The sequence below is a fragment of the Rahnella sp. PD4 genome (genome assembly GCF_049199325.1).
GTDB lineage: Bacteria > Pseudomonadota > Gammaproteobacteria > Enterobacterales > Enterobacteriaceae > Rahnella > Rahnella perminowiae.
The window spans coordinates 113,785-171,455 of record NZ_JBLZQF010000006.1; the positions used below are offsets into that span (position 1 = coordinate 113,785).

General features: G+C 52.5%; 42 protein-coding genes and 1 tRNA gene (2 of these 43 only partly in view). 24 read left to right on the plus strand and 19 right to left on the minus strand.

What is annotated here, in order from left to right:
* On the plus strand, positions 1–528 hold the 3' portion of the coding sequence (locus tag ACOZIO_RS16235) for a multifunctional CCA addition/repair protein (protein ID WP_217138244.1). The gene continues 708 nt to the left of window position 1, outside the view; the window shows 528 of its 1,236 coding nt (coding positions 709–1,236); the start codon falls outside the window, past its left edge; it ends in the stop codon at positions 526–528.
* Positions 529–607: 79 nt separating this feature from the next.
* On the opposite strand, the gene bacA is transcribed toward ACOZIO_RS16235, so the two are convergent.
* Together bacA and folB are read right to left on the minus strand one after the other, a co-directional pair.
* The gene (gene bacA, locus ACOZIO_RS16240) at positions 608–1,432 is read right to left on the minus strand and encodes an undecaprenyl-diphosphate phosphatase (RefSeq protein ID WP_129954630.1); all 825 of its coding nucleotides are present in this window, start codon (positions 1,430–1,432) and stop codon (positions 608–610) included.
* Positions 1,433–1,617: 185 nt separating this feature from the next.
* Positions 1,618–1,974 (minus strand): bifunctional dihydroneopterin aldolase/7,8-dihydroneopterin epimerase, encoded by a 357-nt coding sequence (gene folB, locus ACOZIO_RS16245; RefSeq protein ID WP_129954485.1) that lies wholly within the window; start codon positions 1,972–1,974, stop codon positions 1,618–1,620.
* A 107-nt stretch (positions 1,975–2,081) separates the two neighbouring features.
* Between folB and plsY the strand changes: the two genes are divergently transcribed.
* Positions 2,082–2,711 (plus strand): glycerol-3-phosphate 1-O-acyltransferase PlsY, encoded by a 630-nt coding sequence (gene plsY / locus ACOZIO_RS16250; RefSeq protein WP_129991612.1) that lies wholly within the window; start codon positions 2,082–2,084, stop codon positions 2,709–2,711.
* A gap of 202 nt (positions 2,712–2,913) precedes the next feature.
* Here plsY and tsaD read toward each other — a convergent pair whose 3' ends face one another.
* Positions 2,914–3,927, minus strand: a complete 1,014-nt coding sequence (gene tsaD / locus ACOZIO_RS16255) for a tRNA (adenosine(37)-N6)-threonylcarbamoyltransferase complex transferase subunit TsaD (protein WP_129954481.1) — start codon at positions 3,925–3,927, stop codon at positions 2,914–2,916.
* A gap of 316 nt (positions 3,928–4,243) precedes the next feature.
* Between tsaD and rpsU the strand changes: the two genes are divergently transcribed.
* The 3 genes from rpsU to rpoD all read left to right on the plus strand — a co-directional run bounded on the left by rpsU (position 4,244) and on the right by rpoD (position 8,476).
* On the plus strand, positions 4,244–4,459 hold the full coding sequence (rpsU, locus tag ACOZIO_RS16260; protein ID WP_001144069.1) for a 30S ribosomal protein S21: 216 nt from the start codon (positions 4,244–4,246) through the stop codon (positions 4,457–4,459).
* Between the two features lie 135 nt (positions 4,460–4,594).
* Positions 4,595–6,343, plus strand: coding sequence for a DNA primase (gene dnaG / locus ACOZIO_RS16265; RefSeq protein WP_129954479.1), 1,749 nt, complete (start codon positions 4,595–4,597; stop codon positions 6,341–6,343).
* A 294-nt stretch (positions 6,344–6,637) separates the two neighbouring features.
* Positions 6,638–8,476: an RNA polymerase sigma factor RpoD gene (rpoD, locus tag ACOZIO_RS16270; RefSeq protein WP_129954477.1), complete on the plus strand. Its 1,839-nt coding sequence runs from the start codon at positions 6,638–6,640 to the stop codon at positions 8,474–8,476.
* 103 nt (positions 8,477–8,579) lie between these two features.
* Here the strand turns inward: rpoD and ACOZIO_RS16275 are convergent, their stop codons facing one another.
* Both ACOZIO_RS16275 and mug read right to left on the minus strand, forming a co-directional pair.
* Positions 8,580–9,215, minus strand: a complete 636-nt coding sequence (locus tag ACOZIO_RS16275; protein ID WP_421595499.1) for a hypothetical protein — start codon at positions 9,213–9,215, stop codon at positions 8,580–8,582.
* 276 nt (positions 9,216–9,491) lie between these two features.
* The gene (mug, locus tag ACOZIO_RS16280; protein WP_129954475.1) at positions 9,492–9,995 is read right to left on the minus strand and encodes a G/U mismatch-specific DNA glycosylase; all 504 of its coding nucleotides are present in this window, start codon (positions 9,993–9,995) and stop codon (positions 9,492–9,494) included.
* A gap of 141 nt (positions 9,996–10,136) precedes the next feature.
* On the opposite strand from mug, the gene ACOZIO_RS16285 reads away from it, so the two are divergent.
* Positions 10,137–10,213, plus strand: a tRNA-Ile gene (locus ACOZIO_RS16285).
* Between the two features lie 92 nt (positions 10,214–10,305).
* Here the strand turns inward: ACOZIO_RS16285 and gdhA are convergent.
* The 8 genes from gdhA to malK form a co-directional block, all read right to left on the minus strand.
* Positions 10,306–11,649, minus strand: coding sequence for an NADP-specific glutamate dehydrogenase (gene gdhA / locus ACOZIO_RS16290; RefSeq protein ID WP_129954456.1), 1,344 nt, complete (start codon positions 11,647–11,649; stop codon positions 10,306–10,308).
* Between the two features lie 112 nt (positions 11,650–11,761).
* Positions 11,762–12,247 carry a methylated-DNA--[protein]-cysteine S-methyltransferase gene (locus ACOZIO_RS16295; RefSeq protein WP_129954454.1) on the minus strand — a complete coding sequence of 162 codons (486 nt, stop codon included), beginning with the start codon at positions 12,245–12,247 and terminating at the stop codon, positions 11,762–11,764.
* A 63-nt stretch (positions 12,248–12,310) separates the two neighbouring features.
* Positions 12,311–13,009: an acid phosphatase gene (locus ACOZIO_RS16300; RefSeq protein ID WP_129954452.1), complete on the minus strand. Its 699-nt coding sequence runs from the start codon at positions 13,007–13,009 to the stop codon at positions 12,311–12,313.
* 70 nt (positions 13,010–13,079) lie between these two features.
* The gene (locus ACOZIO_RS16305; RefSeq protein ID WP_421595500.1) at positions 13,080–13,517 is read right to left on the minus strand and encodes a DUF2000 domain-containing protein; all 438 of its coding nucleotides are present in this window, start codon (positions 13,515–13,517) and stop codon (positions 13,080–13,082) included.
* A gap of 51 nt (positions 13,518–13,568) precedes the next feature.
* Positions 13,569–14,408: an AraC family ligand binding domain-containing protein gene (locus tag ACOZIO_RS16310; protein ID WP_421595501.1), complete on the minus strand. Its 840-nt coding sequence runs from the start codon at positions 14,406–14,408 to the stop codon at positions 13,569–13,571.
* A 168-nt stretch (positions 14,409–14,576) separates the two neighbouring features.
* Positions 14,577–15,473: a maltose operon protein MalM gene (malM, locus tag ACOZIO_RS16315; protein ID WP_217138247.1), complete on the minus strand. Its 897-nt coding sequence runs from the start codon at positions 15,471–15,473 to the stop codon at positions 14,577–14,579.
* Between the two features lie 229 nt (positions 15,474–15,702).
* Positions 15,703–17,001: a maltoporin gene (locus tag ACOZIO_RS16320; protein WP_165383756.1), complete on the minus strand. Its 1,299-nt coding sequence runs from the start codon at positions 16,999–17,001 to the stop codon at positions 15,703–15,705.
* A 26-nt stretch (positions 17,002–17,027) separates the two neighbouring features.
* Complete coding sequence (malK, locus tag ACOZIO_RS16325; RefSeq protein WP_129954443.1) at positions 17,028–18,137, minus strand: maltose/maltodextrin ABC transporter ATP-binding protein MalK; 1,110 nt, start codon at positions 18,135–18,137, stop codon at positions 17,028–17,030.
* Between the two features lie 366 nt (positions 18,138–18,503).
* Between malK and malE the strand changes: the two genes are divergently transcribed.
* From malE to malG, 3 genes are all read left to right on the plus strand, one after another.
* Entirely contained in the window at positions 18,504–19,703 is a 1,200-nt protein-coding gene (gene malE / locus ACOZIO_RS16330) for a maltose/maltodextrin ABC transporter substrate-binding protein MalE (RefSeq protein ID WP_129954441.1), read from the plus strand.
* 71 nt (positions 19,704–19,774) lie between these two features.
* Complete coding sequence (gene malF / locus ACOZIO_RS16335) at positions 19,775–21,319, plus strand: maltose ABC transporter permease MalF (RefSeq protein ID WP_129954439.1); 1,545 nt, start codon at positions 19,775–19,777, stop codon at positions 21,317–21,319.
* A gap of 13 nt (positions 21,320–21,332) precedes the next feature.
* Entirely contained in the window at positions 21,333–22,223 is an 891-nt protein-coding gene (gene malG, locus ACOZIO_RS16340; RefSeq protein WP_129991619.1) for a maltose ABC transporter permease MalG, read from the plus strand.
* Between the two features lie 92 nt (positions 22,224–22,315).
* On the opposite strand, the gene ACOZIO_RS16345 is transcribed toward malG, so the two are convergent.
* The 3 genes from ACOZIO_RS16345 to malP form a co-directional block, all read right to left on the minus strand.
* Positions 22,316–24,496, minus strand: coding sequence for a glycosyl hydrolase family 18 protein (locus tag ACOZIO_RS16345; RefSeq protein WP_129954437.1), 2,181 nt, complete (start codon positions 24,494–24,496; stop codon positions 22,316–22,318).
* A 298-nt stretch (positions 24,497–24,794) separates the two neighbouring features.
* On the minus strand, positions 24,795–26,885 hold the full coding sequence (gene malQ, locus ACOZIO_RS16350; protein WP_129954435.1) for a 4-alpha-glucanotransferase: 2,091 nt from the start codon (positions 26,883–26,885) through the stop codon (positions 24,795–24,797).
* A 9-nt stretch (positions 26,886–26,894) separates the two neighbouring features.
* A complete protein-coding gene (malP, locus tag ACOZIO_RS16355; protein ID WP_129954433.1) occupies positions 26,895–29,297 on the minus strand; it encodes a maltodextrin phosphorylase in 2,403 nt (800 codons plus the stop codon).
* 323 nt (positions 29,298–29,620) lie between these two features.
* On the opposite strand from malP, the gene malT reads away from it, so the two are divergent.
* From malT to pdeR, 4 genes are all read left to right on the plus strand, one after another.
* A complete protein-coding gene (malT, locus tag ACOZIO_RS16360; protein WP_377424670.1) occupies positions 29,621–32,347 on the plus strand; it encodes an HTH-type transcriptional regulator MalT in 2,727 nt (908 codons plus the stop codon).
* A gap of 252 nt (positions 32,348–32,599) precedes the next feature.
* Positions 32,600–32,884 carry a YjcB family protein gene (locus tag ACOZIO_RS16365; RefSeq protein WP_129954429.1) on the plus strand — a complete coding sequence of 95 codons (285 nt, stop codon included), beginning with the start codon at positions 32,600–32,602 and terminating at the stop codon, positions 32,882–32,884.
* Between the two features lie 380 nt (positions 32,885–33,264).
* Positions 33,265–35,562 (plus strand): beta-glucosidase BglX, encoded by a 2,298-nt coding sequence (gene bglX, locus ACOZIO_RS16370; RefSeq protein WP_421595502.1) that lies wholly within the window; start codon positions 33,265–33,267, stop codon positions 35,560–35,562.
* A gap of 282 nt (positions 35,563–35,844) precedes the next feature.
* Entirely contained in the window at positions 35,845–37,863 is a 2,019-nt protein-coding gene (gene pdeR / locus ACOZIO_RS16375; protein WP_129991620.1) for a cyclic di-GMP phosphodiesterase, read from the plus strand.
* A gap of 25 nt (positions 37,864–37,888) precedes the next feature.
* Here the strand turns inward: pdeR and ACOZIO_RS16380 are convergent, their stop codons facing one another.
* Positions 37,889–38,755 carry a crotonase/enoyl-CoA hydratase family protein gene (locus ACOZIO_RS16380; RefSeq protein ID WP_129954423.1) on the minus strand — a complete coding sequence of 289 codons (867 nt, stop codon included), beginning with the start codon at positions 38,753–38,755 and terminating at the stop codon, positions 37,889–37,891.
* Between the two features lie 396 nt (positions 38,756–39,151).
* On the opposite strand from ACOZIO_RS16380, the gene ACOZIO_RS16385 reads away from it, so the two are divergent.
* Positions 39,152–41,188, plus strand: coding sequence for an FAD-dependent oxidoreductase (locus ACOZIO_RS16385; protein ID WP_421595503.1), 2,037 nt, complete (start codon positions 39,152–39,154; stop codon positions 41,186–41,188).
* A 268-nt stretch (positions 41,189–41,456) separates the two neighbouring features.
* Positions 41,457–42,380, plus strand: coding sequence for a heparin lyase I family protein (locus tag ACOZIO_RS16390; protein WP_235173691.1), 924 nt, complete (start codon positions 41,457–41,459; stop codon positions 42,378–42,380).
* A 65-nt stretch (positions 42,381–42,445) separates the two neighbouring features.
* Here the strand turns inward: ACOZIO_RS16390 and rlmG are convergent, their stop codons facing one another.
* On the minus strand, positions 42,446–43,597 hold the full coding sequence (gene rlmG / locus ACOZIO_RS16395) for a 23S rRNA (guanine(1835)-N(2))-methyltransferase RlmG (protein ID WP_129954415.1): 1,152 nt from the start codon (positions 43,595–43,597) through the stop codon (positions 42,446–42,448).
* Positions 43,598–43,768: 171 nt separating this feature from the next.
* Here rlmG and ACOZIO_RS16400 point away from each other — a divergent pair, with 171 nt between their 5' ends.
* From ACOZIO_RS16400 to ACOZIO_RS16415, 4 genes are all read left to right on the plus strand, one after another.
* On the plus strand, positions 43,769–44,275 hold the full coding sequence (locus tag ACOZIO_RS16400; RefSeq protein WP_129954413.1) for a M48 family metallopeptidase: 507 nt from the start codon (positions 43,769–43,771) through the stop codon (positions 44,273–44,275).
* 32 nt (positions 44,276–44,307) lie between these two features.
* Positions 44,308–45,294 carry a Gfo/Idh/MocA family protein gene (locus ACOZIO_RS16405; protein WP_129991623.1) on the plus strand — a complete coding sequence of 329 codons (987 nt, stop codon included), beginning with the start codon at positions 44,308–44,310 and terminating at the stop codon, positions 45,292–45,294.
* 26 nt (positions 45,295–45,320) lie between these two features.
* A complete protein-coding gene (locus tag ACOZIO_RS16410; protein ID WP_421595504.1) occupies positions 45,321–46,067 on the plus strand; it encodes a glutamine amidotransferase in 747 nt (248 codons plus the stop codon).
* Positions 46,068–46,474: 407 nt separating this feature from the next.
* A complete protein-coding gene (locus ACOZIO_RS16415; RefSeq protein WP_276320340.1) occupies positions 46,475–47,449 on the plus strand; it encodes a TerC family protein in 975 nt (324 codons plus the stop codon).
* Between the two features lie 77 nt (positions 47,450–47,526).
* On the opposite strand, the gene mgtA is transcribed toward ACOZIO_RS16415, so the two are convergent.
* Positions 47,527–50,229 carry a magnesium-translocating P-type ATPase gene (gene mgtA, locus ACOZIO_RS16420; RefSeq protein WP_129954407.1) on the minus strand — a complete coding sequence of 901 codons (2,703 nt, stop codon included), beginning with the start codon at positions 50,227–50,229 and terminating at the stop codon, positions 47,527–47,529.
* A gap of 344 nt (positions 50,230–50,573) precedes the next feature.
* Here mgtA and treR point away from each other — a divergent pair, with 344 nt between their 5' ends.
* The 5 genes from treR to nrdG form a co-directional block, all read left to right on the plus strand.
* A complete protein-coding gene (gene treR, locus ACOZIO_RS16425; protein WP_217233386.1) occupies positions 50,574–51,530 on the plus strand; it encodes a trehalose operon repressor TreR in 957 nt (318 codons plus the stop codon).
* Between the two features lie 127 nt (positions 51,531–51,657).
* Positions 51,658–53,076, plus strand: a complete 1,419-nt coding sequence (treB, locus tag ACOZIO_RS16430) for a PTS trehalose transporter subunit IIBC (protein ID WP_129954403.1) — start codon at positions 51,658–51,660, stop codon at positions 53,074–53,076.
* A 22-nt stretch (positions 53,077–53,098) separates the two neighbouring features.
* Positions 53,099–54,742: an alpha,alpha-phosphotrehalase gene (gene treC, locus ACOZIO_RS16435; RefSeq protein WP_129991626.1), complete on the plus strand. Its 1,644-nt coding sequence runs from the start codon at positions 53,099–53,101 to the stop codon at positions 54,740–54,742.
* Positions 54,743–55,085: 343 nt separating this feature from the next.
* Positions 55,086–57,224: an anaerobic ribonucleoside-triphosphate reductase gene (gene nrdD / locus ACOZIO_RS16440; RefSeq protein ID WP_129991657.1), complete on the plus strand. Its 2,139-nt coding sequence runs from the start codon at positions 55,086–55,088 to the stop codon at positions 57,222–57,224.
* Positions 57,225–57,228: 4 nt separating this feature from the next.
* Positions 57,229–57,671, plus strand: the 5' portion of a protein-coding gene (gene nrdG, locus ACOZIO_RS16445; RefSeq protein ID WP_129954627.1) for an anaerobic ribonucleoside-triphosphate reductase-activating protein. 22 nt of this gene lie beyond the right edge of the window; the window shows 443 of its 465 coding nt (coding positions 1–443); it begins with the start codon at positions 57,229–57,231; the stop codon falls past the right edge of the window.

The following is a 57,671-nucleotide window of genomic DNA, read 5'->3' on the forward strand; positions in this document are numbered from 1 at the left end:
AAAATCGCCAGTACCCTGACACCTGACGTTGATGTGCGTTTTTCAGCACTTTGCCATGATTTGGGTAAGGCCCTGACGCCGCCGCAATTCTGGCCTGCTCATCACGGACATGGCCCGGCAGGCGTAAAACTGGTGGAAAAACTCTGCCAGCGGCTGAAAGTGCCGACACACATTCGTGATTTAGCGAAACTGGTCGCGGAGTTTCATGATTTGATTCATACCGTGAATAAACTGCGTCCGGAAACCCTGTTAAAACTGTTCGATACCATTGATGTCTGGCGCAAACCTCAGCGGCTTGAACAGATGATTATGACCAGTGAAGCCGACGCACGCGGACGGACGACCTTTGAAAATAATCCGTATCCGCAAGGCGATTACCTGCGAGAAGCCTTTAACGTTGCCCGCAGCGTGACAAATAAAGATGTGCTGGATGCCGGTTTCCAGGGTATGGCTATCCGCGATGAACTGAAGAAACGCCGTACTCAGGCGCTGGCCGACTGGAAACAAACCCAGGATGCGGCGAGCTAAACGCTGACTTTTTTCATAAGAAAAGCCCCGCCGGTTATTCACCGTGCGGGGCTTTTTATGGCCTCAGGGCAAGCAAAAATCAGGCAATGAACACAAAATACACGGCAATTGCCACGAAGAAACGGTAAATCGCAAACGGGATAAACGAAATACGTTTAATCACCGCCAGGAAGGTTTTAATCGCGATCAGCGCAACAATGAATGCAGAGACAAACCCTGTGACAAACATCGGTAAATCTGACATGTTCAGGAAGCTGTAGCTCTTGTACAAATCCAGAGCCGTCGCCCCCATCATCATCGGCACCGCCAGCAGGAAAGAGAACTCAGACGCCGCAAAACGGCTAATTCCCATTAACATCCCGCCACTGATGGTCGCCCCTGAACGGGAGAACCCCGGCCAGAGCGCCAGACACTGGAAAACACCGATCATAAATGCCTGGACGTAGGTGATGTCATCCACGCCCTCGGCACGCGGTTTTTTGGGTTTCAGCAATTCAGCAGCAATCAGCAAGATACCGCCGACAACCAGCGAGTACATGACATATTTTGGCTCAAACAACGTTTTGATTTGAGAGTGCAAAAGCAGCCCCACAACCGTTGCCGGAACCATTCCCAATATAATATGTAATAAATTCAAACGGCGAAAACCGGTGCCTTCGTGAACAGGCGGTTTACCGAAATGCAAACCTAACATGCTGAACAAACGACGCCAGAACATCACAACCACAGCCAAAATGGAACCTAACTGAATAACGACTTCAAATGATTTTGAGGTATCCCCGGTAAAGCCAAGAAGATTCCCGACAATAATCAAATGACCGGTAGAAGAGACAGGCAAAAACTCCGTGAGCCCTTCAACCACCCCCAAAATAGCCGCAACAAGCAAAGAATGACTTTCGACGATCATTATCGCACCCTACCCTTTAAAAGATCCGCTATGGGAAATATGCTTACAAAACAGACAATAAAAAAGCGGCATCATGCTGAGCCGCTTCATTAAAGAAACCCCGGCAACCCGGACTTTCCTTTTAACGCTTCTTTATGACATTAAATAGACAAGCGTTTTTTAAATTTTATCCATGACAGGATTTAAAAACGCTTTCCGCGCTCAATAATCACACCGACATTGGCCGCCTGAGCAACGGCACCCGGCTTGCTGAGCTTAATCCGAACCCACGGGGAATGAAACCGGCTCAGCAGCAATGTCGCAACTTCTTCCGCTACGCGCTCAACCAGCGCGAAATTTTGTGAAGAAACATGCTCGATCACTGCGTCACTGACATCAGCATAGCTTAAACAATCATTCACATCGTCACTGGCGGCGGACTTTTGGTTATCCCAGGCCATTTCGATATCGAAGACCAGTTTCTGTTTAATGGTCTGTTCCCATTCGTAAGCGCCAATAGTAGTGATTACATTTAGTTGCTCAATAAATACGATATCCATCACGCGATTCTCTGTTTTTGGCCCAGCCGGATACCACTTCCAGCAGAAAATGCGTATTATCCATGGATGTTGCGATTAAAACGACCCTTATTAGACGGAACGGCTTTATGAGTGCTACCGCGCTTGGAATGATTATTTTCGCCTACCTTTGCGGCTCGATTTCCAGTGCGATTCTGGTCTGCCGGGTAGCCCGCTTACCTGATCCGCGTACGGCGGGCTCAGGCAATCCTGGCGCCACCAACGTTTTACGCCTTGGCGGCCGTCTGGCTGCAGCGGCTGTTCTGATTTTCGATGTCCTCAAAGGCATGCTGCCGGTCTGGCTGGCATATCGCCTGAACATTCCGCCGATGTATCTTGGCCTGACGGCGATTGCGGCGTGTCTCGGCCACATCTACCCGGTATTCTTCCGTTTTAAAGGCGGCAAGGGTGTTGCCACAGCGTTCGGCGCCATTGCCCCGATCGGCTGGGACTTAACCGGCCTGATGACCGGTACATGGCTGCTGACCGTGCTGCTGAGCGGTTATTCCTCACTGGGCGCCATTGTCAGCGCACTGATAGCCCCCTTTTACGTCTGGTGGTTCAAACCCGAGTTTACCTTTCCGGTTGCGATGCTTTCATGTCTGATCCTGTTGCGTCATCACGACAATATCCAGCGTCTGTGGCGGGGCCAGGAAGGAAAAATCTGGGATAAGCTGAAGAAGAAACGTAAAGCCACAAAAGAAGATAAAGCCGGATAGCGGATAACGTCAGACTTCAGACATAAAAAAACGACCTCAGTAGGTCGTTTTTTATTGGTTTTTTCAGCGCAGCAAGCCTGACTGAGCGGGAGCGAGACAAGGCGCCAGGAGAGCTGAAAGCGCAGCATACTTGAGTATGTGAGCATTTCGGGTCGGCGCAGCAACGCAGTCGCAGCCCCGCTCAGACTGGCGAAGGCCTGACTCAGACTGGCGGAAGCTCAGCGAGAGGCCAGCGCGGGCGAACGGTCACACCGAGATCGGGCGTTGCACCGCTTTTCAACCGCACCATACCCGCATACGCGATCATCGCACCGTTATCAGTACAGAACTCAGGACGTGCATAAAACACCTGGCCGCCACGCTTCGCCATTACGTCAGCCAGTTTGGTGCGTAATGTGCGGTTCGCGCTGACACCACCGGCCATCACCAGCTGTTTAAAACCCGTCTGGTCGAGTGCGCGTTTACATTTAATCGCCAGCGTATCGACCACCGCATCTTCAAAAGCGCGGGCGATATCGGCATGCGTCTGAGGGTCACTGTCATTGCCACGAATGGTATTCGCTGCGAAAGTTTTGAGGCCGGAGAAACTGAAATCCAGCCCCGGCCGGTCTGTCATCGGGCGCGGGAAGGTAAAACGTCCTGCAACACCCTGAGAAGCCATTTTCGACAGCAACGGGCCACCCGGGTAATCAAGGCCGAGTAATTTAGCCGTTTTATCAAAGGCTTCACCGGCAGCATCATCAATGGATTCGCCGAGCAAGGTATATTCGCCGATCCCGGTAACGCTGATTAACTGCGTATGGCCACCGGAAACCAGCAACGCCACAAACGGGAAATCCGGCGGATTATCTTCCAGCATCGGTGCCAGAAGATGGCCTTCCATGTGATGCACCGGCACCGCAGGTACATCCCAGGCAAAGGCCAGGGAACGCCCGATGGTGGCCCCGACTAGCAACGCCCCGACCAGGCCAGGGCCGGCGGTGTAAGCCACCCCGTCGATATCCTGAGCGGTCAGCCCGGCTTCTTTCAGCGCGGCCTGAATCAAGGGTACTGTTTTACGTACATGGTCACGCGATGCCAGTTCAGGCACCACGCCGCCGTAATCTGCATGCAGTTTTACCTGACTATACAGTTGGTTGGCTAACAAACCGGCTTCGCTGTCATAAACTGCAATTCCGGTTTCATCGCAGGACGTTTCAATACCCAGTACTCGCATCACTCTTTCCATCATGTTTTCGCGCTAACTCGCGGCGCGCAGTTTAGCACACAAGCTTCTGCCGGTGCTGCACCGGAGTGGGAATTCCTCGCTTCACAGGCCAATTAATGTCGAGCAATTTCGACTGATTGGTATATAATCGCCGCCCGACGCAAAAGCGAGCGCACAATGTTGCAGAAGGGTTGCAGAAAGCGCCTGTTTCAATTTGCCGTTATGCTTTACAAGACGACGCGAATTGGAGTAAAATTCCGCACCATTTTGAAATGTGCTGGTACAACATCAGCAAACAAACCGATTTTATCGAGGTGAGAGGCACATGCCTGTAATTAAAGTACGTGAAAACGAGCCGTTCGACGTAGCTCTGCGTCGCTTCAAGCGTTCCTGCGAAAAAGCAGGTGTTCTGGCAGAAGTTCGTCGTCGTGAGTTCTATGAAAAACCGACTACCGAACGTAAACGCGCTAAAGCATCTGCAGTAAAACGCCACGCCAAGAAACTGGCTCGCGAAAACGCACGCCGCACTCGTCTGTATTAATCTTCGGGGGCAACCCCAAATCGCGTGATTTGCAATATTAAGAACGCGCAGACTGCGTAGTAGCATACGAAGGCCGTGCTTTCCGAAAGGAATGCGCGGCTTGTTCTCGTTTATAGGCTAGTGAGTAAGGGGCTTATGGCTGGGAGAATTCCGCGCGTATTTATCAATGACTTGCTGGCTCGCATCGATATCGTCGATCTGATCGACGCCCGGGTAAAGCTCAAGAAACAAGGTAAAAACTATCACGCGTGCTGCCCTTTCCACCATGAGAAAACACCCTCATTTACCGTAAATGGCGATAAGCAGTTTTATCACTGTTTCGGCTGTGGTGCCCACGGCAACGCCGTCGATTTCCTGATGAACTATGACAGGCTTGAGTTTGTCGAAAGCATTGAGGAACTTGCGACAATGCAGGGTTTGGAAGTGCCGTACGAAGCAGGCACCGGTCCGAGCCAGATGGAGCGTCATCAGCGTCAAAGCCTCTACCAGTTGATGGCACCGCTTAGCGAGTTCTATCAGCAGTCACTTAAACAGCCTGCAGGAGCTCCCGCACGGGAATACCTGGCCCGGCGCGGTTTAAGTGAAGACGTCATCAGCCATTTCGCCATTGGTTTCGCCCCACCGGGTTGGGACAACGCATTAAAGCGTTTCGGTAAAAATGCCGATGATAAAGCGTCTCTGATTGATGCCGGTATGTTGGTCACTAATGACAATGGCCGCAGTTATGATCGTTTCCGCGAACGGGTGATGTTCCCTATCCGCGATAAACGTGGCCGCGTGATTGCCTTTGGTGGCAGGGTTCTCGGTGACGGTACGCCGAAATATCTGAACTCACCGGAAACCGAAATTTTCCATAAAGGCCGTCAGTTGTATGGCCTGTATGAAGCGCAGTTAAAGCATCCTACGCCGCCGCGTTTACTGGTGGTTGAAGGGTATATGGATGTCGTCGCGCTGGCGCAGTTCGGCATTGATTACGCCGTTGCCTCATTGGGCACATCCACAACCGCTGATCATATTCAGCTGATGTTCCGCAGCACAGATAATGTGGTTTGCTGTTACGACGGTGACCGCGCGGGACGTGAAGCCGCATGGCGCGCTCTGGAAACGGCATTACCGTATCTCAATGATGGTCGCCAGCTGCGTTTTATGTTTTTACCCGACGGCGAAGATCCGGACACGCTGGTGCGTAAAGAAGGTAAAGAAGCGTTCGAACAACGAATGGAACAGGCCATGCCGCTTTCCACTTTCCTGTTTGATTCGCTGTTGCCGCAGGTAGATTTGAGCAGCCCTGACGGGCGCACCAAATTGAGCATGCTGGCATTGCCGCTGATACGCCAGGTTCCCGGTGAAACGTTACGGATGTATTTGCGCCAACAGTTAGGGAATAAGCTCGGTATTTTGGATGACAGCCAGCTGGAAAAGCTGATGCCTAAACAGGCAGAAAGTAGCAATGTCTATCAGGCGCCCCAGCTAAAACGCACAACCATGCGTATACTTATAGGGTTACTGGTACAAAATCCACAACTGGCTACACTTATACCCTCACTGCAAGGTTTGGAGCAAGCGAAGCAACCAGGACTGGATCTGTTCAGTGAGTTAGTGACCACTTGCTTAGCCCAACCGGGGCTGACAACCGGCCAGTTACTGGAACTTTATCGCGACAATAAGTTCTACCAACAGCTTGAAACTCTGGCGACATGGAACCACATGATCGTAGAGGACATGGTCGAAGAGGAATTTCGTGCCACGCTAGCCAGCCTGTATGACTCGATTTTGGAGCAGCGGCTTGAAACATTGATTGCAAAAGCCAGGACGCACGGCCTGAGTCCCGAGGAACGGACCGAAGTCAGTTCCCTGAATCAGGTATTAGCGAGAAAAAGTTAAGCTTTTATAACAAAAACATATAATTACCCCAAGTAATTCGCGTTACTGAAAGGCAGCAAACGAAGAGTCCCGATGAGTTTATACCGCGGGCGATAAGAGCAGCCAACGCATCTGCAACGCGAAGTACGACGGGTAAAACCGAAAAAACGGCTTAAGTGCCGATAAAAAGCGGGGCACGGCCCTGCGCAGAGCCGCCCTGGTGGGCCGCGGCACAATAAACGCCCCTAACGTTATTGTTGGCGATGTTATCCGACCGACACCAACCCAAATACTCTGAAGTGTGGATACCGTCTTATGGAGCAAAACCCGCAGTCACAGCTTAAGCTACTTGTCACCCGTGGTAAGGAGCAAGGCTATCTGACCTATGCTGAGGTCAATGACCATCTGCCGGAAGATATCGTCGATTCCGACCAGATCGAAGACATCATCCAGATGATTAACGACATGGGCATCCAGGTACTTGAAGAAGCACCGGACGCCGATGATTTAATGCTGGCCGAAAACCGTCCTGATACCGACGAAGACGCTGCAGAAGCGGCGGCGCAGGTACTTTCCAGCGTTGAATCAGAAATTGGCCGTACCACCGACCCTGTGCGTATGTACATGCGCGAAATGGGTACCGTTGAATTGCTGACCCGTGAAGGCGAAATCGACATCGCCAAACGTATCGAAGACGGTATCAATCAGGTTCAGTGCTCCGTTGCCGAATATCCTGAAGCTATCACTTATTTGTTAGAGCAATATGACCGTGTGGAAGCAGGCGAAGTTCGTCTGTCTGATCTGATTACCGGTTTTGTTGACCCGAACGCTGAAGAAGAAATCGCGCCAACGGCAACTCATGTGGGTTCTGAACTGACCACTGAAGAGCAGGATGACGACGACGAAGACGAAGATGAAGACGACGACGCTGAAGACGACAACAGCATCGATCCGGAACTGGCTCGCCAGAAGTTCACCGAACTGCGTGAACAGCATGAAGCAACGCGTCTGGTCATCAAGAAAAACGGCCGTAGCCACAAGAGCGCAGCAGAAGAAATCCTGAAGCTGTCCGATGTGTTCAAACAGTTCCGTTTAGTGCCAAAACAGTTCGACTTCCTGGTCAACAGCATGCGTTCCATGATGGATCGCGTCCGCATGCAGGAACGTCTGATCATGAAAGTGTGCGTTGAGCAGTGCAAAATGCCGAAGAAAAACTTCGTCAATTTGTTCGCCGGTAACGAAACCAGTGATACCTGGTTTGATGCAGCTCTGGCAATGGGTAAACCCTGGTCTGAAAAGCTGAAAGAAGTCACCGAAGACGTGCAGCGCGGTCTGATGAAACTGCGTCAGATCGAAGAAGAGACTGGCCTGACTATCGAACAGGTTAAAGATATCAACCGTCGCATGTCGATCGGCGAAGCGAAAGCCCGTCGCGCGAAAAAAGAGATGGTTGAAGCAAACTTACGTCTGGTTATTTCTATCGCGAAGAAATACACCAACCGTGGTCTGCAATTCCTTGACCTGATCCAGGAAGGTAACATCGGCCTGATGAAAGCCGTTGATAAGTTTGAATATCGCCGTGGTTATAAGTTCTCAACTTATGCGACCTGGTGGATCCGTCAGGCTATCACCCGCTCCATCGCCGACCAGGCGCGTACCATCCGTATCCCGGTACATATGATTGAGACCATCAACAAGCTCAACCGTATTTCCCGTCAGATGCTGCAAGAGATGGGCCGTGAACCAACGCCGGAAGAGCTGGCTGAACGTATGCTGATGCCGGAAGATAAGATCCGCAAAGTGCTGAAAATTGCGAAAGAGCCAATCTCCATGGAAACGCCAATCGGCGACGATGAAGATTCGCATCTGGGCGATTTCATCGAGGATACTACCCTCGAGCTGCCACTGGATTCTGCAACGTCTGAAAGCCTGCGTTCTGCAACACATGACGTTCTGGCTGGCCTGACCGCACGTGAAGCGAAAGTTCTGCGTATGCGTTTCGGTATCGATATGAACACTGACCACACGCTGGAAGAAGTGGGCAAACAGTTCGACGTTACCCGTGAACGTATCCGTCAGATCGAAGCGAAAGCGTTGCGTAAACTGCGCCACCCAAGCCGCTCCGAAGTGCTGCGCAGCTTCCTGGACGATTAATCGTTCTCAGGCTGTCAGCCAATAAAAAGCCCCGCCTTTCCCTGGAAACGGCGGGGCTTTTTCATTTGCATCTTACTGAAGTCATCATTACTTCCATTTTCTGCTAACTGAGTTCCGGATCCACTTCAATCCATTTTGAGTCGTCAGGTAAGGGAATCATCCCCTGACTCACACCGGTAATACCCAATACTTTTGATGTCTGATGATCTGCATGAAAATCCAGATAAAACGTTTCGGCGAAGCTAAGCAGATCCTCCGTATTATCTGCAGATTCGCAGGCATCAATATAGACATTCCCTTTATAAGTTTGTGTGAGTAGTTTTGCCGGAATATCTTCTTTCATCGCCACCTGCATTGCTGCCCGGCGAATAGCGATAAACACACCCCAGTTGGATGGCGTATCCAGATATCCAGAAGAATGAATTTTTTTATAAATTCTGTTATATTTATTTTGCGGAATATTAATCCCGTAGATCTGATGAAACTTCTCTGCCTCTTTGGGCATATATATTTTTCTCCCTCCGTGGAGATGAATAAAATGAAATAATCCGGAAAATCCCCCGTGTTCAGCAAACTCCGACGCTATCCAGGGCATCACCGACATAATGCTGACACGGTTCTTTTCACAAAAGTTGATTAGTCTTGCTTCTCTTTCCGAATGCCGGAGCGGTAGTCCTGAAAATAATTCGAACCATTCCTCCAGATTCTCCTGTCTTTCTTCTGTTTCAACATTAGCCATATCTCCTGCTCCTGAAGAATCACATTGCCCGACTGCTTTGCTGCTCACCCCGAATGAGGCGATGGAATAAGTTTTAGTTCAGTTGAGCGTATTCACACGGGGGAAGCATTCCTCTTACATTAAATATCCAAATGTATTCATGAGGAGCCGGGAGAGAATAAAGCTGCTTTAACAGTGAAATGGTTCGTAAAAACAGCCAAAAACAAGATTATTTTTAAAAAATACCGACATATTGATATTTTATATCAGAATGGATAAGAGGGAGAGGCCATAGCGTTATGCTGTGGTTTGTATTGATAAGAATAATTCACGGTATGCCGATACCAGCTCATCCAGCGTCGCCCGGTTCAGGCCGCTTGGGTTAGGCAACACCCAGACTTCTGTGTCACCGATTTTCAGCGTCTGACGCCCCCAGTTAACTTTGCTGATACCAAATGCTTTGCTGAATGCCTGTTTACCTAAAACAGCCAGCGCACGCGGCTGATAGTGCTCAATTTTCGCCGTCAGCGCTGCGCCCCCTTCCCGCAATTCATCGCGAACCAACTCCGTTGCTTCAACGGTCGGACGTTCCACCAGCATCGTGATCCCGCACCTGGTATCCAGCAAATGCTGTTCTTCTTCAGGCTTCAGTAAACGCCTGGTAAAACCAGCCTGATAGATAACTTTCCAGAAACGGTTATTGGAATTAGCGAAATGGAAACCATGATGAGCAGTGGACAGGCCGGGATTGATGCCGCAAAACACAACAGAAAGATCCGTGGCAATAATATCTGTAATCATTATTATCCCTTAAGATGTATTTACCTGAGTTATAGGTAAAAAAGCTGTGAACACAACAGACTAAAACTGTGCACAAAACGCGCATACAGACCGAACACATATAGACCTGTAAGCAGAGTTTACCGTATAATCCTGCACCTCGGCCCTTTAGCTCAGTTGGTTAGAGCACGCGACTCATAATCGCTTGGTCGCTGGTTCAAGTCCAGCAAGGGCCACCAAATTTTAGCTTTGCAATCAAATGACTAAGCCGACTTTTTCAAGTCGGCTTTTTTATTGGCTAAATTCATTGTCCTTCAGGTGACACTCTGGCTTACAGCACGCCCTGCGCCAGCATGGCATCTGCCACTTTGACGAAGCCCGCAATATTCGCCCCGCGCACATACTGCGTCTGCTGGCTTTCGCCGCCGTACTCGACGCACGACTGGTGAATATCCAGCATGATGTGGCGCAAACGCGCATCGACTTCATCGGCTTTCCAGCTTAGACGCGCGGCGTTCTGCGCCATCTCCAGTCCCGAGGTCGCTACGCCACCCGCATTCGCCGCTTTACCCGGCGCGAACAGCACACCGGCATCGGTGAACAGATCAGTCGCTTCAATTGTCGTCGGCATATTCGCACCTTCGGCCACCGCTTTCACGCCGTTGGCGATCAACACACGCGCCGCTGATGCATCCAGCTCATTTTGCGTGGCGCAAGGCAATGCGATATCCACCGGCACATTCCACGGTTGCTGGCCTTCGAGATACGTCAGCCCGAGTTTCTGTGCATAATCTGCCACGCGACCGTCGCGGCTGGCTTTGATTTCCGTCAGCAGTGCCAGTTTTTCCGGGGTGAACCCGGCTTCGTCAACCACGGTGCCGTTGGAATCAGATGCGGTGATCACGCGTGCGCCCAGTGACATGGCTTTTTCAATGGCATATTGCGCGACGTTGCCGGAACCGGACACCGCCACGCGCATGCCTTCGAAATCCAGGCCATGACGTCTGAGCATCGATTCGGTGAAGTAGATCAGCCCGTAACCGGTCGCTTCCGGGCGGATCAGACTGCCACCGAACGACAAGCCTTTGCCGGTGAAAACACTGGCGGTATTGTTGGAGAGCTTTTTCATCATCCCCGCCATATATCCGACTTCACGCCCGCCGACGCCGATATCGCCCGCAGGCACGTCCGTATCCGGCCCCAGATGACGGTAAAGTTCCAGCATCAGTGCCTGACAAAAACGCATGATCTCGCCTTCACTTTTGCCTTTCGGATTGAAATCGCTGCCGCCCTTGCCACCGCCCATCGGTAACGTGGTCAGCGCATTTTTGAAGGTTTGCTCGAAGCCGAGGAATTTGAGAATCGATAAATTGACCGACGGGTGGAAACGCATCCCGCCCTTATAGGGGCCGATGGCTGAACTGAACTGCACACGCCAGCCACGGTTGACCTGCACCTGGTTTTTGTCATCCACCCACGCGATGCGAAACTGAATGACACGTTCCGGCTCAACCAGACGTTCCAGCAATGCAGAACGGCGGTATTGTGGATTTTGTTCGAGGAAAGGCCATAGCGTGGTCATGACTTCACGTACGGCCTGAGAGAATTCGACCTGATGCGGGTCGCGTTGCTGGACTGAGGATAAAAACTGTCCGAGGGATTGAATCTGATCCATTGATTTAAAACTCCGTCTGTAGGTGATGTTGTCTTTTTTATTTACTGCTTATTTTTTGACTATGCATCGACTAACAAGCGGACATCAAGCAATTTATTCCCCAATAAAAACCTTACGATTTACGGCCTTCCAGCTTCAGTAACAACAACTTGTTCTCCAGTCCGCCGGCAAAGCCGGTTAATTTGCCGGAAGAACCGATTACCCGGTGACAGGGCGCCACGATAGAAATCGGATTACGACCATTGGCAGCACCCACGGCGCGAACCGCTTTCGGGCGACCGATGCGTCGGGCGATTTCGCCGTAGCTGCGCGTCTCACCAAAAGGAATTTCCAGCAACGCCGCCCAGACTTCTTTCTGAAATTCGGTGCCGGTAAAATCCAGATCCAGCTCAAAACGTGTACGTTCACCCGCAAAGTACTCGTTCAGCTGTTGTTCGGTTTTCAGCAAAATCGGAAACGCCGGGTCTTCCAGCATCGTGCCCAAAGGCACGCGTCCGTCGATTTCACATTCCCACAAAATGGCGGTCAGCTTGTCGCCTTTCGCCGCCAGTGTGAGTAACCCGACCGGTGATGCCATCCGCTTGAATCTGTATTCCATCAGTCCCTTCCTTTGCAAGTTTTACGCCCCATACTTTACCGGAAAGGCAGGAACTGACGAAAATTATTTCAGACCAAGCTGTGCACGAACTTCCGCTTTCGCCGCGTCGAATTCGGTTTTGAAATCCGGTTGCTCTTCCATTTTCTGGGCAATCAGCGCAGCACCGGTGCGGCTCATCACGGTATCAGAACGGTAATGGAAACCAGCCACCAGACGGTTTTCGGCATAACCGGCTGCACGGGTAAACAGCGCATTACGTTTTTCCGGCACCATTTCACCGAGCACGGTCGCCATCAGGTAACCGATAGTCGAATGACCGGAAGGCCATGAGCCGGATTTGGATTTTTTCAGCAGCGGATGGATCTGTTCATCCAGCATGTAAGGACGCGGGCGGTTAAAGGCTTTCTTGGCGTGATCGTCCACCACATCTTCGGTCGCAACAATACGATCAAACAGTGCTGCGGTTTTAGGCAGTTTTGCGGCATCAAAGTCCGGCCCCATCACATCGGCAAAACGCCAGACGTTTTCCTCAGCATCGGCAATCGCCGCTTTTTCCTGCTCCGGTGTACGGGTGGCCTGAATTTCCAGCAATTCTTTCAGTTCCGCTTTGGTCTGTGCCGAATCATCCGCCGGTGGCGCAGGCAGATATTTGGTCAGATCCAGTTCCTGACTGGTGATAAAGGGTTTGGCTTCGTCAGCGGCCTGGACGGCAAACGTGGAACCGAGGGTGAAAAGCAGCAGAGCAACGAGGGTCTTGCGCACGGGAAAACTCCTGATATTAGTTTGAATATCAGGAGAGTAGAGAACAAGTGTGACACTTAAATGACAGGCGTCAGCCGAGCAAAGCGAGTTTGCCGGTCAGCTTACGCACCACTTTCTTTTTGCCCGCCAGCGCGATACCCAGCAGTTGCAGATTGTCCGTCGGTACAACAGACACAGCTTCGCGAAAGGCAGCATAATCAGTGGTCTGCTGTCCCCCGACCGGGAAAATAATACCATCCATTTCGTCGTCATTAAGCAGATTCTGATGGAGTTGCGTGAGCTGTTCGCTGTCGGCAACCAGCACGCTGATACCAATCGGGATCAGCCCCGGATGCTCGCGGTTATCGGCATCAACCAGTGGTGCGCCTACCAGCGACGGATGGCGTTGTCCGAGCGTCAGGGCCAGTACGGCGGCGGCATTGGCGGCGTGTCCGGCGGCAAGTTGCTGATTGATCACAATCACACAGCGTTCCGGGGACGGGGGCAGAATTGTTGCAGACGTATTCATGATGACAGGCTCCGGTTCAGTTGAGTGCCGAGCTTAGCCTGTCGCTTTTTCTCAATCTGGAAGATTTGTGCATAAACGCCGGTAATGCGCAGGCGTTAGCTGATATGCACGGCGGAACCAGCGCCCGAGATGGCTCTGATCGGCAAAGCCTAAATCCGCCGCCACCGCTGCCGGTGTGTGTCCCCGCGCCAGACCTTCGCGGGCACGGGTCAGTTTCAGCTGAATAAGGTAGGCATGCGGCGGTAGTCCAAATTCAGCTTTAAACGCACGGCTGACTACAAAACGGCTTTCGCCGGTCGCTGCCGCCAGTTGCTCAAGACCGATATCTTCGTGCAGATGGGCATGCAGATATTCCCGTGCCTGATGCGCCACCCGTGACCACGGTGCAACGCCTTGTGAGCGCGGCGGCTGCCAGGTGAGATGACCGCCCAGCGCACTGAGCAGCGCGTCGAGCGCGGTCTGACGCACGATGCGCAGGTCTTTACCATGCAGCGCCTGAAATGCCTGCGACGTCGCCAGTGCCAGTTGCGGATCCTGCGCTAAGGTATTTTCGAAACCCGGATCACCGGCCGAAGAAAGGGAATCACGCCGTGCCGCCAGTTCACGGCTCAGCCATTGCGGCTCGAGATACAACATGTGATAGGTGAAACCGCCGGGCTGCACGGCATCGCCGTCATGAATTTCGCCTGGTTCGAGCATAAACACTTTACCCGGCAGGCTCTGATGCTTCTGGCGGCGGCAGCTGAACTGCTGCAAACCGTACTGGGTGACACCGACCAGATAACTGTCATGCCAGTGAGGATCGTAAGCATGGCCTTCGAAATGGGCGTGGATCGTCTCGATCCCGCTGTCTTTATCTTTCGATAAATCGACCCAGTTTGCAGACGCCATAAATCCCCCGCTGAATGAATTAACAACAGGGTAACAAATAGAAGGGAGAAAAAGAAATGAAGGCAAACGGGTATCGGGATGACCGGGCTTGGGCGGCTTTCTCCCCCTTCGCAGGGGGAGGCGCTAACAAAAACTGCCAGCTTCTTCTCGGGGGATGCGCTGAAAAGCTTAGTGCTTCACGCTTTCAATAAAGGTTTTACGGGCGGTTTTGGAACCCAGACGTTCAGCTTCGTCCAGCAGTTTCAGGGCTTTATCAACGTCCCCTGCTTTCACTGCTTTCTTAATCGCGTCGTTAAAGTAAGTTTCGGAATCACTGAGCATTGGCTCAGACGGTTTTGCCGGGGCTGCCGCAGGTGCCGGAGCCTGTGTGCTGCCGACGACGACCGGTGCTGCCGCTGCAGGTGCGGATGACGGGAAGATCTGGCCGATCATCACGTTGCCGGTTTTTTGCTCAGCGGTCACTTTCAGGCTCAGCGTGCCGGTTGGCGTGTGACGGGCAATCGGATCCGGGATATCCGGCACCGCATTACCTACCCCTGCCGCAAAGGCTTTCGCCGGGTTGACCATCTGCGTAGTGTCTGCCAGATCCTGACGGGTGGTGTACACCAGCAAATAAATTTGTTTCTGACCCAGCGCCGGCGTCAGTTTCAGTGTGCCTTCCAGACGGTCACTCGACACAATCCCCGGTTTCTGATACGGGAAATAGCTGGAAGGATAAAATGCCGCCGGACGCATCTGCTCATCCAGCACCAGAACATTCGGCGCATACACGGTTTTACCGGTCGCGATACTGGTCAGTGTGATTTCAAGCGAGCCACGGTCAGCAGGTAATGCGAAAGCCCCGACGGCACCCTGAATTTCACCCTGATTAATTTCAGCGCTGGACGTGCCCAGCGTGACATCCTGCGTCACTGGCGGAACCAGCGGCGTCCATGAAAGGTTGCGTAAGGTCTGGCTGGAAATAGCCGGTGCCGTATTCGCATCATTTTGCGCAGCATTCACTCCCGCAGGGACAGCAGCCAACAGGCTCAGCGACAGACACAGTGACAGCAGATTCTTTTTCATTATTGGTTCCTTTGAAATCACCATGAAGGCTGGCGGTCATCAGCGACAATCCGCCAGCCAGCACATCTTCTTTACTGCGATTTTTAAAGCTTACATTGCCATTTTTCCAAACTCTTTCGGGTTGCCGGAAGGCGGCAAGCGTCCAAGTCCCTGGGAGCGTAGACAACTACGTGACCGGGGCGAGGACGCGCAGCCAACGCATCGGCAGCGCGAAGGAGGAAGGAAAAATTTACCACCAGATTTCCATTTGGGCGCCGAACGTTACTTCATCGTCATTACCACGGCTGAAGGTACGGGTGCTGGTATCATTCATCGCTAAGCCATTGTTTGTGCCGGTATCGGTGTCGTAACCCCATTTTTCATCCCAGTTCGCATAAGTGGCAAACACGCGGATGGCCGGACGTGACCAGATGCTGTCGCCAGCCTGCCATTGTTGCGCCAGGGTGACTTTGTACTGACCATTTTTGTCGCCGGTACGCTGAGATTTCACGTTGTCGTAACCCACTTCCAGCAAGGTACTCATGATCGGGGTCCATTTGTACATCGGACGGACACCGACGGTATACCAGGTGGTGCCGTTGTTGTTATCACGATCAACGTCCTGATACATTGCCACGTACATCAGGCTCCAGGTGTCGTTGAAGTCGATAGCACCGTGATCGAGAACGCGCACCATGCTGCCGTTGTTATTGATGGCTGCGCCATTAGAGTGGCCGTTTGCCGTGCCCTGACCCGGATCGGTCATGGAGTCAGAAGCATATTGCAGAACGAATTTATTGTAGCCGTTGTAAATGCTTTGCGTATGTTCCGCAGTGACCAGGAAACCGTCTTTGGTGGCATCATCCGCCAGTGAATAACCGTCACGCGCATTGGCACGACCATAATCCACCCCTAACTCCAGTACGCCGCCCGGGTTAGTTTGCAGACCCGCCAGACGCACGTCGAACACGTCGTTGGAGGTTGGCACTTCGTTACGCTGGTCGGCAATATAACCGTATGAACCGCCGCTTTCGGTATTACGGGTTGCAGCCAGAGACAATTTACCGAAGCCCAGATCGATATCTTCCAGACCCGCACCAGGACCTGAAATATCCCAGTAGTAGAAGTCGATCATGTGAACATCATGACGTTGGTAGAAACGCTTACCCGCCCAGATGGTGGAGCCCGGCAGCCATTCGATCAGGTTCTTACCCTTCACGTTGGCTTCGCGGAAAGCCGGATCGGTTGACTCCCAGTCGTTCTGTTGAGAGACGGAATACGCCACGTTGGTGTCGAAATAGAAGCTCTTATCCCCTTCTTTCCACACTTCCTGACCCAGTTTCAACTCTGCATACGTCTCGCATTCGTTACCAAGACGGTATTTGCTGTCTGCACCGGTTGCTTTGAAACATTGCTGTTCGCCGCCGCTGCCGGTCCAGCCAATACCCGAACGGGCATAACCGGTGAAATCTACCGCCATTGCTTGTGTAGAAAGGATGCCAGCAGCCACTGCCAGCGCCAGGGAAGAACTACGCATTGTGATCATCATTTTCTCCTGTAGGGGATCGCGTGCTTTCAAACACCAGGTTCTGGGTGTAACCGGCGACATGCAGTGCCATCCTCGCGGAACAGATGACAGCGGTGTGGCGGCAAACCAATGGCGAATGTTGCACCTTCTTCTACCAGCACCACGTCGTTCTGGCGGTACACCAGGTTCTGACGAATTGCCGGAATTTGGATGTGGATCTGTGTTTCGTTACCCAGTTGCTCGACAACCTGCACTTCGCCGGAAAGCGTCACTTCAGCGACGTCGCTTGGCAGAAGATGTTCAGGGCGGATACCCAGTGACAGGTTGCTGCCGACGTTAACGTTGGTCCCCTCCACCGGCAGCCAGACTTGCTGGCGGTTTGGCAACTCGACCTGCACACGTGCAGGTTCAGCACCGGTGACTTTCACCGGCAGGAAATTCATTTTTGGAGAGCCGATAAAACCGGCGACAAAGCGGTTGGCAGGATAGTGATACAGCCCGAGCGGCTTACCGACCTGAGCGATATGTCCGGCATCGAGCACCACGATTTTATCGGCCAGCGTCATCGCTTCGACCTGATCGTGAGTCACATAAATCATGGTGCGTTTCAGGCGCTTATGCAGGCGTGAAATTTCAATGCGCATCTGTACACGCAGCGCGGCATCTAAGTTAGAAAGGGGCTCGTCAAGCAGAAAAACTGTCGGCTCGGCAACCAGCGTACGGCCAATCGCCACGCGCTGACGTTGTCCGCCGGAAAGCGCTTTCGGGCGTCGGTCCAGCAAGTGCGCCAATTGCAACACTTCGGATACCTGATTCACCCGCTGGCTGATCTCGGTTTTTTTCGCACCGGCCAGCTTCAGGCCAAAAGACATGTTTTCTGCCACGGACAGGTGCGGATAAAGCGCATAAGACTGGAACACCATGCCAATGCCACGATCGGCGGGCGGTACTTCGTTCATGCGTTTATCGCCAATCTTTAATTCACCGGACGTGATGTCTTCCAGACCAGCAATCATGCGTAGCAGCGTGGATTTACCACAGCCGGACGGCCCGACAAACACAACAAACTCGCCTTCTTCTATTTCCAGATTGATATCACTGGAAATCACGGTATCGCCAAAGGCTTTGTACACGCTGTTAAGGGAAACGCTCGCCATCCTGAACTCCTGTACTTGTTGCCAGCGAGAAAACTCGATGCAACGGAGAGTGAAGGATTAGCCGGTTATCGTAATCATCCGTAACAAAGTTTTTCATGGGGGAGGAGCAGGGAGGATGACGGTTTCCCGTAAACGGATGAAAGTTCATACCAAAAATCAAATTCGTGATCTGAATGGCAAAAAACGAAGCATAATTTTGAGTGATGAGCCACATAACGCCTGAGAGTGTCGGCGGGATCACATTCTGAGAGACGGGGGCGTAGAGAGGGGGATGATGAAGCGCCGACAGGTTGAATCCACACTGGCGTCGTACCCTGTCTTTTCCGTCTCAGACGATAAAAAAACCGACTACAAAAGGATTGGATTATGACCCTCAGCATTAAGAAGATTGTTAAACACACACTGGCACTCTCGGCGCTGGCTACGCTGGTGCTGTCATCTTCCGCGTTCGCCAAAATAGAAGAAGGGAAACTGGTCATCTGGATTAACGGTGACAAGGGCTATAACGGCCTGGCGGAAGTCGGTAAGAAATTTGAAAAAGACACCGGCATTAAAGTGACGGTAGAGCATCCTGACAAGCTGGAAGAAAAATACCCGCAAGTGGCCGCCACCGGCGGCGGCCCTGACATCATCTTCTGGGCACATGACCGTTTTGGCGGCTACGCACAATCCGGCCTGCTGGCTGAAATCAGCCCGGATCAGACCTTTAAAGATAAACTGTTCCCGTTCACCTGGGATGCAGTCACCTTCAACGGCAAGCTGATCGGCTATCCGGTCGCGGTTGAAGCGCTGTCACTGATTTACAACAAAGACATCATTAAAGAAGCACCAAAAACCTGGGAAGAGATCCCGGCGCTGGATAAAGAGCTACGCGCCAAAGGCAAGAGCGCCATCATGTGGAACTTGCAGGAACCGTACTTCACCTGGCCGATCATCGCGGCTGATGGCGGTTATGCGTTCAAATATGAAGACGGTAAATACAACATTAAAGACACCGGCGTGAATAACGCAGGTTCACAGGCTGGTCTGCAATTCATTATCGATCTGGTGAAAAACAAGCACATTAATGCTGACACCGATTACTCCATTGCTGAGGCCGCGTTCAACAAAGGCCAGACCGCCATGACCATTGACGGTCCGTGGGCATGGTCAAACCTCGACAAGAGCAAAATCAACTACGGCGTGACGCTGCTGCCAACGTTCCACGGCAAACCGTCTAAACCGTTCGTCGGCGTACTGACGGCCGGTATCAATGCCGCCAGCCCGAACAAAGAACTGGCGAAAGAATTCCTGGAAAATTACCTGATCACTGATGACGGTCTGGCTGTGGTGAACAAGGACAAACCGCTGGGTGCCGTGGCGCTGAAGTCTTATCAGGAAAAACTGGAAAAAGACCCGCGCATTGCTGCCACCATGGCTAACTCGAAGAACGGTGAAATCATGCCAAATATCCCGCAGATGAGCGCCTTCTGGTATGCAGAACGCAGCGCAATCATTAACGCGGTAAATGGCCGACAAACCGTTGTACAAGCGCTGAAAGACGTAGAAACACGCATTACCAAGTAATGCCAAAGCATTAGCTCAATGAACGGTGCGCAACTCACGGGTTGCACACCGCCACCACAAGGATTGTCCTTATGCCAAGAGCCAAAAAACGGCCGTTCAGCAATGCGTTCAAATGGCTGATCATCGCCCTGCTCGCCTGCTTTACCGGTTATCTGATCGTGCTGATGTATGCGCAGGGCGAAACCCTTTTTGCCATTCTGACCCTGATCCTCTCCGGTGTCGGCTTATACATTTATGGCAACCGCCGCGCCTATTCGTGGCGCTATGTGTACCCCGGTCTGGCCGGGATGTTGTTATTTGTGCTGTTCCCGCTGATCTGCACCATCGCAATCGCCTTCACCAACTACAGCAGTACTAATCAGCTGACCTTTGAGCGCGCACAGTCTGTGCTGATGGGACGTGAATTCCAGGGCGGCAAGGTGCTGAATTTCGCCCTCTACCCCGCCGGTGATAAATGGCAACTGGCACTGACGTCAGCGGATAACGGCGAGACGCTGGTTTCCCCGCCTTTTGCTTTCAACGCTCAGGCGCCGCAAACGCTGGACATGCTGCCGCAAACCGCGCCATCGGCTGAAAAAGCCGGATTACGGGTGGTGACACAAAACCGTCTGGCGCTCGGTCTGATCTCAGCGAAATTACCCGACGGCGAAATGCTGCGCATGAGCTCACTGCGCCAGTTCTCCGGCACGCAGGCGTTGTACAAACCCGGTGAAGATAAGAAGCAACTGACCAACGTACAAACCGGCACGATTTACCGCCCGAATATGGACACCGGTTTCTATCAGGCTGTAAACGCACAGGGCGAATGGCAGGCTGAAAAACTCAGCCCGGGCTTTACCGTCGGCATTGGCTGGGGCAACTTCCTGCGCGTGCTACATGACGAAGGGATCCAGAAACCTTTCCTGTCCATTTTTGTCTGGACCGTGGTGTTCGCCCTGTTGACCGTGGTGCTCACCGTCGCGGTCGGCATGGTGCTGGCCTGCGTCGTACAGTGGGAAGAACTCAGGGGCAAAGCGGCGTACCGTATCCTGCTGATCCTGCCTTACGCCGTTCCCGCATTTATTTCGATTCTTATTTTCAAAGGGTTATTCAATCAGAGCTTCGGTGAAATAAACCTGATGCTCAGCGCGCTGTTTGGTATCAAACCGGCATGGTTCAGCGATCCGTGGACCGCCAAAAGCATGATCATTATCGTCAACACCTGGCTCGGTTATCCGTACATGATGATCCTGTGCATGGGCCTGCTGAAAGCGATCCCAGACGATCTTTACGAAGCATCCGCAATGGACGGCGCGACGCCGATGCAGAACTTCTTTCGCATCACGCTCCCGCTGTTGATCAAACCGCTGACGCCGCTGATGATCGCCAGTTTCGCGTTTAACTTTAATAACTTCGTACTGATCCAACTGCTGACCAACGGCGGGCCGGACATGCTCGGCACCACTACGCCAGCGGGTCATACCGATTTGCTGGTCAGCTACACCTATCGCATCGCCTTTGAAGGCGGCGGCGGGCAGGACTTCGGGCTGGCGGCGGCGATTGCCACGCTGATCTTCCTGCTGGTGGGTGCGCTGGCTATCGTGAACCTGAAAGCATCACGCATGAAATTCGACTAAGGAGAAACAGACAATGCCCATGGTTAAACCGAAGTCGCAGAAAGTCAGATTGCTGATGACGCACCTTTTACTGCTGTGCTTTCTGGCGCTGATCCTGTTCCCGTTGCTGATGGTATTCGCCATTTCGCTGCGCCCGGGTAACTTTGCCACCGGCAGTCTGATCCCGGATCAGGTCTCGTGGGATCACTGGAAACTGGCACTCGGGATTGCCGTCACCAACAGCGACGGCAGCATCACGCCACCGCCGTTTCCGGTCATGTTGTGGCTGTGGAATTCGGTCAAGATCGCCGGGATTACCGCTGTCGGCATCGTCGCGCTTTCTACCACCTGCGCCTACGCCTTTGCCCGCATGAAATTCCGCGGTAAAAGTTCGCTGCTCAAAGGGATGCTGATTTTCCAGATGTTCCCGGCGGTGCTGTCACTGGTGGCGTTATATGCCCTGTTTGACCGTCTCGGCATGTACGTGCCGTTTCTCGGGCTGAATACGCATGGCGGTGTCATATTTGCCTATATGGGCGGTATCGCCCTGCACGTCTGGACCATCAAAGGTTATTTCGAAACCATCGACGGCTCGCTGGAAGAAGCGGCCGCGCTGGATGGTGCCAGCCCGTGGCAGGCATTCCGTCTGGTGCTTTTGCCGCTGTCTGTACCTATTCTGGCAGTGGTGTTCATTCTGTCGTTCATCGCGGCTATTACCGAAGTGCCGGTGGCATCGTTACTGCTGCGTGACGTCAACAGCTACACGCTGGCGGTCGGCATGCAGCAATATCTGAATCCGCAAAATTATCTGTGGGGTGACTTTGCCGCGGCGGCGATTCTGTCTGCCATTCCGATTACGGCAGTGTTCCTGATTGCTCAACGCTGGCTGGTGGGCGGCTTAACGGCAGGGGGAGTGAAAGGTTAACGGTAAGGCTAATGCGCTTTGTAATACTTGAGTAATTCCCTGTGTCTTGGGCGGCCGAATGGCCGCCCTTTTTTATTTATTACACCGACAATTTATTTGAAGGCGACCTCTCCCTCATACTTCCAGTAAGTATTGTCGGTTTTATTAGTTGGGAAGTACCAATAACGGCCATCGTTTCCTGTCGCTTTCAAGGTAAATAACTCAAGGCGACCGTTGTAAGGATTACTGTAAATAAACGTCGTTCCCAGGCTCGCTTTACGATCGTTTTCTCCCCACTGTGCATAACCCATTAACGATTCGTTATTGGTTTTTGCTGTTTCCTTATCAGTGCCTAAATAAATCCAGTCAGCATTGTTGGTTTTATTGGTTGGGAAATACCAATATTGGCCGGTTTTGGCGGCGGAGAAATATTCAGTCTGATGGTTATAAGGGTTGTCGTAAACATAGATATTGCCACGCTCACCATAATGGCCATTTTCCTCCCATTGATGGCAGCAGGTATCATCCGGTGCGTCAGGTTGAGCAAACTGTGAAAGCACCTTACTGAACGCATACTTCGGTGCCTGTTCTTCGGTCAGACCACTATGGGTAGCCTCTACAACGCCCGCAGGTCCTGGCTGATCGCGGACCATAGACCAGATACCGATCATCCCGAGATTACGTTCTTTCGCCTGTTCCATCACAATATTGGCATCTGACAGATAGAAGGTTTCACCTTGCACATCGTTGTACCCGATCATCGGCGTAGTGCCCATCATGGCGTTAATTTGCGCATCAGTTTTATCGGCGTAAATTTCTTTCAGCTGAAGGAACATATTGTCGATAGCAGAAGTCGCACAATGACCATGAATATTCTGACCTTCAGTACCTGTGGACTGGCAGATACTATTGCCATAATCCATGGTCATGATGTTAATACCTGCCAGTTCGATGCCTTTCGCTTTCGCATCGTTCAGCACGTACATGCCTTCAGCCGTCAGACCGGTAGGCAGAACAGGCAATGTGTACCAGACTGCGATTTTCTTACCGTCTTTTTTCCATTGATCCTGTGCCGCTTTTACAGCAGTATTCCGGCGCTGAACGATGGCGCTATCAGCCAGATAACCCCCCTCAATGTCAAAATCCAGTACCTTCAGATTCAGGTTTTCAACGATATCCACATACATCTGTTTCAGGTCATCAATATTGTGACAGGCAGCAGCAAGAGGCGCATTATTTGCACCACCAATGGAAACCATAACGTCCCCGCCAGCTTCACGTAATGCTTTGATTTTTGAATACTGGGCGTAGTTTTGCAGATTGTATGCTGTACCCCAGGTTGGCATACAAGTGTCTGTGTCTTTCGCCACCACAAATGCCATAGTGAAATGGTTAATACCCTGCTCCGTGGCCAGTTTAGCCAGATCAGGAATATCGTTTAACGTGAAGTCAACATAAGGAGCATAGACATGCGCTGGCCAGTCACTTTTTGCTGTACCGACGCGATCTTTCGTGCCAGTCCAGTCGACAATCGCTTTCCAGGTGTTGATATCGGTTGGTGAAACCTTCTGAACTTTAGCCTGGGAAACGTACGGCTGATTTTGGAATCGAACCAGTGTATTCGCGGCATACAGCTTAGAAGCATCGAATACCGGCGCAGCGGCCAGTTCCTCATCGGTATATCGTGTTGATGCGTCTAATGGCTTCCAGGGTGCGCCATTGACCCCGTCCGGGTTCTGATTGGCAACATCTGCCGGATCCTTACCTACTGTATAAAATAAGGCCTCATAGCTCTGCGAGCCTACAGTGACCACATCGCCTTCATTATAAACGGTTTCAGCATTCCACGGTTTCGCCGGGATATAAGCTTGCCATGGGTTGCGGACATCAGGCGCGAAAGAATTCGCAGGTATTGTGGTCGTGGCCTGATAATTGGTTTCGCCGGCAGAAACAATATCCCCCTCCTGGTAAACTTTATCGGCACTAAAGGCAGGATAAGTAGGGGTGTCGGAGCCTGGAATGTCGCAACTGGTCGGGTTGCCATATTGCGTGATTTCCGCCGGAGTTGCATCACGGACATAATTCCACGGGTTAGAACCTTCTGGTGCGTCCGGAGTGACCGGACAATTGGTTGCCCCCACCCACCAGGCATTCTGATAGACGGAGCCATCAAAAATAACCTGAATGGTGTCTCCGCCCTCCTGACCATTCCAGGCTTCCAACGCACAGGCGCTGCCTGCAACCGCCAGCATCCCCATACCTAACATGGCTTTGCTGATTTTATTAAATTCCATTTTAATTTCCTTTATTATTAAATGCTTTACAAAATTAACCGGCTTTAATTAAATAATTAACCGCTTGTACAGGCACATATACTAATAGAGAAATTAAATCATGGCTGTTAATTAATTAATTCAGAAAACTTACGGAAACTAATCACATAAAAAACTGATTCACGAGATGAATGCATTAGTAATTTACATTTTGGAAAGAAATTAATTTATTCTTATCAGTTAAATAAAAAGACAATAAAAAAGACAATAAAAAGAGAGCCATGATATGACTCATGGCTCTCTTTGTAATGATGACAGTTTAATTTACCGAGACTTTCCGGCGACGTTTATCAAGATCTTTAATCAGCTTATTCACCTGCTCGTCGGCGAACATGTCTTCGAGCGTATGAGAAAGCTTACGCCGCCAGTTCGGGTATTCATCGCTGGTGCCGGGCACATTGACCGGTGTGTCCATGTCCAGCCAGTCTTCCGGTTGCAGACCGAGCAAGGCGCAGGCGCTGTCGGCAACGTAGCGTTGCAGACCCCGGTTGAGTACCGGCGTCATTTCCATCAGCGCGGCTTTATGCCCGGTTTTCTTCGGGATGCAACCGTAATGATGCAGGCCGTCGAGCAACCCCTGACGTGCGCGGGCACGGTCAGCGTACAGCGCCTGTAAAACAGCTTCGTCACGGTATAAACCGAGGGTTTTGCCCAGCGCCAGATCGTCACTTTGCCAGTAGCCTCGCAGCGTCGGCAGGTCATGCGTGGTGATAGTTGCCATCGCCTGAACCGGATAGGACTGCGGCGCGCGGAAGTTGTTTTCCTCATCGCGTTCGAAATACAGCACCTTATAGGAATACACACCGCTTTCGCGCAGCTTACTGACGATCTCGACCGGCACCGTACCCAGATCTTCGCCGATCACCATGCAGCGGTGCCGCTGACTTTCCAGTGCTAAAATGGCCAGCAGATCATCCACCGGATACTGTACATACGCGCCTTTATCCGCCGTTTCACCAGCCGGGATCCACCACAGACGCAGCAACGTCATCACATGATCAATACGCAATGCACCGCAGCTGGTCATATTGGCACGCAGAAGATCGATAAACGGCTGATAGCCGCGTCTCACCATCACATGCGGATCCATCGGGCGCAGATCCCAGTTCTGTCCGAGCGGGCCCAGAATATCCGGCGGCGCCCCCACCGAGGCTTTCAGGCAATACAGCTCGCCGTCACCCCAGGTTTCGGAGCCGCCTTCTACCACGCCGACCGCCAGATCCCGGTAAAGCCCCATCGGCATCTCGTACTGCTGGCTGGTGTGGTAACACTGCGTAAACTGCGTTTCCGCCAGCCACTGCAACCACACATAAAACTCCACATCCTGCGCATGCTGTTCACAGAATGCCCTCACAGCCGGGCCCCGGGCATCATGATATTTTTCCGGCCAGCGGTTCCAGCCAAGCGCCACATCACTTTCTTTCGCCAGATACTCGTACAATGCATCAAAGGCAGCCTGCAGATACAGGCTTTCACCGCCCTGTTTGACGAAATTACCCAGGGACTTCACCTGCGGATCCTGTGGCTTACGCCCCAGGAAATGCGCGTAAGCCAGCCGTAACCCTTCTAATTTCAGCGGCATGACGTTAGCGTAATCCACCCGGTCATTCGCGCGCACCGCCTGTATGCGTTGCTGCGTCAGCGGCTGATGCCACCATTGTTGCGCCGCATCGCTTTGCCTGAAATCTTCTACCGCACTGACGTCGATATAAATCACATTCAGCCAGCGGCGGGAAGACGGGCTATAGGGGCTGGCAGCCACCGGGTTCGCCGGATACAGCGCGTGGATCGGATTAAGCCCGACAAATGCGCCGCCGCGTTGAGCGATATTTTTCAGCATCATACTGAGGTCACCGAAATCACCGATGCCCCAGTTATTTTCCGAGCGCAACGTATAGAGCTGTACGCAGGCGCCCCACAGTTTTTTACCGGCCAGCAGGGCATCCGGTTCATAACAGCGTTTCGGTGCCACAATGACCCGGCAATCCCACTGTTGCGCGTCCTGTGTCAACGTCAGCTGATGATAGCCGGCAGGAATTTTACCCGGCAGCGCCAGTGTCATTTTGCCGCTGATCCGCCCCTTTTGCGTCGTGCCGCTTTCCAGCTTCAGTGTCCAGGCATATTCGCCTTCACCGCTGACCGGTAATGCCAGACGGCTGCCCGTGACAAATACTTTGACCGACGGTACCGGTGTGGTCACCGGGCGGCTGTGTCCCGCCTCCCAGCCCATCGCCGATAACAGCTCACGCTTGGTCTCAGGGGCGATCGCCTGCTGTTTACCGTGCGCGTTAATAAAACCAGAGGCGATCCCCGCCTCCCTGGCGGCCTGCTCCAGTGCTTTGTTCTCCATGCCGGCTCCTTATCGCTTCGCCTGCCAGATCCGCTGCTGATAATCGCGGATCGAACGGTCGGAACTGAACATCCCTACGCGGGACGTGTTGAGGATAGTTTTGCGCGTCCATTCATCCTGATCGCGATACAGCGCGTCCACTTTCTGCTGTGCCGCACAGTAATCCGCAAAGTCGGCCAGCACCAGATACGGGTCGCCGCCGCCCAGCAAGCTGTCGAGCATCAGACTGAACGCCTGCTTGTCACCATTGCTGAAGAAGCCGTTTTCCAGTTCTTTGAGAATTTTATCCAGGTGCTTGTCTTTCTTGCGAATTTTAAGCGGATCGTACCCCTCCGCCTGCAAAGCTTTGACCTGATCGACGGTATGACCAAAGATGAAGATATTGTCTTCACCCACCTCTTCGGCAATCTCAACGTTCGCACCGTCGAGGGTGCCGACGGTCAGCGCACCGTTCAGTGCCAGTTTCATGTTGCCGGTACCAGATGCTTCTTTGCCCGCTGTTGAGATCTGCTCGGATACATCGGCTGCCGGGATCATCAGTTCAGCCACGGATACGCGGTAATCCGGGATAAATACCACTTTGATGCGGTCACGCACCAGCGGATCGTTATTCACTTTTTCCGCCACCTTATTGATGGCGTAGATAATATTTTTCGCCAGGTAATAACCCGGTGCCGCTTTCGCGCCGAACAGGAAGACACGCGGCACCAGGTCCATTTCCGGGTTATCACGCAACTGGCGGTACAGCGACAAAATGTGCAGCAGGTTAAGGTGCTGGCGTTTGTACTCATGCAGGCGTTTGATCTGTACATCGAAAATGGCATCAGGGTTGAGCGTCAGTCCCATTGTCTGTTGCACGTAATGCGCCAGTTTGATTTTGTTCTCACGCTTAATGGCCTGATAACGCTGACGGAACTTTTTGTTGTCGGCAAAACCTTCCAGCCCTTTCAGCGCGTCGAGGTCATTCACCCATTCCGTTTTCAGGGTGTCATCAATCAGCGATGACAGCGCAGGGTTACACTGTTTCAGCCAGCGGCGCGGTGTGATGCCGTTGGTCACGTTATGGAATTTATTCGGCCACAGCAGGTGGTATTCCGGGAACAGATCTTTGACCACCAGTTCGGAATGCAACGCTGCCACGCCGTTCACCGCAAAACCACTGACCACGCACAGATTCGCCATCCGCACTTGTTTGTCCTGATGAACTGACAGTTTTTCCCATACGGCTTTGTCACCCGGCCACTGTTTTTCGACCACCTTTTTAAAGCGGGCATTGATGGCTTTGATCAACGAGAAATGGCGGGGAAGCAGGCTGCGCACCAGTTTTTCATCCCAGCATTCCAGCGCTTCCGGCATCAGTGTGTGGTTGGTGTACGCGAATGTCTGACGGGTGATCGCCCAGGCCGCATCCCAGTCAAGCTGATGTTCGTCGAGCAAAATACGCAGCAGCTCAGGAATGGCAATGGTCGGGTGCGTATCATTGAGCTGGATGACTTCGAATTTCGGTAAATCCTCAATTTTCCGGCCAAGGAAATGATGGCGGCGCAGGATATCGGCCACCGAGCAGGCGCACTGGAAATATTGCTGCATCAGGCGCAGGCGTTTACCGGCGTCATGATTGTCATTCGGATAAAGCACTTTGGTGAGTTTGGCCGCATCAATGCCTTTTTGCTCGGCTTTAAGAAATTCACCGTCATTGAACAACGTCAGATCGAACGGATGTACGTCAGTGGCCTGCCACAGGCGCAGCGGTTGGGTGACACCATTTTTGTAACCGACTACCGGCAGATCCCAGGCTTCCCCCCGCAGGGTAAACGCGGGCTGCCAGCGTTGAACGCCCTTTTCGTTTTTCGTCAGTTTGCCGCCGAACGCGACATCTACAGACAGCGAGCTATTGTGGCTGAACCACGGATAGCTTTCGCGATGCCAGCTGTCCGGCGCTTCCTGTTGCTTACCTTCGCTGAACGACTGGCGGAAAAGACCATACTGATAGTTCAGACCATAGCCGGTCGCGGGTTGCCCGACGGTTGCCATAGAATCGAGGAAACAGGCAGCCAGACGGCCTAACCCGCCATTGCCGAGTGCCGGATCGGTTTCCTGCTCCAGCACATCGGCCAGTTCAACCCCCTGCTCTTTCAGCGCCTGACTGACCGTGTCATACCAGCCGAGATTGATCAGATTGTTTGCGGTCAGGCGCCCGATCAGGAACTCCATCGAGATATAGTTAACGTGGCGCTGAGGCTGTTTTGTCGCTTTTGCCGCAGGCTGCGCACTCAATTGTTCAGATAATGCGGCACTGGTAGCCTGCCACCACTGATGCGGTGTCATATCCTGTGCCTGTTGCAAACCGAACCCTTGCCACTGGCGTTTCAGCGCGGCTAAAAATTGCGTCTTATCTAAAGTCACCTGCATTTCATGCCTCTTTATCGGGGAATTTGTAGGGAAAGCCTGATGTTGATTATCACTATGCTGACGTGTGTATCGGTCAGCGGCATCATCCCGGTAAAGATTAGGCAGGGAGGAGAAACGGGGCGTAGCCGGAGGAGACGGAGGTTCAGGGCAAACGCCTGAAAATTTGTATTAAGAAGTGTGATGCAGAGCAACTTAACGGCATGTAAAAACGTAACATTCTTGCAATCAATGTTTCAAAGGAGGACTTTAGAAAAAGTGATTAATTACACGCTGTGAAATAAATAACACCCCTCTGTCCCTTTCTGTCAAAAGAATCGAAAAAAATGCTGATCCCTTCAAAATTAAGCCGCCCGGTGCGGCAGCAAAATACAGTAGTTCGGGAACGTCTGCTGACGAAGCTCTCGACTGCGCCGAATTATCGTCTGACCCTGGTCGCCAGTCCGGCGGGCTATGGGAAAACGACGCTGGTGGCGCACTGGGCAGCAGGCAAAAGCGATCTGGGCTGGTATTCTCTTGATGAAAGCGACAATCAGCCGGAGCGCTTTGCCTGCTATCTGATTGCTGCTGTGCAGCAGGCCTGCGGCGGACATTGCGTCAAAAGCGAAGCGCTGAGTCTGAAGCATCAGTACGCCAGTCTGCCGGCGCTGTTTGCCCAGCTTTTTGTGGAACTTTCCGACTGGCACAGCCCGTTGCTGCTGGTCATCGATGATTATCATCTGATTTCCAATGATGCCATTCATGAAGGGATGCGTTTTTTCCTGCGCCATCAGCCGGAAAATCTTTCACTGGTGGTGCTTTCACGCACCCTGCCGCCGCTGGGCATCGCCAATATGCGTGTACGCGAGCAACTGCTGGAGCTCAACGCTTCGCATCTGGCCTTTACGCATCCGGAAACACAGCAATTTTTCGATAACCGGCTGAAAGACCCGATTGAGCAGGCGGACAGTAGCCGGTTATGTGACGACGTCGCGGGATGGGCCACCGCGTTGCAACTGATTGCCCTATCGGCACGGCAGTCTTCGCACTCTTCCCAGCATTCGACCCAGCAGTCCGCACGTAAGCTGGCCGGGTTGAATGCCAGCCATCTTTCTGAATATCTGGTGGATGAAGTTCTGAATCGCGTTGATGCACCGACGCGTGATTTTCTCCTGCGCTGCTCGCTGTTGCGCTCGATGAACGATGCGCTGATTGTGCGCCTGACCGGCAGTGAAAATGGTCAGCAACGTCTGGAGGAGCTGGAGCGCCAGGGGTTATTCATTAATCGCATGGATGACAGCGGCGAATGGTTTAACTTCCACCCGCTGTTTGCCACCTTCCTGCGGCAGCGCTGTCAGTGGGAACTGGCGTCTGAGCTGCCCGCTATTCATCGCGCTGCCGCCGAAGGCTGGCTGGCACAAGGTTTCCCTGCCGAAGCGATTCATCATGCGCTGGGTGCCGAAGACACTCATCTGCTGCGCGATATTCTGCTGCAACACGCCTGGGCGCTGTTTAATCAAAGCGAACTGGCGTTGCTGGAAGAATGTCTGGCCGCCCTGCCTTACGACCGGCTGATTCAGAATCCTAAGCTGGTGCTGTTACAGGCATGGCTGGCACAAAGCCAGCACCGTTATGCTGAAGTCGACGTGCTGCTGGCTCGCGCTGAAAACGAAATGAAACAGCGTAATATTGTGATGGAACAGGCGCAGGCAGCCGAGTTTGATGCGCTGCGTGCACAGGTGGCCATCAACGACGGACGACAGGATGAAGCGGAAAAACTGGCCGCTGAGGCCCTGCGTTATCTGCCTTATGAAAGCTATTACAGCCGCATTGTGGCGACATCCGTCACCGGTGAAATCCAGCACTGCAAAGGGGATCTCACCCGCGCACTGCCGCTGATGCAACAGACCGAACAAATCGCACGCCGTTACGAAGCCTATCACTACGCTTTATGGGCGCTGCTGCAACAGAGTGAGATCCTGATTGCTCAGGGTTTTTTGCAGGCCGCGTTTGAGATGCAGGATCGCGCTTTTGAACTGGTACGCGAACAGCATCTGGAACAATTGCCGATGCACGAATTTTTACTGCGTTTACGTTCACAACTTTTGTGGTCGTGGTCGCGGCTCGATGATGCGGAAGAAGCCGCGCGTGAAGGGCTTAATGTGCTGACCAACTTCCAGCCACAGCAGCAGTTGCAATGTCTGGCGATGCTGGCGAAATGTTCGCTGGCACGCGGCCAGCTCGACAATGCCCATCACCATTTGCAGCGCTGTGAAGCGTTGCTGAAAACGGGTCAGTATCACATCGACTGGCTGACCAATACCGATAAGCCACGTGTGATTTACTGGCAGATGATTGGCGATAAAAACGCGGCACGTCAGTGGCTGCAACAGGCGCGTAAACCGGATATGGCGGATAACCATTTTCAGCAAGGTCAGTGGCGCAACATCGCCCGTGTACAAATTTTGCTGGAAAAGTTTGATGAAGCAGAAGTGGTGCTGGATGAACTGAATCTGAATGCCCGGCAGCTGCGCCTGACCAGCGATCTCAACCGCAATTTACTGCTGAGTAACTTACTTTACTGGCAAACCGGGCGCAGAAGTGACGCCCAAAAGGTATTGATCGAAGCGCTGTCACTGGCGAACCGCACCGGTTTTATCAGCCATTTCGTCATTGAAGGGGAAATGATGGCGCAACAACTGCGCCAGCTGATCCAGCTTAATCTGTTGCCGGAGCTGGAACAGCGTCGCGCCCAACAGATTTTGCGCGAAATTAACCAGCATCACCGCCATAAGTTTGCCCATTTCGACGAAGGCTTTGTGAACAAACTACTGACCCATCCGCAGGTGCCGGAACTTATCCGCACCAGCCCGCTGACTCAGCGCGAATGGCAGGTTCTGGGGCTGATTTACTCCGGCTACAGTAATGACCAGATTGCCGGTGAGCTGGATGTAGCCTCGACGACGATCAAAACGCATATCCGTAATCTCTACCAGAAACTGGGCGTCGCACACCGGCAGGAAGCGGTACAGCAGGCTCAGCATCTGTTACAAGTCATGGGCTACGGCGCGTAATTATCCCGTCGGCAGACATCGCGATTTAGCCGCTTTCATAACACATCATCAAAATAAGTTGATGTGTTATGCCTATTTTTCATTAGCGCACATTTTTTACTCAAAAATAAAATCCGGTGATATAATGTGACCGTCGTCACATAATTGTAATTCACCATTTCTTCAGTAAAGCCCATTGCCCGCCTGTTGTAGCAGTCCTCCGGCTGTTTTTTGGCTTCGTGCAAGCGGCTGTAGTGAGTAAGGATTTTATCGATGGGTACATTAACTGCCGGGATTTTAATGATGCGCTGGGAATTGCTGAGCGCCTTTTTGATGTTCTGCACCAGCCAGCTTAATATTGTTTGTCGCCAGTCCAGCCGCAATACCATGGCATTCGTTTGCAGCGGTATCGGTCTGACCGTGACCTGTTTTTTTGTCATGAGCCTGATGGGCATGAGCTACAACGCCGTTGCCATCGCGCAGTTCTGGGCAAACACCAAAGACGTTTTCTTTGATGTCATGAGTAAAACCCCGACCGATATGTCTTACTACTATTAGTCTGATGTCCTTAGCGGATATTCCTGAATATTAAAGGGCAGAGCCGTATGTGCTGCCCTTTTGTATTATCCACGCGCTTCCCCCGCCAGACTTTTGATGCTTATTTGTTCAGCCAGATGTCATGTAATCCTAAATATAAAAATTTGCGTGATGCATCAAAGGTCTTTTTGTATCTATCATTCTGATTACCTGTAAATTGCGGGATGTCCCGAAAGGTAAAAAGATATTGTGTTGGCGTCTAAACTATTCATTGCTAATAGTTGAACGGACGTATTAGATTCTCACTCTATACTTTTCTTAGAATGATCATTGCTTTGTTTGCTTCAGGCTGCTGAATTTTCTCTGATTTAGCTCCCCTGTTTATGGCTGAAGGAATTCCGATGAATACGCATCACATGCTTGGCGCGTTAGTGTTACTGGTAAGTTCTGCTTCTTCTCTCGCCGTTGAAACAACGGGCATACCTCAGGATCAGGTGAAAGAACGCAACGCGTTCATTGCTGACCTGATGAAAAAAATGACCCTTGATGAAAAAATCGGTCAGCTGAATCTGGTCACTGTGGGGCCTGAGTACCAAAAAGAAGCGATTATGGCTGACATCCGCGCCGGTAAAGTCGGTGGCGTGTTTAATACTGTAACGAAACCTGATATTCGCCGTATGCAGGATCAGGTGCAGTACAGCCGCCTGAAAATCCCACCGTTTTATGCCTATGATGTGGTGCATGGTCAGCGCACCATTTTTCCTATCAGCCTCGGTCTGGCGGCGAGTTGGGACATGCAGGCAGTTGCCACCAGCGCACGCATTTCGGCACTGGAAACGGCAGCCGATGGCCTGAACATGACGTTCTCACCGATGGTCGATATTACCCGTGATCCGCGCTGGGGGCGTGTCTCAGAAGGTTTCGGCGAAGATACCTATCTGACCTCGCGCCTCGCGCATGAAATGGTTACCGGTTATCAGGGCAAAGATCCGTCTGCTCCTGATGCCGTCATGGCAAACGTCAAGCACTATGCGTTGTACGGTGCTGTCGAAGGCGGTCGTGAATACAACACCGTCGATATGAGCCTGACCCGCATGTTCAATGATTACATGCCGCCGTATAAAGCGGCAGTGGATGCCGGTGCCGGCGGTGTAATGGTGGCGCTCAACAGCGTTAACGGCATTCCCGCCACCTCGAATACCTGGTTACTGAAAGATATTCTGCGCGACGACTGGCAGTTCAGGGGCCTGACCGTCAGTGATCACGGGGCTATTGGCGGGCTGGTCAAACACGGCGTGGCCGAAGATGATCGTCAGGCTGCCGCGATGGCGCTGAAAGCCGGTGTCGATATGGACATGGCCGACAATATGTACGGTAAATACCTGAAAGGCTTACTTGCCGACGGTCTGGTCAGCCAAAAAGATATTGATCGCGCCGTTCGCGATGTTCTGGCCGCAAAATGGGATATGGGGCTGTTTGTCGATGAATATCGTCATTTAGGCCCGCAGTCGAGCGACCCGGCGGACACCAATGCCGAGAGCCGTCTGCATCGCCAGGAGGCACGCGAAGTGGCGCGAACGTCGCTGGTACTGCTGAAAAATAACAATCAAACGTTGCCGTTACAGAAAAAAGGCACGATTGCCGTCGTTGGCGCCCTGGCTGACAGCAAACGTGACGTAATGGGCAGCTGGTCTGCAGCCGGTAAAGCGGCGCAGGCTGTGACGGTATTGCAAGGCATGAAAGATGTACTCGGCGATAAAGGCACCATCCTGTATGCCCGGGGAGCCAACGTCACTAACGATCAGGCTATGGTCGATTTTCTGAACTCTTACGAGAAACAGGTAATCAACGATCCGCGCAAACCGCAGGATATGATTGACGAAGCGGTGAAAACGGCCGAAAAAGCTGACGTTGTGGTCGCCGTCGTCGGTGAAGCACAAGGCATGGCACACGAAGCGTCCAGTCGTTCAGATATCAACATTCCTCAAAGCCAGCGGGACCTGCTCAAGGCATTGAAAGCCACCGGTAAGCCGCTGGTTATCGTGTTAATGAATGGCCGCCCTCTGACCCTGACGTGGGAAAACGAAATTTCTGACGCTATGCTGGAAACCTGGTTCAGCGGCACCGAAGGGGGACATGCGATTGCCGACGTTCTGTTTGGTGATTACAATCCGTCAGGCAAACTGCCGATGACCTTCCCGCGCTCTGTCGGGCAAATTCCTTTGTATAACAGCGTGCTCAATACCGGCCGTCCGTTTAATCCGCAACATCCGGATAAATACACCACCCGTTATTTTGATATCACCAACGGCCCGCTGTTCCCGTTCGGTTATGGTCTGAGCTACACCCGTTTCAGTGTGTCTGACGTGAGTTTGTCGTCCACCACGATGGATGCCAGCCACCCGCTGACGGCCAGCGTGACGGTGAAAAACACCGGTAAAGTCAGTGGTGCCACTATCGTTCAGATGTACCTGCAGGATGTGACGGCGTCGATCAGCCGTCCGGTTAAGGAGTTGAAAAACTTTGAGAAAATCAACCTGCAGCCGGGTGAAGAAAAAACCGTTACATTTGCGATCAACGAAAAAGATTTACGTTTCTACAACGACAAGTTGAAATGGGCTTCAGAGCCAGGAAAATTCAATGTATTTGTGGGGTTAGATTCGCAGGATGTGGAAAAAACCAGTTTCCTGCTGAAATAACTTTCCGGGCCTGTAACCGGGCCCGGAACACAATCGCAAAGCTTCCTCTTTCAGGCGGTAGTCCGGCAACGGAGGCCGCCTGTTCTGAGCAGTAATATCTGTCCGGTTACTGGATATATAACCGACAGTTGCTAACCTTTAATTCAATGTGTTACGCCATTCCGCGCCTATCCGTTTTTTATGGCGTGTTGCGGGTGAGCTGAACAGAGTAAGCTCCGTCTGTGCTGACTGTCGCCTGTCGCCACACTGGCGGCGTATAGCGTTCTTTGCGGAGAAACATTCATGGCCGACTCTCAAGATGCTTCCCTTCTGTACCTGCATTTTGGTACACCACGCCCTTATTGGCGACTGGGTTCAGACAGCAATGCCCTTGAGTTATCTGCAGAGAAAGGCGTCGTCAATATTACTATCCCCCTGACACAATGGCAGGCCGGGAAAATAAGGCAACTGACCGGAATCACCTCAAGTTTTACGCTGGATATCACCCTGTTCGGATCACCTGTATGTCTGTATCTTGTCGGGCGCAAAACCGACAGCAAAGCCTGGGCCGGTACGGCCTCCGCCTATCAGGACACCGCGTCTGTCGCCCATGATCTTGAAGTCGGTCTGACCTTTGCTGAACAGGTGGTTTCCGAAGCCAATTCCGTGATTGTCATTATCGATCAGGAAGGCAAAGTCCACCGTTTTAACCGTCTGAGTGAGGAATATACCGGCCTGCGCGAAGAAGATGTTATCGGGCGAAGCGCCTATGACTTATTCATGTCCATGGAAGAAGGTCTGGCTTCACGCCAGAACATCACGGGTTTTTTCCAGCATCAGCAGTCTTACGAAGTGGAACGCTGGATCAACACCGTCAAGGGCCAGCGCCTGTTCCTGTTTCGTAATAAATTCGTCCACAGCGGCAGCGGTAAACAACAAAAATATTTGATTTGCTCCGGCTCTGACATCACAGACGAACGTAAGGCGCAGGAGCGTTTACGCGTGCTGGCAAACACCGATCTGGTCACCGGTTTCGCTAACCGTAATGCCTTGCAGGAATCCCTTGCCAGAGCACTTCTCGATCGTGGTGAAAACAAAGTCGGGTTGATTTATCTGGATCTGGATAACTTCAAAAAAGTTAACGATGCCTACGGACATATGTTTGGTGATCATCTGCTGCGGGCTGTCTCTGACGCCATTCAGGATTGCCTGTCGCCCAACGATAAACTGGCGCGACTCGGTGGCGATGAATTTATTATTCTCAGCACCCATGCTGAGATAAAAATGCTGGAAGCACTGAGTCAGCGGGTGCTGCGCAGGCTCAGTTTGCCGTTCCGTATTGGACTGATTGAAGTGTACACCGCCTGTTCAGCCGGTATTGCGATTTGCCCGGAACACGGTACTGACGGCGACACACTGTTACAAAACGCCGATACCGCCATGTACGCGGCCAAGGAAAAAGGCAAAAATGTACACTGTGTATTCTCATCAGGCATGAATGAAAAAGCCTCTGAATACATGTGGTTAGATACACACTTACGCAAAGCCCTGTCTGAGAAAGACCAGCTGGTTTTATACTATCAGCCAAAAGTGTCGCTTTACGGCAACGTGCAAAGCGTGGAAGCGCTGCTGCGCTGGAATTCTCCGGAACGCGGCCTGATCCAGCCTCAGAGCTTTATTTCCTATGCCGAAGAATCGGGGCTCATCACGCCAATCGGTAAATGGGTGATTGAAACGGCAACCCGTCAGGCCACTGAATGGCAGAAAAAAGGGCTAAATTTGCGTGTGGCGGTAAACCTTTCCGGACGCCAGCTCAACAACGGTTCATTCATCACCACATTGTCGGATGCCATGAAAAATGCAGGTATGAAAGGCTGTCTGCTGGATTTCGAACTGACAGAAAGCTGCCTGGTGGAAGACGAAAGTGCAGCAGTCGCCATGATTAACCAATTGCATAAACTGGGCGCGCAGGTGCATCTGGATGATTTCGGCACCGGCTATTCTTCACTGTCACAACTGGCGAGGATCCCCCTTGACTGCATCAAACTGGATCAAAGCTTTATCCGTGGCATCAATGACAATACGGTGTCTCAGGCACTGGTGCGGGCGATTGTGGCGGTGGCAAAAACGCTGCAACTGACGGTGGTCGCGGAGGGGGTGGAAACGGCGGAAGAAGAAAAGTTGATTGACGAAATCGGTGTGGACAGCAAACAGGGCTTTTTGTACGCCAAGCCAATGCCCGCGAATGAGCTGGAGCACTGGCTTGAGGAAAAAACAGGTGCTTCACCCCATATTTTTAAACATAAAGCAAAACAGAAATAGCGCCAGTGACGGGCTGTCTCTGTTGCTAGCCGGTTTTACGCAATGATGCCGTATGCCGGTTTTGCAGCATGACCAGACGCTCCATATAACTCAGATCTTTCTCCTCCAGAGTAAATGCGGCATCCACCCAATCCTCTGTAATATCCATCAGTTCTGAACGTGATAATTGCAATACACGCTGGCGTGCGCGGATCATTGCCCGGATACCGTTGAGCTTTGGCCGCAAAACATCCATAAACGTACGCGTGGCGTTGAAGGCTTCCCCCGGCTGGAATAACACATCCACCAGTCCGCGGCTTTCAAACCATTCGGCAGTATGCGACTCGCCGGTGGAAATCAGTTCCTCCGCCAGCTTCATCCCCGCCTTACGTGACACCAGTGAGTAACCGCCCATTCCCGGGAAAAGGTTAAACGCGATCTCGGGGAACCCCATCCGGGCCGTATTCTGCGCCAGCACATAATGGTGCGCCAGCGCGGCTTCAAAGCCACCGCCAAGGGCTGTACCTTCGATCATCGACAAACTGATCGCTCCCACGTCAAATCCGCGCGCAGCAGCATGTACGCAGTCCACACAGGATCTGGCGTAAGCACGTAACGTCTCGCGTTTGTTATTGACGATGGATTCCACAAAGAAACTCAGATCACCTCCCACATTGTACATATTGGGCACCAAAGAGCCGGTAACCCAAAAATCAAAACGCAGCCCCGACGCTTTTGCGGCATAAGTCAGCGTCATGATGTCTTCAATGAGTTCATGATTAAAACAGGGGCGTGGATAAGACCTGAGCATCATCCACATGACATTACGACCTTCTTCATAATAGGCTGCAATCTGGGACAAATGCCCGGCTTCGGTGAACGGGCGGCAGGCTGTATGGTCAATAAGATTCATAATATATATCCAGGTTAGAAATGAATTTTAGGGTGAAGCAGCTCCAGCCTAGTCCAGCTCTAACCCGAACTGAATCGATTCGATATCGTTTTATAAAAATAATCCTAACACGCACAAATCCCTAAAAAAATGTTAAAAATAAATGACCTGCAATAAGACGCATACTGTGTAAAAACAAAGAAATAACTATTTCACCTGTCATGTTTTGCTGTTTTCCGCCCTCAAAAATTATCGCTGCTCATGAATAAACGGCGATAAATAATAGGCATCATCGTTAATTCATTCCCAGCAGATTGCGCACAGTGATACATATCACAGTCATTACACACTGACTTTCCAATTACTCTGCCAGCAGCTAAATTGAATTCATCTCATCCGACCACTTAAGAGAATTCCATGACTGAACGCGCTTCGCTGTTTTATCCGCACCTGCTGGCGCCGCTGGATTTAGGTTTTACCCGACTTAAAAACCGTGTGCTGATGGGTTCAATGCATACCGGGCTGGAAGAACGGGAAGACGGGCCTGAACGTCTGGCGGCCTTTTATGCCGAACGCGCCGCCGCTGGTGTCGGGCTGATTGTCACCGGCGGCATTTCCCCCAACGCGCAGGGCGTGGTGTATCAGGGCGGCTCCGTTCTCGCCGAACAGGAACACATCACGCATCACCGTATAGTGACTGACGCGGTTCATGCTGCTGGCGGTAAAATTGCGCTACAGATCCTTCACGCGGGCCGCTACAGCTATCAGCCACACCCCGTTGCCCCCTCAGCCCTTCAGGCACCGATCAACCGTTTTACGCCGCATGCGCTGACTGAAGAGGAAATCGAATCCACGCTGGCGGATTTCGCCCGCTGCGCGCGGCTGGCGAAAGAATCGGGTTATGACGGTGTGGAAATCATGGGGTCAGAAGGCTATCTGATTAATCAGTTTCTCGCCGCGCGCACCAACCAGCGCACAGACCGCTGGGGCGGTTCTGCTGATAACCGCATGCGGTTTGCCACCGAAGCCGTGCGCCGCGTACGTGAAACCTGCGGCCGGGAATTCATCATTATTTATCGCTTATCCATGCTCGACCTGGTCGAAGAAGGCTCGGACTGGCAGGAAGTCGAAATACTGGCTCAGCGTATCGAACAGGCGGGCGCAAGCATCATCAATACCGGCATCGGCTGGCATGAAGCGCGTATTCCGACCATTGCCACCCTGGTGCCACGCGCGGCGTTCAGCTGGGTGACGCAAAAACTGATGGGCAAAGTCGGGATTCCGCTGATCACCACCAACCGCATTAATGACCCGGAAGTGGCGGAGAAAATCCTCGCCGAAGGCTGTGCGGATATGGTCTCGATGGCGCGTCCGTTCCTTGCCGATCCGGCGTTTGTCGAAAAAGCCGCACAAGGGCGTGCTGATGAAATCAATACCTGCATCGGCTGCAATCAGGCCTGTCTGGATCAGATCTTCGCCGGGGAAGTCACCTCGTGTCTGGTGAACCCGCGCGCCTGTCGGGAAACGCTGTTACCGGTCAGCCGTGCCACAGTCCTCAGACGTCTGGCCGTGGTAGGCTCCGGACCCGCCGGCCTGGCCTTTGCCACCACCGCCGCCAGCCGCGGGCATCACGTCACATTATTTGAGGCACACAATGAAATCGGCGGGCAGTTTAATATCGCCAAACAGATCCCCGGTAAAGAAGAGTTTTATCAGACGCTGCGTTATTACGCGCGGCAACTGACATTATTAGGCGTGACATTGCGTCTGGGCGAAACCGTGGATGCCAGCCAGCTAACAGACTATGACGACGTGATCCTCGCTTGTGGTATTTCGCCGCGCCTGCCGGATATTGCGGGCATCGATCACCCGAGCGTACTGACTTATCTCGACGTGCTGCGCGATAAAAAACCGGTCGGGCAGCGTGTCGCGATTATTGGTGCCGGTGGCATTGGTTTTGATACCGCCGCATATCTGATCCACCACGGCTCGTCGTCGAGTCTCAGCACCCAGGCTTTCAGCCAGGAATGGGGAATCGACCAGAGCCTGACGCATCGCGGCGGCCTGGCACCGCAGGGGCCACAGCCGGAACACGCCGCGCGGGATATCGTTTTGCTGCAACGCAAAACCACTAAGGTCGGTGCGGGCCTGGGGAAAACCACCGGCTGGATCCACCGCGCCAGTCTGTTGCAACGCGGCGTGAAAATGCAAAGTGGGGTCAGTTATGAACGCATTGACGATGCGGGTTTGCATCTGATGATGAACGGTGAACCGGTGTGTCTGGAAGTGGATAACATTATTATCTGCGCCGGGCAGGAACCCCAGCGCGCGTTGTATCAGCCATTGCAGGAGGCCGGTCAAACTGTACATCTGATTGGTGGCGCAGACGTGGCCGTCGAACTCGATGCCCGCCGTGCTATCGATCAGGGTACCCGGCTGGCACTGAAAATTTAGTAGTAAAATTTATGTTTTGTTATATATTTTTCATTACCCCCAATAATTGGGGGTTAATTGGGGGGATATAGTTTTGGGCTAATCACTTAATTACTGTTTCCCATTTCATGGATGACACATATAAACAATCTGCGCTGAACAGCATAACCGCTGGTAATACCTATATTCATGGCAAATCGTCACCCTCTATATTTCATCCGGGGAAGACAAGGATGCCATCAATTTTATTCACCAGTTGAATGATTGTATTTATCAAAGGATATAGAACATGCCTTCCGACCTCACTCTACATACGCAACAACACTTATGCTCTACTGATACACCCATTTCTGTTGAAAATATTAATCTTCAGGGAAATATTTTAGAGGTCCCTCGTGATATAACACTCATCCAGAATATATGTTTTGGTTCTTCACCTCATGTCAATATGTCCTCTCTTTCTCGTCATGGTACAGGCAGAACGCTTGAAAGGATACAGAGTTCATTTTCCAGTCAGTATCATCTGAGGCAATTTGATATCAGTATTGACACCCCAAATTATTCACATCATGGAAGTTCAAACAAGACAATCAGACAAAATGCGTTACAATCAGGTTTCATTTCCCAGGAACATGAGAAAAATAACACCGTAATTAAATTTCACCTCCCGGCCCAGACAGGTAATTTCCGCACGGAACTTGCCCATCATAATAAATTAGGCATGCATGTAGATTCATCTTATAGCTTTAAAATGAAAGTGGGACAGGCCGCCAACGATGTGATTTTCTTTCAGGTCCGCGAACCTGGCGGCCTCATGAAGACCATGGGGAAAGATCGCCCTCCCATATCCCTTCATTTGATCGAGGGTAAAAAGATAAAGATCGTCGTAAATTCTATCTATGGACAACAAACAAACAAGATAATCGCTACTCTGGCCTGTCCTGATGCCTGGAACCAATTTCAAATAAAAATAACGTGGGATAAAAGAAAGCCTTTTATTGAACTATTGATCAATGGGAAAAATATGTTTTCAACTTCCTGCGCATTTGGTTCCCCTACATCTGAAAAACATTATTCTAAGTTTGGAGTTTACATCCCTAATCAGAAAAAAGTCGAGGGCATAAAATCAACATCTATATATTTTGACAACGTCCGTGAGGTTCATCGTAAATATATTCCCAGCCAGACAGGAAAACACAGACATCATTATTAAGTTATTACGAACAGTGTAGTCTCTGAGCCGCCCGCCGGAACCATGTCGGAGCCGGCGGGCGCATGTCAGTGATGCGACGCCGTTTTCACAGAACGCAAAATCACGAATTTCTGGTTGGTGGCGATCGTCGTGCAGTTGCCGAACAGACGACGTAACTTCTGGTAGTAATCCAGATGGCGGTTGCCGACGATACGCAGTTCGCCGCCGGTTTGCAGGCAACGCTTGGCATCGCAGAACATGCGCCAGGCGGTGTCATCGCTGATGACCGTGCCCTGATGGAACGGCGGGTTACACAGCACGGCGTGCAGCGTTTCACGTTCGACACCGGCCAGCATGTTATTTACTTCGAAATGGCAGCGGCTGACATCCTGCGGCAGGTTGTTTTCGACGTTAATACGGCTCGATTCCACCGCCATATAGGATTCATCGACGAACAGCATTTCCGCATCGGGATTCAGCGCCAGTGCGGTCATGCCGATCACGCCGTTACCACACCCCAGGTCCGCCATGCGCCCCTGGATGCCTTCCGGCAGATGCTGCATGAAGAAACGCGCGCCAATATCCAGACCGCCGCGTGAGAACACGTTGGCATGGTTGGAAATACGGAACTCGCTGTCATCCAGCGCCCATTCAGAAATCACCGGCTCAGCGGTTTGCGCAGGCAAAGTGGCTTCACAATGGATCAGACGGGCTTTTTTCCACGCCAGACTGGTTTTGGTAGGACCGAGAATTTTCTCGAACAACTGCAACGTTGACGTATGAATGTCGCGGGCTTTCGCGCCGGCGATAATCTGCGTGCCCGGCGTCACGACTTCACGCAGCGCCAGCAATTGTTGTTCCAGCAGTGCCAGGGTTTTTGGCACTTTGATGACGACCAGACCCGGGTTGATCGGCAACGGCACCAGACTGCTTTGCGTTGCCACACTGTCTTCGTCAAAACCGTTAATGCGCAGATTATGGCGCATCGCCAGCTGGCTCATAAAGGAATCGTTGATACTGGTCGGATTGTGCGGCTGCAATGCGCAGGCCAGAGTGCCAAAAGCATCGTTGAAAATTAGCAGCGGACGGCCGTTGAGCGCATCAGTATTCAGGTTTTGCAGCAAATATTCATCGGCCGCTTCCCATGCCTGTAACTGCGTTGCCGCTTCTTCCAGCGGATAACGTTCCAGACGCAGTTGCAGTAACTGACCACCGGTTTCGGTTTCAAATTGGCTCATTGGCCCTCCTCATATTCAATTTGCGCTGTTTATCCCTTAATTTGGTCTATCAGTAAAACGTTTTTTCAGTTAAAAAGGGGTTTAATGGCCGGATGCGTGTGATCGTTGCAAAAACAACGCTGGCCGGTACGGCAACTTTTCCCCCGGTAATAAGAGATAAAGCAAACAGTTATGCCTGAATTGACCTATCTTCAAGGCTATCCGGAGTCGCTTCAGGCTCAGGTGCGTCAGTTAATCGACCAGGAACGTTTAGGTAAAGTCTTGCTGACGCGATATCCGGAACCGCACGAGCTGACCACCGACAAATCGCTCTATCAGTATACGCTGGACCTGAAAAACCAGTTTTTGCGCAGTTCATCGCCGTTAAGCAAAGTGGCTTACGACAATAAAATTCATGTGATGAAGCACGCACTGGGGCTGCATACCGCGATATCCCGTATTCAGGGCGGCAAGCTGAAAGCCAAAGCGGAAATCCGTGTAGCGACAGTGTTTAAAAGCGCGCCGGAAGCATTTCTGAAAATGATCGTGGTGCATGAACTCGCGCACCTGAAAGAAAAAGAACACAACAAAGCGTTCTACAGCCTGTGCTGTCATATGACGCCTGACTATCATCAGTTAGAGTTCGACACGCGCATGTACCTGACGCATCTGGAAGTTTTCGGTAAGTTATACACCTAAATGAGATCTCAACTTATCTATACGGAATATATATGATTCGTTTTGCGGTTGTTGGTACCAACTGGATCACCCAGCGTTTTATTGATGCCGCACACGAGAGCGGTAAGATGAAGTTAACCGCGATTTATTCCCGCACGCTGGAAGGCGCTAAAAAGCTTGGCGAGGATTATCCGGTTGAGCATTATTTTGATTCCCTTGAAGAAATGGCAGTATCCGATCTGATTGATGCGGTGTATATCGCCAGTCCGAATTCCCTGCACTACCCGCAGTCTCTGTTGTTCCTCAGCCACAAAAAGCATGTGATTTGCGAAAAGCCGCTGGCGTCCAATCTGCGCGAAGCCGAAAGCCTGATCGCCTGTGCGAAAGAGAACAACGTGGTGCTGTTCGAAGCCTTTAAAACTGCCTATCTGCCCAACTTTCTGCATATGAAAGGTGCGCTGAACCGTATCGGTAAACTGCGTAAAGCCATTCTGAATTACTGCCAGTATTCCTCACGTTATCCGCGTTATCTGGCCGGTGAAAACCCGAATACCTTTAACCCGGCGTTTTCCAATGGCTCGATCATGGATATCGGTTATTACTGTCTGGCGAGTGCCATTTCATTGTTTGGCGAACCGGAATCGGTGAAAGCCACGGCGACCTTGCTGGAAAGCGGCGTTGATGGTCAGGGAACGGTCATCCTGTCATATGCTGATGATTTCGAAGTGGTGATCCACCATTCCAAAATCAGCGATTCCCATTTGCCGAGTGAGATCCAGGGCGAAGACGGTACGTTGCAGATGGAAAAACTGTCTGAATGCCAGACGCTCAGCCTGACGCCACGCGGCAGCCAGAAGCTGGATCTGACCCAACCGCAGCACATCAACACCATGTTGTATGAGGCAGAAACGTTTGCGATTCTGGTCGACAGCCAGTTTGTCGCGCATCCGGGGCTGGAAGTCTCGCGTATCACCGCCAAAGTGCTGACGGAAATCCGCCGTCAGACCGGCGTGGTGTTCCCGGCCGATACCCAGCCTTAATGTTCAGTCATAATCGGGAGTAACAGATGATTGCACCCAGTCAGAAACCTCTGCTGATTTTGCAGACCGGCCACGCGCCGGAACCTATCCGACGTGCGCACGATAACTTTCCGCAGATGTTTATCCGTCAGGGCGATATTGACGCACAGCAGGTTGTGATTGTGGACTTACAGGCAGGTGAACGTCCGCTGCCGCCGGAAAACTATTGCGGGGCGATCATTACCGGTTCACGCAGCATGGTGACCGAGCATCTGGCATGGAGCGAAGAAGCGGCGGATTGGGTACGGCTGGGGATGTTGCAGGAATTACCGATGTTCGGTGCCTGCTACGGCCATCAGCTGATGGCATACGCGCTGGGCGGCGAGGTGGATTACCATCCGCAAGGCATTGAAGTCGGTACCCATGAGGTGACGCTGACGCCGGACGGGCATCTTGATCCGCTGGTATCGCAGCTTCCGGCGCAGTTCGCCACAAATCTTATCCACCTGCAAACCGTCATAACCCCGCCCGCGACGGCGAAGGTGCTGGCAAAAACGCTGCACGATCCGCATCAGATCCTGCGCTATGGCCCGAACGCCATCAGCACGCAGTTTCACCCTGAATTCAGTCTGGCGGTCATGAAGACATATTTGTCCTGGCTGGGTTCCATTGCCGAAGATGATCATGTCGATTTTGCGCATCAGGCTCAGCAACTTAGCGAAACACCGCTCAGCCGCAGCCTGCTGCTTTCCTTTGTCGGCGCACTCGGTAAACGTCAGGCACTGGCGGGTTAATAGTCTAAAATGTTTCTGAATATTTGACATCTGACACATTTTGCATTAATTTGCGAACTGCAAAGGGGAGTAACTTCTTCGCCGGATAATCGTCATTACGGTGCCTGGATCCGCGCTTAAGCGCCATCTCAGCCACCCGGTTACCGGGACAACCCACTAATTAATGTTTACCCGAATAATTCGAGTTGCAGGTAGGCGGTAAGCGAACGAATCCCGATGAGCTGACACAGGTCAGTGATTCGGGTGAGCGAACGCAGCCAACAACCCTGCGGCTCGAAGGATGAAGGGGAAACGGGTTGTAAGTGAGACCTTGCCGGAAGGCGAGGTTGCTCACAGCTCAAAAAATGAGCGGCTAACGTCTTCTGACGCTGGCCGTTTTTTTTTGATGTTTTTTCGAGGATGACGCAATGATGAACTCCGTAGGCAACCCGATGTTGTGGGGCTCTTTTGCCGTGGTAGTGATAATTATGCTCGCTTTCGACCTGCTGTTACAGGGTCGCAAAGGCGCGCAAACCATGAGTATGAAAAGCGCCGCGCTGTGGTCGCTGGTGTGGATAGGCCTGTCGTTGCTGTTCAATTTCGGCTTCTGGTGGTACCTCAACGGCGAGTTTGGTCGCGAGGTGGCCGACGCCAAGGCCACGATGTTCCTGACCGGTTATCTGCTGGAAAAAGCACTGGCGGTGGATAACGTCTTCGTCTGGCTGATCCTGTTCAGCTACTTCTCCATTCCGGCCAACCTGCAACGCCGCGTACTGGTGTACGGTGTGCTCGGCGCTATCGTCCTGCGTACCGGCATGATTTTCGCCGGAAGCTGGCTGGTGGGGCAATTTAGCTGGATTTTGTACGTGTTTGGCGCGTTCCTGCTGTTCACCGGGATCAAGATGGCGCTGGCGAAAGAAGACGACGGTGAGGTTGGTGAGAAACCGATGATCCGCTGGCTGCGCAGCAAAATGCGCATGACCGACGAGTTGCAGGGTGAGAAATTCTTCGTGCGCCGTAACGGTATTCTGTTCGCCACCCCGCTGTTGCTGGTGCTGATCATGGTCGAACTGAGCGACGTCATTTTCGCGGTCGACAGCATCCCGGCGATTTTCGCGGTGACCACCGACCCGTTCATCGTGCTGACCTCTAACCTGTTCGCGATCCTCGGTCTGCGTGCGATGTACTTCCTGCTGGCAGGCGTGGCAGAACGTTTCTCAATGCTGAAATACGGTCTGGCAGTGATCCTGATTTTCATCGGTATCAAGATGCTGCTGCTCGACGTGTTCCACATTCCGGTGGGTATTTCACTGGGCGTGATCGCGTCGATTCTGATCATCACCTTGCTGATTAACACCTGGGTGAACCGTCGTAACGATCGCAAGAACAATGCACAGTCGTAAAATTTCAAACTGATTAATGCAAAGCGCGGCCGCTTCACCGGTCGCGCTTTTTAGCATTCAGGATAGAATTTTAAAGATTACTGCCAGCCGTAACGGCGCACGAACCAGCCTTTCACGCACTGAGTCAGCACCATGTAGCCTGCCAGAATCGCGATCAGCCACGGGAAGTAGCTCAGCGGCAGTGCCTGCAATTGCAGGAATCCGGCCACCGGTGAGTAGATCAGTGCAATACCCGTGATCACCACCATCAGCGTCATGATGCACAGCGGCCAGGACGCACGGCTCTGAATGAACGGCACTTTACGTGTACGGATCATATGTACGATCAGCGTCTGCGACAGCAATCCTTCAATGAACCAGCCGGACTGGAACAACGTCTGCGCTTCAACAGTATTGGCTTTAAACACCCACCACATCAGGCTGAAGGTCAGGATATCGAATACGGAACTGATCGGCCCGAAGAACACCATAAAACGGCCGATATCTCCGGCATTCCAGCGCTGCGGTTTCGCCAGTTGTTCTTCATCGACGTTATCAAACGGGATCGCCACCTGAGACACATCGTAAATCAGGTTCTGAATGAGCAGATGCAGCGGCAGCATCGGCAGGAACGGCAGGAAGGCGCTGGCGACTAACACGCTGAATACGTTACCGAAGTTGGAACTGGCGGTCATTTTAATGTATTTCAACATGTTGGCGAACGTTCTGCGCCCTTCCGTCACGCCCTGCTCCAGCACCATCAGGCTTTTTTCCAGCAAAATGATATCAGCCGCCTCTTTGGCGATATCCACCGCCGAATCCACGGAAATACCGATATCCGCCGCACGCAGCGCCGGAGCATCGTTAATGCCGTCGCCCATAAATCCGACCACATGCCCTTCATCGCGCAGAACGCGCACAATGCGTTCTTTGTGCATTGGCGTCAGTTTGGCAAACACCGTGGTTTCCCGGGCCACATGCAGAAGCTGCACATCATCAAGCGCGTCAATGTCACTGCCGATGACCACTTTATCAGCCTGTAATCCGACATCCTTGCAAACTTTACGCGCCACCAGCGGATTATCGCCGGTGAGGATTTTCACCGTCACGCCTTTGCGTTGCAGTGCGTCCAGCGCGGGCGCGGTGCTCTCTTTTGGCGGATCGAGGAATGCGATGTAACCGGCCAGAATCAGGCTGGACTCATCGGTCACGCCATAGCCCTGCGTACGCGATGGCATCACTTTATGCGCCACCGCCACCACGCGCAGGCCCTGCTGATTGAGATCGTCAGTGATACGGCGGATGCGCGCCAGCAACACATCGGTCAGCGGCACAATCTCACCGTTGAGCTGCACCAGCGTACAAATCGACAGCATTTCTTCCAGTGCGCCTTTGCAGATCAGGCGATGATTCTGGTCATTTTCTGCGACGACAACAGACATCCGCCGGCGATCGAAATCGAACGGGATCTCATCCACTTTCAGTGAACTATGCCCCGGATGCGGATCGCCCGCATCCAGCACCGCCACATCCAGCAAGTTTTTCAAACCGGTCTGGTAATGGCTGTTCAGCCATGCCAGATGCAGTACCTCGTCACTGGTCACGCCGAGCACGTCAGTGTGGCGCTCGAGCACGATTTTATCCTGCGTCAGCGTGCCGGTTTTATCGGTGCAAAGGATATCCATTGCACCGAAGTTCTGGATCGCATCCAGGCGTTTGACGATCACTTTCTGGCGTGACAGTTTTACCGCGCCTTTCGCCAGCGTTGATGTGACAATCATCGGCAGCATTTCTGGCGTCAGCCCGACCGCCACCGAGAGCGCAAACAGTGCGGCTTCCCACCAGTCACCTTTGGTGTAGCCGTTGATCAGCAGCACTACTGGCGTCATCACCATCATAAAGCGGATCAGCAGCCAGCTGACTTTGCTAATCCCCGCCTGAAATGCGTTCGGTTGTGTATCTTCCTGCACCACGCGTTCGGCAAGCTGACCGAACCAGGTTTTGCCGCCGGTGGCGATCACCATCGCAATCGCGGTGCCACTCACCACGTTGGTGCCCATAAAGCACAGGGTGCTCAGTTCAAGCGGATCAGAGGCAATCGGTTTTTTCTCACAGGCATGTTTTTCCACCGGCAGGGATTCCCCGGTGAGCGCCGCCTGGCTGATAAACAAATCCTTAGCAGACAGAATACGCAGATCAGCCGGGATCATATCGCCCGCAGAAAGCTTGATCAGATCCCCCGGCACCAGCTGGCTGATCGGGATCTCCACCGTTTCGTGCCGTCCGGTTTGCGCGTCACTGCGCAGCACGGTCGCGGTGTTGCTGACCATTGCTTTCAGCGCATCGGCGGCTTTATTGGAACGCGCTTCCTGGATGAAATGCATGAAAGTAGAAATAAACACCATCGCACCAATCACCAGCGCTGCCGTTAAATCGTCGGTGGCGTAAGATACCAGACCGAGTACGGTCAGCAGCAGGTTGAACGGATTGCGGTAGCAATGCCACAGATGCAGCCACCACGGCGACGGTTGCTGATCGCCGGTCTGATTCAGGCCGGAAACTTCGCGGATCGCATCGGCTTCGTGCGCAGTCAGCCCTTCCGGATGGCTGGCAAATTGCAGATACAACTGGTCTTCGGTAGCGCGGGCACAGGCCTGACAATGCGCAGACATAGCAGCAGGGATCGCCTGCGCCGCGCGGACAGACACGTTTTCCAGCATCGGATCGCGGCGGACTAAACGGCGCGGTAAATTACGGCTGAGCGCAGTGAACAGCCGGGAAGTGAAATTTTTGAACATCATTCGCACCTTTGTTGCGCCCACGGCGAAGCCGCCATGAGCATGGCAAAAGGGTTATTAAAAACAGGGCGAACGAAAAAACGTGCGCCACTGCCTGCCAGGTAAAGTCACGGCAAGCAGCAGCAAAAATGCGGGTGCTTACCGGATCACAACGGACCTACAGAATTGGGGTCAGGTTCCATGGGTTTTCACCTCCGGTAAGGAACGGTTTGGAAATTCATACGCATCGGGTATAAAAATCCGTTAGGGTAACGTCACGGGATGACGCGCACATCATCTCCGGCGAGCGCAGTATACGCCGGTTAACTACAACCAAATTTAAACCTGACCTTTATTCACCTTAAAACATGACCCAGCAAAATCGCCTGACCATTAATGATATTGCCCGCCTGAGCGGCGTCGGAAAATCCACGGTTTCCCGCGTTTTAAATAACGAAGGCAACGTCAGCCCGCAAACCCGTGAACGCGTATTACAGGTGATTGAGCAACAGCACTTCAGCCCGTCGAAATCAGCGCGGGCAATGCGCGGCTTCAGCGATAAAATTGTGGCAATCATCGTGTCGCGCCTCGATTCCCCTTCGGAAAACCTGGCAGTACGTGCCATGTTGCCGCTGTTTTATCAGCAGGGATTCGACCCGATTGTGCTGGAAAGTCAGTTCAGCGCAGAGCGCGTTAAAGAGCATTTGCAGGTACTGAAACAGCGCAATATCGACGGCGTGGTGCTGTTTGGTTTTACCGGACTTTCAGCACAAATGCTGATGCCATGGCAGGACAAAATGGTGATGCTGGCGCGCGAAGTACCGGGGCTGTCTTCGGTGTGTTATGACGATGCGGGCGCGGTGCAGCTGCTGATGCAAAAGTTGCTGGCGCAGAACATCCGGAAGATTGGCTTTATCGGTGTTTCGCCACAAGATACCACCACCGGTCAGCGTCGCAGCGCGGCCTTCCGGGCTTTCTGTAAAGAGCACGGCCTGACACCGCACATTGCACTGGGCGCACTGACTTATCAGAGCGGCTTCGATCTGATCCCCCAGTTGCTGGAAAATGACATTCAGGCAGTGGTATGCGCGTCCGACACCATCGCCATCGGCGCACAAAAATACCTGCAACAACAGCAAATCCGTGGCGTACAGGTGTGCGGGATAGGTAACAACCCTTTGCTGCATTTCCTCTTCCCTGAATCGTATTCCGTGGAACTCGGCTATGGCGCGGGCGGTGAAGCGGCGGCAAAACAATTGCTGGCGCAGCTCAGCGATGGCGCACATGTGCGGCAGCTGATTATCCCCGGAAAGCTCGCTTTCTGATCCGACGTTATACAGAAACTTTGTGATCGTCCCGGCAAAACCGGGAACGTTCCCAGACAAATTCCCACCGCCTTCGCTATGCTTGAACCGTACCCTACACACTCACGCAAAACACAGGCCACTTCCCATGAGCAAAGTTAAGCAACAGGATGTTGATCAGCTGATCGCCCTCGTTGGCGGCAGCGACAATATCGCGATGGTGACGCATTGCATTACACGTCTTCGTTTTGTCCTCAATGATCCGTCTAAAGCCGATCCGAAAGGCCTCGAAGCCCTGCCAATGGTTAAAGGCTGCTTCACCAATGCCGGGCAGTTCCAGGTGGTGATCGGGCCGGAAGTGGACGATTACTATAAAGTCCTGCTCGCCAGTACCGGTAAAAGTCAGGCAGGTAAAGAGCAGGCAAAAATCGCCGCCCGCCAGAACATGAGCTGGTTCGAACGCAGTATTTCTCACTTCGCCGAAATTTTCTTCCCGCTGTTGCCCGCGCTAATCAGTGGCGGTCTGATCCTCGGTTTCCGCAACGTTATCGGTGAAATTCCGATAAGCGACGGCCAGACGCTGGCGCAGATGCACCCGCTGTGGCAATCCATTTACGACTTCCTGTGGCTGCTTGGCGAAGCCGTGTTTATGTTCCTGCCGGTGGCGGTTTGCTGGTCGACGGTCAGAAAAATGGGCGGCACCGAGATCCTCGGCATCGTGCTCGGCATCACGCTGGTATCACCGCAACTGATGAACTCCTATAACCTCGGCCAGCAGATCCCTGATGTATGGAATTTTGGCTGGTTCACCATCGAAAAAGTCGGTTATCAGGCGCAGGTTATTCCTTCCGTTCTCGCAGGCATGGCGTTAGCCATCATCGAAAGTGGCCTGAAACGTATCGTGCCTAATTACCTGTACCTGGTGATTGTGCCGGTCAGCTCACTGCTGATTGCGGTATTCCTGGCGCACACGTTGATCGGGCCGTTTGGCCGCATGGTAGGTGACGGCGTGGCTTTCGCGGTGAAATTCATCATGACCGGCAGCCTTGCACCGATCGGTGCCGCGCTGTTTGGTTTCCTCTATGCACCGCTGGTGATCACCGGCGTGCATCAGACCACCCTCGCCATCGACATGCAGATGGTGCAAAACACCGGCGGAACCCCGGTATGGCCGCTGATCGCCCTGTCCAATATTGCACAGGCGGCCGCCGTGGTGGGCGTGATTATCGTCAGCCGCAAACATAATGAACGCGAGATTTCCGTGCCCGCAGCGATATCCGCCTTCCTCGGCGTGACCGAACCGGCCATGTACGGGATCAACCTGAAATACCGCTTCCCGATGCTCTGCGCGATGATTGGCTCAGCCGGTGCCGGTCTGATTTGCGGGCTGTTCCACGTTACGGCCAACGGTATCGGCGTCGGCGGCTTACCGGGCATTTTGTCTATCAAGCTGCAGTTCTGGAGTATTTACGCCATGGCGATGCTGGTGGCGATTGTGGTGCCGATTATCCTGACCGTGCTGGTTTACCAGCGTAAAGCCCGCCGTGGTGAACTGGCTGTGGTGTAAGACCTTCAAGAAGGAAAAAGGAATGAACAGCGAATTGCCGTGGTGGAAAAACGGCGTGATTTACCAGATTTACCCCAAGAGTTTTCAGGACACCACGGGCAGCGGTACCGGTGATATCAACGGCATCACACAGCGTCTGGATTACCTGAAAACGCTGGGCGTTGATGCCCTGTGGCTGACGCCGATGTATCTGTCACCCCAGATTGATAATGGTTACGACGTCGCCGACTATTGTGAGATTGACCCGGCTTACGGCACGCTGGAGGATTTCGAGCGGCTGACTGCACAGGCGCATCAGCGCGGGATCCGCATCGTGATGGATATGGTGTTTAATCACACCTCGACGCATCACGAATGGTTCCGGCAGTCGCAGGATCCGGGCAGCCCGTTCCGGCCTTTTTATATCTGGCGTGACGGTGCAGCCGAAGGCGGGCCGCCGAATAACTGGCGCTCCAAATTCGGTGGCGGTGCCTGGCAGTGGCATGAAACCAGCGGTCAGTATTATCTGCATCTGTTCGCGGCCGAGCAGGCGGATCTCAACTGGGAGTATCCGCCTGTTCGCGGGGCGCTCAAAAAAGTCTGCCAGTTCTGGGCAGATAAGGGCGTCGACGGGCTGCGGCTGGATGTCATCAATCTGGTGTCGAAACAGCAGGATTTCCCGTCCGATGACGCAGGCGATGGGCGGCGTTTTTACACCGACGGACCACGTATTCATGCATTCTTACAGGAGTTCAGCCGTGACGTATTTCAGCCACTCGGGCTGATGACGGTCGGCGAAATGTCTTCAACGAAGCTGGAACATTGCCGCCGCTACGCTGCCAATGACGGCAGTGAACTGTCGATGACCTTTAACTTCCATCATCTGAAAGTAGATTACCCGAACGGCGAAAAATGGACTGATGCGCCGCCTGATTTCGTACACCTCAAGCAGATTTTTCGCGAGTGGCAGCAAGGGATGCACGGGCACGCATGGAATGCGTTGTTCTGGTGTAATCACGATCAGCCGCGCATTGTGTCGCGTTTTGGTGATGAAGGTGCGCTGCGCAACACCTCGGCAAAAATGCTGGCGATGGTATTGCACGGCTTACAAGGCACGCCGTACATCTATCAGGGGGAGGAAATCGGCATGACCAATCCCGGCTTTAAACATCTTGAGCAATATCGCGATGTGGAAAGCCTGAATATGTTTGCTGAGCTGAAAACGGACGGACGCAATACTGAAGAATTGCTGCGCATCCTGGCACGGAAATCGCGGGATAACTCACGTACACCGATGCAGTGGACCGCCGGCGAACAGGCGGGATTTACCACCGGCACACCGTGGATTTCCGTCAGCCATAACGCGCAGAGTATTAATGCTGAGCAGGCACTGGCGGATAACGATTCCGTGTTTTATCTGTATCAGCAACTGATCCGATTGCGTAAATCACTGCCGGTGCTGACGGACGGCGATTATGAGGATTTACTGCCTGAACATCCGCAACTCTGGTGTTATACCCGCATGGCGAACGGAAAAACCCTGAGTGTGATGGCGAACCTGAGCGCACAGGAGCAGACGCTTGCGTTACCGGTATTTTGCGGCGAACAGGTGTTAAGTAATTACGCCACACCGGCGGTTTGCGGCGTACTTCGTCCCTACGAATGTCGCTGGCAACTCGCCGGATAATCTGAAATTTCTGTTCTGCCGGGTCAGTCACATTCGTGTCTGGCCCGTTTATTTTTAATGCATCTCCTTATAAAACAATCCGCAAAATTCAGGCCAGAACTGACAGTTGGTCATCAATTCCTCCGCCAAAAAAATTCTTTGTTTCAGGTCAATAAAACGAGAATTATCACTCGCATGAATGCTACATATAGTGTGTATAGTACACACCCAACCCAATATATAGCGGTTTTCCGCAAATACCCCACAACCGGCCTGTAAGCCTTGTGGGGCGCGGGTTCCGCCCAATAGGAGTGTCATTGTGAAGGCAGACAGACTGGAAACCCTACCCGCAAAACCGACTACAATGCAGCCCATCGTGATTAAGCGGGATGGTTGTCAGGTCCCTTTCGATGAAGTTCTGATCAAACAAGCAGTGCAACGCGCTGCTGCTGCTGCCGGTATCGACAGCGTGGATTATTGCGCGCAAGTTGCCCGCGTGGTGGCGGAAAGTCTGCAAGATCAGGCTCGTGTAGATATCCACGAGATTCAGGATGCGGTCGAAAATCAGTTAATGGCAGGTCCGCATAAAAAGCTGGCACGCGCTTATATCGAATACCGCCATGACCGCGATGTGAAACGTGAAATGCGTGGCCGCCTGAATCAGGAAATCCGCGGTCTGGTTGAACAAAGCAATATGGCGCTGCTTAATGAAAACGCCAATAAAGACAGTAAAGTCATCCCGACCCAGCGCGATTTACTGGCCGGGATCGTGGCAAAACATTATGCCAAACAGCATATTTTACCGCGTGATGTCGTGCTGGCGCATGAACGTGGCGAGCTCCATTATCATGATCTCGATTATTCGCCGTTTTTCCCGATGTTTAACTGCATGCTTATCGATCTGAAAGGCATGCTGAATCATGGTTTCAAAATGGGCAATGCAGAAATTGATACGCCAAAATCAATTTCAACGGCCACCGCCGTCACCGCGCAGATTATTGCACAGGTCGCCAGCCACATTTATGGCGGCACCACCATTAACCGCATCGACGAAGTGCTGGCACCGTTTGTCACTGCCAGCTTCAATAAACATCGCCAGACCGCCGAAGAATGGCAGATTGCCGATGCCGAAGCGTTCGCCCGTAACCGGACTGAGAAAGAGTGCTATGACGCGTTCCAGTCGCTGGAATATGAAGTCAATACGCTGCATACCGCCAACGGTCAGACGCCGTTCGTCACCTTCGGTTTCGGTCTCGGAACCTCGTGGGAATCACGTCTGATCCAGCAATCCATTTTACGTAACCGTATTGCCGGTCTGGGCAAAAACCGCAAAACTGCCGTATTTCCGAAACTGGTGTTTGCGATCCGCGACGGCCTGAACCATAAAGCCGGTGATGCCAACTACGACATCAAGCAACTGGCACTGGAATGTGCCAGCAAACGCATGTATCCGGACATCCTCAATTACGATCAGGTGGTGAAAGTCACCGGATCCTTCAAAACCCCGATGGGCTGCCGCAGCTTCCTGGGTGTATATGAAGAAAATGGCGAGATGATCCACGAGGGCCGCAATAATATCGGCGTGATCAGCCTGAACCTGCCGCGTATCGCGCTGGAAGCGAAACGCGACGAGGCGGCGTTCTGGACACTGCTTGACGAGCGTTTGCTGCTGGCGAAGAAAGCGCTGATGACCCGCATTGCACGTCTGGAAGGCATCAAAGCCCGGGTTGCGCCGATCCTGTACATGGAAGGCGCCTGTGGCGTGCGCCTGAAAGCCGACGACGATATTTCCGGCATTTTCAAAAATGGCCGGGCCTCGATTTCGCTCGGATACATTGGCGTGCATGAAACCATTAACGCGCTGTTCGGCGATCAAACCCACATGTTCGATGACGGCCAGTTACGCGAAAAGGCCGTGGCGATTGTGGCCCGTCTGCAGGCGGCAACCGAAAGCTGGAAAGAGGAAACCGGCTACGGCTTCAGCCTTTACAGCACGCCGAGCGAAAATCTCTGTGACCGTTTCTGTCGTCTGGACAAAGCCGAATTCGGGCTGGTTGCGGGCGTTACCGACAAAGGTTACTACACCAACAGCTTCCATCTGGACGTCGAAAAGAAGGTAAATCCTTATGAAAAACTCGATTTCGAAGCGCCGTATCCGCCACTGAGCAACGGCGGTTTCATCTGCTATGGCGAATATCCTAACCTGCAACATAATCTGAAAGCGCTGGAAGACGTGTGGGATTATAGTTATACCCGCGTGCCTTATTACGGCACCAATACGCCGATCGATGAGTGCTACGACTGCGGTTATACCGGCGAATTCGAGTGCACCAGCAAAGGCTTCACTTGCCCGAAATGCGGCAACCATGAACCTTCCCGTGTCTCCGTCACCCGCCGCGTCTGCGGATATCTCGGCAGCCCGGATGCCCGTCCGTTTAACGCCGGCAAGCAGGAGGAAGTGAAGCGCCGGATTAAACATTTGGGTAATGGTCAGTTGGGTTAACGTGATGAATTTTCATCAGTATTATCCTGTCGATGTCGTGAACGGGCCCGGAACGCGCTGTGTGCTGTTCGTGTCCGGCTGTGTCCATGAATGCCGCGGGTGCTATAACAAAAGTACCTGGCGGCTGGATTCCGGCAAGCCGTTTACGCAGGCAGACGAAGACCGCATCATTACCGATCTGCAAAATACGGTGATCCCGCGTCAGGGTCTCACCCTTTCCGGCGGTGACCCGCTGCATCCGCAAAATCTCTCTGCAGTGCGCCAGTTGTTGTTGCGCGTACAGGCGGAGTGTCCGGACAAAGATGTGTGGATGTGGACGGGCTATACGCGGTGTGAACTGACCGCTGAACAACAGGACGTTGTGGCGCTGATTAATGTACTGGTCGACGGGAAATTTGTGCAGGAACTCAAAGACCCGTCACTTATCTGGCGCGGCAGCAGCAATCA

Coding starts and splice junctions, on each gene's coding strand:
- malQ (WP_129954435.1), bottom strand. CDS start 26,885: ATGGAGAACAAAGCACTGGAGCAGGCCGCCAGGGAGGCGGGGATCGCC.
- rpoD (WP_129954477.1), top strand. CDS start 6,638: ATGGAGCAAAACCCGCAGTCACAGCTTAAGCTACTTGTCACCCGTGGT.
- plsY (WP_129991612.1), top strand. CDS start 2,082: ATGAGTGCTACCGCGCTTGGAATGATTATTTTCGCCTACCTTTGCGGC.
- ACOZIO_RS16365 (WP_129954429.1), top strand. CDS start 32,600: ATGGGTACATTAACTGCCGGGATTTTAATGATGCGCTGGGAATTGCTG.
- ACOZIO_RS16385 (WP_421595503.1), top strand. CDS start 39,152: ATGACTGAACGCGCTTCGCTGTTTTATCCGCACCTGCTGGCGCCGCTG.
- malM (WP_217138247.1), bottom strand. CDS start 15,473: ATGAAAAAGAATCTGCTGTCACTGTGTCTGTCGCTGAGCCTGTTGGCT.
- nrdD (WP_129991657.1), top strand. CDS start 55,086: ATGCAGCCCATCGTGATTAAGCGGGATGGTTGTCAGGTCCCTTTCGAT.
- malT (WP_377424670.1), top strand. CDS start 29,621: ATGCTGATCCCTTCAAAATTAAGCCGCCCGGTGCGGCAGCAAAATACA.
- bglX (WP_421595502.1), top strand. CDS start 33,265: ATGAATACGCATCACATGCTTGGCGCGTTAGTGTTACTGGTAAGTTCT.
- ACOZIO_RS16305 (WP_421595500.1), bottom strand. CDS start 13,517: ATGAATACGTCTGCAACAATTCTGCCCCCGTCCCCGGAACGCTGTGTG.
- ACOZIO_RS16380 (WP_129954423.1), bottom strand. CDS start 38,755: ATGAATCTTATTGACCATACAGCCTGCCGCCCGTTCACCGAAGCCGGG.
- treR (WP_217233386.1), top strand. CDS start 50,574: ATGACCCAGCAAAATCGCCTGACCATTAATGATATTGCCCGCCTGAGC.
- gdhA (WP_129954456.1), bottom strand. CDS start 11,649: ATGGATCAGATTCAATCCCTCGGACAGTTTTTATCCTCAGTCCAGCAA.
- ACOZIO_RS16415 (WP_276320340.1), top strand. CDS start 46,475: ATGATGAACTCCGTAGGCAACCCGATGTTGTGGGGCTCTTTTGCCGTG.
- treC (WP_129991626.1), top strand. CDS start 53,099: ATGAACAGCGAATTGCCGTGGTGGAAAAACGGCGTGATTTACCAGATT.
- mgtA (WP_129954407.1), bottom strand. CDS start 50,229: ATGATGTTCAAAAATTTCACTTCCCGGCTGTTCACTGCGCTCAGCCGT.
- ACOZIO_RS16310 (WP_421595501.1), bottom strand. CDS start 14,408: ATGGCGTCTGCAAACTGGGTCGATTTATCGAAAGATAAAGACAGCGGG.
- ACOZIO_RS16295 (WP_129954454.1), bottom strand. CDS start 12,247: ATGGAATACAGATTCAAGCGGATGGCATCACCGGTCGGGTTACTCACA.
- rlmG (WP_129954415.1), bottom strand. CDS start 43,597: ATGAGCCAATTTGAAACCGAAACCGGTGGTCAGTTACTGCAACTGCGT.
- ACOZIO_RS16410 (WP_421595504.1), top strand. CDS start 45,321: ATGATTGCACCCAGTCAGAAACCTCTGCTGATTTTGCAGACCGGCCAC.
- pdeR (WP_129991620.1), top strand. CDS start 35,845: ATGGCCGACTCTCAAGATGCTTCCCTTCTGTACCTGCATTTTGGTACA.
- ACOZIO_RS16275 (WP_421595499.1), bottom strand. CDS start 9,215: ATGGCTAATGTTGAAACAGAAGAAAGACAGGAGAATCTGGAGGAATGG.
- dnaG (WP_129954479.1), top strand. CDS start 4,595: ATGGCTGGGAGAATTCCGCGCGTATTTATCAATGACTTGCTGGCTCGC.
- malP (WP_129954433.1), bottom strand. CDS start 29,297: ATGCAGGTGACTTTAGATAAGACGCAATTTTTAGCCGCGCTGAAACGC.
- malF (WP_129954439.1), top strand. CDS start 19,775: ATGCCAAGAGCCAAAAAACGGCCGTTCAGCAATGCGTTCAAATGGCTG.
- ACOZIO_RS16405 (WP_129991623.1), top strand. CDS start 44,308: ATGATTCGTTTTGCGGTTGTTGGTACCAACTGGATCACCCAGCGTTTT.
- mug (WP_129954475.1), bottom strand. CDS start 9,995: ATGATTACAGATATTATTGCCACGGATCTTTCTGTTGTGTTTTGCGGC.
- ACOZIO_RS16390 (WP_235173691.1), top strand. CDS start 41,457: ATGCCTTCCGACCTCACTCTACATACGCAACAACACTTATGCTCTACT.
- malK (WP_129954443.1), bottom strand. CDS start 18,137: ATGGCGAGCGTTTCCCTTAACAGCGTGTACAAAGCCTTTGGCGATACC.
- tsaD (WP_129954481.1), bottom strand. CDS start 3,927: ATGCGAGTACTGGGTATTGAAACGTCCTGCGATGAAACCGGAATTGCA.
- treB (WP_129954403.1), top strand. CDS start 51,658: ATGAGCAAAGTTAAGCAACAGGATGTTGATCAGCTGATCGCCCTCGTT.
- malG (WP_129991619.1), top strand. CDS start 21,333: ATGCCCATGGTTAAACCGAAGTCGCAGAAAGTCAGATTGCTGATGACG.
- folB (WP_129954485.1), bottom strand. CDS start 1,974: ATGGATATCGTATTTATTGAGCAACTAAATGTAATCACTACTATTGGC.
- malE (WP_129954441.1), top strand. CDS start 18,504: ATGACCCTCAGCATTAAGAAGATTGTTAAACACACACTGGCACTCTCG.
- rpsU (WP_001144069.1), top strand. CDS start 4,244: ATGCCTGTAATTAAAGTACGTGAAAACGAGCCGTTCGACGTAGCTCTG.
- ACOZIO_RS16400 (WP_129954413.1), top strand. CDS start 43,769: ATGCCTGAATTGACCTATCTTCAAGGCTATCCGGAGTCGCTTCAGGCT.
- ACOZIO_RS16320 (WP_165383756.1), bottom strand. CDS start 17,001: ATGATGATCACAATGCGTAGTTCTTCCCTGGCGCTGGCAGTGGCTGCT.
- ACOZIO_RS16345 (WP_129954437.1), bottom strand. CDS start 24,496: ATGGAATTTAATAAAATCAGCAAAGCCATGTTAGGTATGGGGATGCTG.